General features: G+C 67.3%; 47 protein-coding genes (1 of these 47 running past the window's edge). 28 read left to right on the top strand and 19 right to left on the bottom strand.

What is annotated here, in order from left to right:
• Positions 1-127: 127 nt before the first annotated feature.
• The 3 genes from A6745_RS24505 to A6745_RS24495 all read right to left on the bottom strand — a co-directional run bounded on the left by A6745_RS24505 (position 128) and on the right by A6745_RS24495 (position 3,751).
• Complete coding sequence (locus tag A6745_RS24505) at positions 128-430, bottom strand: hypothetical protein (protein WP_156513528.1); 303 nt, start codon at positions 428-430, stop codon at positions 128-130.
• Between the two features lie 322 nt (positions 431-752).
• Positions 753-1,391, bottom strand: coding sequence for an outer membrane lipoprotein chaperone LolA (gene lolA, locus A6745_RS24500; protein ID WP_066133158.1), 639 nt, complete (start codon positions 1,389-1,391; stop codon positions 753-755).
• Positions 1,391-3,751 carry a DNA translocase FtsK gene (locus A6745_RS24495; protein ID WP_156513526.1) on the bottom strand — a complete coding sequence of 787 codons (2,361 nt, stop codon included), beginning with the start codon at positions 3,749-3,751 and terminating at the stop codon, positions 1,391-1,393. Before A6745_RS24495 ends, lolA begins: the two co-directional genes overlap by 1 nt.
• Positions 3,752-3,872: 121 nt before the next feature.
• Between A6745_RS24495 and trxB the strand changes: the two genes are divergently transcribed.
• Genes trxB through A6745_RS24480 form a run of 3 tightly spaced genes read left to right on the top strand, consistent with a single transcriptional unit; the run spans position 3,873 to position 5,828 of the window.
• Positions 3,873-4,832 (top strand): thioredoxin-disulfide reductase, encoded by a 960-nt coding sequence (gene trxB, locus A6745_RS24490; protein WP_066133152.1) that lies wholly within the window; start codon positions 3,873-3,875, stop codon positions 4,830-4,832.
• Positions 4,819-5,502, top strand: a complete 684-nt coding sequence (locus A6745_RS24485) for a Smr/MutS family protein (RefSeq protein ID WP_066133148.1) — start codon at positions 4,819-4,821, stop codon at positions 5,500-5,502. Before trxB ends, A6745_RS24485 begins: the two co-directional genes overlap by 14 nt.
• Entirely contained in the window at positions 5,499-5,828 is a 330-nt protein-coding gene (locus tag A6745_RS24480; RefSeq protein WP_066133145.1) for a DMT family transporter, read from the top strand. The genes A6745_RS24485 and A6745_RS24480 overlap by 4 nt, the downstream gene beginning before the upstream one ends.
• 20 nt (positions 5,829-5,848) lie before the next feature.
• On the opposite strand, the gene A6745_RS24475 is transcribed toward A6745_RS24480, so the two are convergent.
• Together A6745_RS24475 and A6745_RS24470 are read right to left on the bottom strand one after the other, a co-directional pair.
• Positions 5,849-7,915: a sodium:solute symporter family protein gene (locus A6745_RS24475; RefSeq protein ID WP_066133143.1), complete on the bottom strand. Its 2,067-nt coding sequence runs from the start codon at positions 7,913-7,915 to the stop codon at positions 5,849-5,851.
• The gene (locus tag A6745_RS24470; protein WP_066133140.1) at positions 7,915-8,223 is read right to left on the bottom strand and encodes a DUF4212 domain-containing protein; all 309 of its coding nucleotides are present in this window, start codon (positions 8,221-8,223) and stop codon (positions 7,915-7,917) included. The genes A6745_RS24475 and A6745_RS24470 overlap by 1 nt, the downstream gene beginning before the upstream one ends.
• A gap of 646 nt (positions 8,224-8,869) precedes the next feature.
• Here A6745_RS24470 and kdpF point away from each other — a divergent pair.
• The 9 genes from kdpF to A6745_RS28435 all read left to right on the top strand — a co-directional run bounded on the left by kdpF (position 8,870) and on the right by A6745_RS28435 (position 20,655).
• A complete protein-coding gene (gene kdpF, locus A6745_RS24465; protein WP_066133137.1) occupies positions 8,870-8,959 on the top strand; it encodes a K(+)-transporting ATPase subunit F in 90 nt (29 codons plus the stop codon).
• Positions 8,959-10,764: a potassium-transporting ATPase subunit KdpA gene (gene kdpA / locus A6745_RS24460; RefSeq protein ID WP_066133134.1), complete on the top strand. Its 1,806-nt coding sequence runs from the start codon at positions 8,959-8,961 to the stop codon at positions 10,762-10,764. Before kdpF ends, kdpA begins: the two co-directional genes overlap by 1 nt.
• Before the next feature lie 20 nt (positions 10,765-10,784).
• Positions 10,785-12,947 carry a potassium-transporting ATPase subunit KdpB gene (gene kdpB, locus A6745_RS24455; protein ID WP_066133131.1) on the top strand — a complete coding sequence of 721 codons (2,163 nt, stop codon included), beginning with the start codon at positions 10,785-10,787 and terminating at the stop codon, positions 12,945-12,947.
• A gap of 20 nt (positions 12,948-12,967) precedes the next feature.
• Positions 12,968-13,582, top strand: a complete 615-nt coding sequence (gene kdpC / locus A6745_RS24450; RefSeq protein WP_066133126.1) for a potassium-transporting ATPase subunit KdpC — start codon at positions 12,968-12,970, stop codon at positions 13,580-13,582.
• A gap of 54 nt (positions 13,583-13,636) precedes the next feature.
• Complete coding sequence (locus tag A6745_RS24445) at positions 13,637-16,453, top strand: sensor histidine kinase (RefSeq protein WP_066133123.1); 2,817 nt, start codon at positions 13,637-13,639, stop codon at positions 16,451-16,453.
• 8 nt (positions 16,454-16,461) lie between these two features.
• Entirely contained in the window at positions 16,462-17,154 is a 693-nt protein-coding gene (gene kdpE / locus A6745_RS24440; RefSeq protein ID WP_066133120.1) for a two-component system response regulator KdpE, read from the top strand.
• A gap of 77 nt (positions 17,155-17,231) precedes the next feature.
• Positions 17,232-18,569, top strand: a complete 1,338-nt coding sequence (locus A6745_RS24435; protein ID WP_066133117.1) for a replication-associated recombination protein A — start codon at positions 17,232-17,234, stop codon at positions 18,567-18,569.
• Between the two features lie 277 nt (positions 18,570-18,846).
• Positions 18,847-20,187: a serine--tRNA ligase gene (gene serS, locus A6745_RS24430; RefSeq protein ID WP_066133114.1), complete on the top strand. Its 1,341-nt coding sequence runs from the start codon at positions 18,847-18,849 to the stop codon at positions 20,185-20,187.
• Positions 20,188-20,406: 219 nt separating this feature from the next.
• A complete protein-coding gene (locus tag A6745_RS28435; RefSeq protein WP_066413000.1) occupies positions 20,407-20,655 on the top strand; it encodes a hypothetical protein in 249 nt (82 codons plus the stop codon).
• Between the two features lie 234 nt (positions 20,656-20,889).
• Here A6745_RS28435 and A6745_RS24420 read toward each other — a convergent pair whose 3' ends face one another.
• Positions 20,890-21,210 carry a virulence factor gene (locus A6745_RS24420; RefSeq protein WP_066133106.1) on the bottom strand — a complete coding sequence of 107 codons (321 nt, stop codon included), beginning with the start codon at positions 21,208-21,210 and terminating at the stop codon, positions 20,890-20,892.
• A 304-nt stretch (positions 21,211-21,514) separates the two neighbouring features.
• Here A6745_RS24420 and A6745_RS24415 point away from each other — a divergent pair, with 304 nt between their 5' ends.
• The 3 genes from A6745_RS24415 to A6745_RS24400 all read left to right on the top strand — a co-directional run bounded on the left by A6745_RS24415 (position 21,515) and on the right by A6745_RS24400 (position 24,862).
• Positions 21,515-21,712: a hypothetical protein gene (locus tag A6745_RS24415; RefSeq protein WP_066133105.1), complete on the top strand. Its 198-nt coding sequence runs from the start codon at positions 21,515-21,517 to the stop codon at positions 21,710-21,712.
• 799 nt (positions 21,713-22,511) lie between these two features.
• A complete protein-coding gene (locus A6745_RS24405; RefSeq protein ID WP_066133099.1) occupies positions 22,512-24,110 on the top strand; it encodes an EAL domain-containing protein in 1,599 nt (532 codons plus the stop codon).
• A 155-nt stretch (positions 24,111-24,265) separates the two neighbouring features.
• Positions 24,266-24,862 (top strand): BPSL1445 family SYLF domain-containing lipoprotein, encoded by a 597-nt coding sequence (locus A6745_RS24400; RefSeq protein WP_066133096.1) that lies wholly within the window; start codon positions 24,266-24,268, stop codon positions 24,860-24,862.
• A gap of 19 nt (positions 24,863-24,881) precedes the next feature.
• On the opposite strand, the gene A6745_RS28430 is transcribed toward A6745_RS24400, so the two are convergent.
• From A6745_RS28430 to A6745_RS24390, 3 genes are all read right to left on the bottom strand, one after another.
• Positions 24,882-25,094, bottom strand: coding sequence for a hypothetical protein (locus A6745_RS28430; protein WP_082853267.1), 213 nt, complete (start codon positions 25,092-25,094; stop codon positions 24,882-24,884).
• Positions 25,095-25,283: 189 nt separating this feature from the next.
• Positions 25,284-25,913, bottom strand: coding sequence for a glutathione S-transferase family protein (locus A6745_RS24395; protein WP_066133093.1), 630 nt, complete (start codon positions 25,911-25,913; stop codon positions 25,284-25,286).
• A gap of 31 nt (positions 25,914-25,944) precedes the next feature.
• A complete protein-coding gene (locus tag A6745_RS24390; RefSeq protein WP_066133088.1) occupies positions 25,945-26,577 on the bottom strand; it encodes a glutathione S-transferase family protein in 633 nt (210 codons plus the stop codon).
• Positions 26,578-26,755: 178 nt separating this feature from the next.
• On the opposite strand from A6745_RS24390, the gene A6745_RS29145 reads away from it, so the two are divergent.
• From A6745_RS29145 to A6745_RS24375, 3 genes are all read left to right on the top strand, one after another.
• Positions 26,756-27,430: a hypothetical protein gene (locus A6745_RS29145; RefSeq protein WP_197488229.1), complete on the top strand. Its 675-nt coding sequence runs from the start codon at positions 26,756-26,758 to the stop codon at positions 27,428-27,430.
• A gap of 199 nt (positions 27,431-27,629) precedes the next feature.
• Positions 27,630-28,571, top strand: a complete 942-nt coding sequence (locus A6745_RS24380) for a type VI immunity family protein (RefSeq protein ID WP_066133084.1) — start codon at positions 27,630-27,632, stop codon at positions 28,569-28,571.
• Between the two features lie 150 nt (positions 28,572-28,721).
• Positions 28,722-29,474, top strand: a complete 753-nt coding sequence (locus A6745_RS24375) for a tetratricopeptide repeat protein (protein WP_066133081.1) — start codon at positions 28,722-28,724, stop codon at positions 29,472-29,474.
• A 17-nt stretch (positions 29,475-29,491) separates the two neighbouring features.
• Here A6745_RS24375 and A6745_RS24370 read toward each other — a convergent pair whose 3' ends face one another.
• From A6745_RS24370 to A6745_RS24345, 6 genes are all read right to left on the bottom strand, one after another.
• Positions 29,492-29,875 carry a response regulator transcription factor gene (locus A6745_RS24370; RefSeq protein ID WP_066133248.1) on the bottom strand — a complete coding sequence of 128 codons (384 nt, stop codon included), beginning with the start codon at positions 29,873-29,875 and terminating at the stop codon, positions 29,492-29,494.
• Positions 29,876-30,018: 143 nt separating this feature from the next.
• Positions 30,019-30,294 (bottom strand): XapX domain-containing protein, encoded by a 276-nt coding sequence (locus A6745_RS24365; RefSeq protein WP_066133080.1) that lies wholly within the window; start codon positions 30,292-30,294, stop codon positions 30,019-30,021.
• A 30-nt stretch (positions 30,295-30,324) separates the two neighbouring features.
• A complete protein-coding gene (locus tag A6745_RS24360) occupies positions 30,325-31,935 on the bottom strand; it encodes an MFS transporter (RefSeq protein ID WP_066133079.1) in 1,611 nt (536 codons plus the stop codon).
• A 43-nt stretch (positions 31,936-31,978) separates the two neighbouring features.
• On the bottom strand, positions 31,979-33,847 hold the full coding sequence (locus A6745_RS24355) for an amidohydrolase (RefSeq protein ID WP_066133074.1): 1,869 nt from the start codon (positions 33,845-33,847) through the stop codon (positions 31,979-31,981).
• An 88-nt stretch (positions 33,848-33,935) separates the two neighbouring features.
• The gene (locus tag A6745_RS24350) at positions 33,936-34,919 is read right to left on the bottom strand and encodes an alpha/beta fold hydrolase (protein WP_066133073.1); all 984 of its coding nucleotides are present in this window, start codon (positions 34,917-34,919) and stop codon (positions 33,936-33,938) included.
• 50 nt (positions 34,920-34,969) lie between these two features.
• Entirely contained in the window at positions 34,970-35,668 is a 699-nt protein-coding gene (locus A6745_RS24345) for a hydrolase (RefSeq protein WP_066133070.1), read from the bottom strand.
• A gap of 405 nt (positions 35,669-36,073) precedes the next feature.
• Between A6745_RS24345 and A6745_RS24340 the strand changes: the two genes are divergently transcribed.
• Positions 36,074-36,730, top strand: coding sequence for a response regulator transcription factor (locus A6745_RS24340; protein WP_066133067.1), 657 nt, complete (start codon positions 36,074-36,076; stop codon positions 36,728-36,730).
• Positions 36,731-36,741: 11 nt separating this feature from the next.
• On the opposite strand, the gene A6745_RS24335 is transcribed toward A6745_RS24340, so the two are convergent.
• The 3 genes from A6745_RS24335 to A6745_RS24325 form a co-directional block, all read right to left on the bottom strand.
• Positions 36,742-40,959, bottom strand: coding sequence for a trifunctional serine/threonine-protein kinase/ATP-binding protein/sensor histidine kinase (locus A6745_RS24335; RefSeq protein WP_066133063.1), 4,218 nt, complete (start codon positions 40,957-40,959; stop codon positions 36,742-36,744).
• An 86-nt stretch (positions 40,960-41,045) separates the two neighbouring features.
• Entirely contained in the window at positions 41,046-41,972 is a 927-nt protein-coding gene (locus A6745_RS24330) for a LysR family transcriptional regulator (RefSeq protein ID WP_066133060.1), read from the bottom strand.
• 147 nt (positions 41,973-42,119) lie between these two features.
• On the bottom strand, positions 42,120-43,703 hold the full coding sequence (locus A6745_RS24325) for a winged helix-turn-helix domain-containing tetratricopeptide repeat protein (protein WP_066133059.1): 1,584 nt from the start codon (positions 43,701-43,703) through the stop codon (positions 42,120-42,122).
• Positions 43,704-43,931: 228 nt separating this feature from the next.
• Between A6745_RS24325 and A6745_RS24320 the strand changes: the two genes are divergently transcribed.
• The 9 genes from A6745_RS24320 (at position 43,932) to A6745_RS24280 (ending at position 53,746) form a co-directional block, all read left to right on the top strand.
• Positions 43,932-44,687, top strand: a complete 756-nt coding sequence (locus A6745_RS24320) for an SDR family oxidoreductase (protein WP_066133058.1) — start codon at positions 43,932-43,934, stop codon at positions 44,685-44,687.
• 36 nt (positions 44,688-44,723) lie between these two features.
• The gene (locus tag A6745_RS24315) at positions 44,724-45,203 is read left to right on the top strand and encodes a carboxymuconolactone decarboxylase family protein (protein ID WP_066133054.1); all 480 of its coding nucleotides are present in this window, start codon (positions 44,724-44,726) and stop codon (positions 45,201-45,203) included.
• Positions 45,204-45,337: 134 nt separating this feature from the next.
• Entirely contained in the window at positions 45,338-45,724 is a 387-nt protein-coding gene (locus A6745_RS24310) for a hypothetical protein (protein ID WP_066133051.1), read from the top strand.
• Between the two features lie 246 nt (positions 45,725-45,970).
• Positions 45,971-48,337 (top strand): type VI secretion system Vgr family protein, encoded by a 2,367-nt coding sequence (locus tag A6745_RS24305; RefSeq protein ID WP_066133049.1) that lies wholly within the window; start codon positions 45,971-45,973, stop codon positions 48,335-48,337.
• Positions 48,338-48,358: 21 nt separating this feature from the next.
• The gene (locus A6745_RS24300; protein ID WP_066133047.1) at positions 48,359-50,974 is read left to right on the top strand and encodes a DUF2169 family type VI secretion system accessory protein; all 2,616 of its coding nucleotides are present in this window, start codon (positions 48,359-48,361) and stop codon (positions 50,972-50,974) included.
• A gap of 3 nt (positions 50,975-50,977) precedes the next feature.
• Entirely contained in the window at positions 50,978-52,033 is a 1,056-nt protein-coding gene (locus A6745_RS24295) for a pentapeptide repeat-containing protein (RefSeq protein WP_066133044.1), read from the top strand.
• Complete coding sequence (locus A6745_RS24290) at positions 52,030-52,761, top strand: DUF3540 domain-containing protein (RefSeq protein ID WP_066133041.1); 732 nt, start codon at positions 52,030-52,032, stop codon at positions 52,759-52,761. Before A6745_RS24295 ends, A6745_RS24290 begins: the two co-directional genes overlap by 4 nt.
• Positions 52,762-52,805: 44 nt before the next feature.
• Complete coding sequence (locus A6745_RS24285; RefSeq protein ID WP_066133038.1) at positions 52,806-53,189, top strand: DUF4150 domain-containing protein; 384 nt, start codon at positions 52,806-52,808, stop codon at positions 53,187-53,189.
• A 47-nt stretch (positions 53,190-53,236) separates the two neighbouring features.
• Positions 53,237-53,746, top strand: a complete 510-nt coding sequence (locus tag A6745_RS24280; RefSeq protein WP_066133035.1) for a hypothetical protein — start codon at positions 53,237-53,239, stop codon at positions 53,744-53,746.
• Between the two features lie 142 nt (positions 53,747-53,888).
• Here A6745_RS24280 and A6745_RS24275 read toward each other — a convergent pair whose 3' ends face one another.
• Positions 53,889-54,302 carry the 3' portion of a DUF1993 domain-containing protein gene (locus A6745_RS24275; protein ID WP_066133032.1) on the bottom strand. It continues 96 nt past the right edge of the window, so 414 of the gene's 510 nt are visible here — the last part of the coding sequence; its start codon lies beyond the right edge, outside the window; the stop codon is at positions 53,889-53,891.

The following is a 54,302-nucleotide window of genomic DNA, read 5'->3' as shown; positions in this document are numbered from 1 at the left end:
ATGCCGGCCTGGCGGTAGTGGCGGGCGAGCGCCTGGGCGGCATGCAGGTCGACGCGGCCCTGGCGCAGTGGCGTGACCAGGGGCAGCCACAGGCCGTCGAAGCGGGCGGCAGGGTGCATGGCGGCGTTCATCGCAGCACCGCCGTCAGGGGATGGATGGCGCCGAATTCGGCCTGCGGCAGCGCGCACATGATGGCGTGCATGGCCGAGTCGATGCCGTGGCGCGTGCCGCGCAACAGCATGGTGGCGGGACCGCCCGCGGGGCCGGCGTCCAGGATGCGGACCTCGGCGGGCGCGTCACCGGCGCGGCGCAGCGCCAGGTGCAGATTCATGGCTTCGTGCGAGGGGATGCGCACGGTCATCGAAATGGCGTCGCCCAGCGGCATGGGGATAGGCATGGCGGGACGGGGCTGGCGTTGCGGTTGAGGCATGGCGGTTTGGGGGCGCGGGGCTGCGGTGGGGCAGACTGCCGTTGGCCGTGGTTGCTGACGGGTCCACTATAGGAATCCCGCCATAAACCCCGTGGAAAAAAGCCGCTGGCGGCCGTAAAAACGGCATCAACGCCGCCTGGGCATCAGAACGCCTCGGCCAGCGTCGGCAAACCGATGCCGCGTCCGATGCCGCCTCCGCGGTTGCGGGCGAAACCGGACGGCTGGGAGGCGGCATGCCGATACTTGAGGAACCGCGGGCCGTAGCCTACGCCCGCGCACCGCCGGGAGGCCCGGAGCGGGTGTGGCCGGACGGGGAAAGCGCCTACATCTTCACCACGTCGGTGCCCGCGGGCGGGGTGAACTGGAACTCGTTGGCCGGCAGCGAGGGGTTGGGCTGCAGGTTGGACAGCTCCACGCGCGTGGTCTGGCCGAAGGCGTCGAGCAGTTCGATGCGCACGGGCTGGTTGTCCTTCATGCCGATGTCGACCTGCGAGAAGCCGGCGTCGGCGCTGCGCGGCTTGGCGCGCAGCCACTGCAGGCCGTCGCGGGCGGGCAGCGGCGAGACCTGGAAGGCCTGCTCCAGGTTGCCCGAGCCGAACAGGATGGCGGCGGGCGAGGTGCCGATGGCCTGGTCGACCTTGCGCACGGTGACCTGCGCCAGGTCGGGGTCGTACTGATAGACCTGCTGGCCATCGGCGACGATGCGCTGTTCGTACGGCAGCTTGACCCGCCAGTTGAACTTGCCGGGACGCTGGAAGGCGAAGTCGCCGCTTTGCGTCTTGGGCTTGGCGCCCGGCGCGCCCGAGGTGGTCTGGGTGAACGAACCCGTGGCGGCCTGCACCGTGGAGACGAAGGCTTTCAGCTGTTCCTGCGCGCTGGCCGCTGCGCCGGCCGCCGCCGCCACCAGCGGGCACAGGCCCAGCACCGCCACGGCGGCCAATCGGCGAAGACTGCTTTTCATCATGCTTCCTCCCGCGCGGGCACCAGGATTTCCCGGTTGCCGTTGGACTGCATGGCCGACACCATGCCGGCCTGTTCCATCTGTTCCAGGAGCCGCGCCGCGCGGTTATAGCCGATGCGCAGGTGCCGCTGCACCAGCGAGATCGATGCGCGGCGATGCTTGAGCACGACCTCGCAGGCCTGGTCGTACATGGGGTCGGATTCGGCGTCGCCGCCGATGCCGGTGACGCTGCTGGCGCCCTCGGCGCCATCGCCTTCCGCGCCGCCCTCGAGCAGGCCTTCGATGTAGTTGGGTTCGCCCTGGGCCTTCAGGGCCTCTACCACGCGGTGCACTTCGTCGTCATGCACGAAGGCGCCGTGCACGCGCACGGGCAGCCCCGTGCCCGGCGGCATGTACAGCATGTCGCCCATGCCCAGCAGGGTCTCGGCGCCCATCTGGTCGAGAATGGTGCGCGAGTCGATCTTGGACGAGACCTGGAACGCGATGCGCGTGGGGATGTTGGCCTTGATCAGGCCGGTGATGACGTCGACGCTGGGGCGCTGCGTGGCCAGCACCAGGTGGATGCCGGCGGCGCGCGCCTTCTGGGCCAGGCGGGCGATGAGCTCTTCGATCTTCTTGCCCACCACCATCATCAGGTCGGCCAGCTCGTCGATGACGACCACGATCATGGGCATCTCGGCCAGCGGCTCGGGCTGGTCGGGCGTCAGCGAGAACGGGTTCGGGATGGGCTCTTCGCGCTTGATGGCGTCGCGGATCTTGGCGTTGTAGCCGGCCAGGTTGCGCACGCCCATCTTGCTCATCAGGCGGTAGCGCTTTTCCATTTCTCCCACGCACCAGTTCAGCGCGTTGGCGGCCTGGCGCATGTCGGTGACCACCGGCGACAACAGGTGGGGGATGCCCTCGTAGACGCTCATTTCGAGCATCTTGGGGTCGATGAGGATGAGGCGGGTGTGCGCCGCGTCGGCCTTGTACAGCAGCGACAGGATCATCGCGTTGATGCCGACCGACTTGCCCGAGCCGGTGGTGCCGGCCACCAGCAGGTGCGGCATCTTGGCCAGGTCGGCCACCACGGGGTTGCCGGCGATGTCCTTGCCCAGCGCCATGGTGAGCACCGACTGGCTGGCATGGTAGGTCTGCGAACCGAGGATCTCGGACAGTTTGACCATCTGGCGGCGCGGGTTGGGCAGTTCCAGGCCCATCAGGTTCTTGCCGGGGATGGTTTCGACCACCCGGATGCTGACCAGGCTGAGCGCGCGGGCCAGGTCCTTGGCCAGGTTGACGATCTGGCTGCCCTTGACGCCGGTGGCGGGTTCGATCTCGTAGCGGGTGATGACCGGGCCGGCCTGGGCGGCCACCACGACCACGGACACGCCGAAGTCGGCCAGCTTCTTCTCGATGAGGCGCGAGGTGAATTCGATGGTCTCGGCCGAGACGGTTTCCTGGTTGCCCTGGGGCGGATCGAGCAGGCCCAGCGCGGGCAGGTCGGTCTCGCCGGCCGGAGGGGCGAACAGGGATTGCTGCTTTTCCTTCTCGGCGCGGTCGGAGCGCGGCACCACCGTGATGGCGGGTTCGATGCGCACGGGTTGCTCGTGCACCAGTTTTTCCTGCTTGGCCACGACCTGTTCGCTGCGCGCGGCCTGGGCCACTTCGCCCACGCGGCGGTCTTCGCGGGCGGTGTAGGAGTTGCGCACGCTGCGCAGCGCGCTTTCGATGGCGCCGCCGATGCGCTCGGCCAGTTGCAGCCACGAGAAGGCGAAGAACAGGCTCAGGCCGATGGCCACCAGCACCAGCAGGACCAGGGTGCCCCCGGTGAAGCCGACGCCGCGCGACAGCCAGCCGGCCAGCATCTGGCCGATCACGCCGCCCGCGCCGCTGGCGCCGTCGGTGCCGCCGGGCAGGTGCATGCCCCAGCTATACATGCGCAGCGCTTCGATGCCCAGCGAGCCGACCAGCAGCAGCGCGAAGCCGACGCCGACCTCCCAGTGGACACGAGGCAGGGGATCGTCCTTGCCCGGGCCGCGCAGTTGAGTGGCCAGGCGGCGGTAGCCGGCGCGCACGCGGTTCAGCAGCAGGACGACCCACCACCAGGCCGAGTAGCCGAAAAGGTAAAGAAGTATGTCGCCCAGATAGGCGCCCAGGGTGCCTCCGCCATTGCGGATGGCGCCGGACGCGACGGAGTGCGACCAGCCCGGGTCGGATGGGTTCCAGGTGGCCAGCACCAGGGTGAGCCAGGCGGCCAGGGCGGCGAACAGGATCCAGCGGGCCTCGCGCAGCAGGGCGGATATGCGCGTCTGCAAAGCTGAGGGCCCGTTGCGGGTGTTGCGCGAAGCGCGCGGAGAGGCAGTGGAAATACGCGGCATGGGCCTCATTATAATGAGACGTCACTTTAAAAACCGCGATGAAACGACCCCCACGCCTGCCGGGTTCGCTGTCCCCCAAAAAGGGCGCCAGCCTCCGCCGGGCGGCCGGGCAGAGGCTGATATGTCCACACCCAAGCACGCGAAAGTCCTGATCCTCGGGTCCGGCCCGGCCGGTTACACCGCCGCCGTCTACGCCGCCCGGGCGAATCTCAAGCCGGTTCTGGTGACCGGCCTGGCCCAGGGTGGCCAACTGATGACCACCACTGAAGTCGACAACTGGCCGGCCGACGTCCACGGCGTCCAGGGCCCGGACCTGATGCAGCGCTTCCAGCAGCATGCCGAGCGCTTCGAGACCGAAGTGCTGTTCGACCACATCGCCAAGGTGGACGTGTCCAGCCGCCCGTTCACCCTGACCGGCGACACGGGCAAGCTGTACACCTGCGACGCGCTCATCATCGCCACCGGCGCCTCGGCCAAGTACCTGGGCCTGCCGACGGAAAGCGCCTTCATGGGCCGCGGCGTGTCGGGCTGCGCCACCTGCGATGGCTTTTTCTACCGCAACAAGGACGTGGTGGTGGTCGGCGGCGGCAACACCGCCGTCGAAGAGGCCCTCTACCTGTCCAATCTGTGCCGCAAGGTCACGCTGATCCACCGCCGCGACAAGTTCCGCGCCGAGCCCATCCTGGTCGACAAGCTGATGGACAAGGTCGCCAACGGCAACATGGAGCTGAAGCTGTTCAATACCCTGGAAGAAGTGCTGGGCGACGACAGCGGCGTCACGGGCGTGCGCATCCGCCACACCGAGACCGGCGCCACCGAAGACCTGGACGTGGCCGGCTGCTTCATCGCCATCGGCCACCAGCCCAACACCGAGATCTTCGCCGGCCACCTCGAGATGAAGGACGGCTACATCGTCACGCAGAGCGGCCTGAACGGCATGGCCACCATGACGTCCGTGCCCGGTGTGTTCGCCGCCGGCGACGTGCAGGATCACGTGTACCGCCAGGCCATCACCAGCGCGGCCACCGGCTGCATGGCGGCCCTGGACGCACAGCGCTGGCTGGAAAATGCGGGGCACTAAGGCCAGCCTGGCCGACCTGAAGCGGGTGCACGACACGCTCGCCCGCGACCGCGAGCAGGCCGAGCGCCAGGCGCGCGAGGACGCGGCGCGCCGCGCCCGGGCCGCGCCGGTCCACGACGTCGACGCCTTCAAGAAGGCGATGCAGGCGGCCACGCCCATGAAGGCGGCCAACAAGGTCGAGCATCGGCGCGCGCCCGCACCCGCCATCGACCATGCCGTGGCCTCGCGCCGCGCGTCGGCGCTCGGCGAGAAGCCCGCGGTGCGGGCCGACGCCGGCGTGTCCGATGGCGGCGACGTGGCGCACATGCTGTCCGAGAACGGCACGGCCTATGTGCGGCTGGATGCGGCGCCCGATACGGCGCGGCGCCTGAAGCGCGGCGATTGGCGGGTCGGGGCCGAACTCGACCTGCACGGCCTGCGGGTCGAGCAGGCGCGCCACGCGGTGCTGTCCTTCCTGGACGAATGCCTGGAGCATGGCATCCGGTGCGTGCGCATCGTGCACGGCAAGGGCTACGGCTCGCAGGGACTCGAGCCCGTGCTGAAGGACAAGGTCCGGACCTGGCTGGTGCAGAAGCCCGACGTCATCGCGTTCTCCGAAGCGATGGAGCGCGAGGGCGGGGCGGGGGCGCTGCTGGTGCTGATGCGCCAGCCGGAGGGCGCCCGCCGATGAACTGGCTGTACCTGGCGTTGGCCATCTGCGCCGAGATCATCGCCACCAGCGCGTTGAAGGGCGCCGAGGGCTTCACGCGGCTGTGGCCCTCGGTCATCACCGTCGTCGGCTATGGCGTGGCGTTCTATTTCCTGTCCATGACCTTGCGCACCATCCCCATGGGCGTGGCCTATGCGATCTGGTCGGGCGCGGGCATCGTGCTGATCTCGCTGGCCGGGCTGGTGCTGTACAAGCAGACGCTCGACCTGCCGGCCATCGTCGGCATCGCGCTGATCGTGGCGGGCGTGGTGGTGATGCAGGTGTTTTCCAAGACGACCGGGCATTGAACGGCGGGCGGCGAAGGCGTTTATTGGGTACCCGGCTTGCGCAGGTAGTCCACCAGCGCCAGCGTGGCGGCGTCCGGCCGCCGCGTCAGCAGCGACACCACGACGATGGTGGCGAACGCCGCCGGGGCGCCGAACACGCCCGCGGCGATGGGCTGGATGCCCCACCACAGATCCATCGGCACGGTGCGCGGCACGTTGAACACCCATTCGCGCAGCCACGGATGCGTGTGCGCCATGTAGGCGAACGTCGTCAGCAGTCCCACGGCCATGCCCGCCGTCACGCCCCACTTGTTGGCGCGCCGCCAGAACAGTCCCGTGACCAGCGCGGGAAAGAACGACGAGGCCGCGAACGAAAAGGCCGCCGACACCATGAACAGGATGTCGGCCGGCTTGCGCGCCGCCACCCAGGCGGCGCCGAAGGCCACCAGCAGCAACAGGATCTTCGACACGATGACGCGCCGCGCCGCAGGCATGCGCGGCGACACCATGCGATACCACATGTCGTGCGAGAGTGAATTGGACATCGTCAGCAGCAGGCCGTCCGCCGTGGACAGTGCCGCGGCCAGGGCGCCAGCCGCCACCAGGCCGGAGATGACGAAGGGCAGGCCGCCGATCTCCGGCATGGCCAGCACCACCACATCCGCGCCCATGCCGATCTCGCCCAGTTGCACGATGCCATCGCGGTTGATGTCCACCACTTCCAGCAGATTGCTGTCCACCGCGCTCCATGCATGCACCCAATTGGGCAGGTCGCTGAAGCGGATGCCCACCACCTGCGCGTATACCTCGTACTTCACCAGCAGCGCCAGCGCGGGCGCGGTGAAGTAAAGCAGCAGGATGAACAGCAACGCCCAGAACACGGAGCGGCGCGCGTCGCCCACCGAGGGCGTGGTGTACGAGCGCATCAGGATGTGCGGCATGCCGGCGGTGCCCAGCATCAGGCACAGCACCAGCGCCAGGAAGTTGATGCGCATGTCGCGGCTTTCGGTCGGGTCGCTCGCGGGAAAGGGCTGGGCGTGCGGCGGCGGCGGCGAGCCGCGCGCCTCATAGGCGGCGCGCGCCTGCGACCAGGCGATGCGCGCGGCTTCGGGGTCGGGGGGATAGGCGGCCAGTTCGCGTTCGAGCGAGCGCACCTCGACCATCGGCGCGTCGGCCGCGATCTGCGCGGCCAACTGGTGGCGCAACTTGTCTTTCTCGTCGGCCCATGATTGCGGCAGGGCGTCCAGGCGCGCGGTCATTTCCTGCGCGCGCTCGCGCCACAGGCGGCGTACCTCCCGTTCGGCGGGATCGTTCTGCAGATGGATCTCTTTCTCGGTGACCTGCTGCAGTACCGCGCCCGCCGACAGTTGCGGCGCCGGGCTGCCCGTGTGCTTGACCGACAGCCAGATCACCGGCACCAGATAGGCGATGACCAGGATGATGTACTGCGCCACCTGCGTCCACGTGACCGCGCGCATGCCGCCCAGGAACGAGCACACCAGCATGCCGCCCAGCGCCACGAAGATGCCCAGTTCGAACGAGATGCCGGTCAGCCGGGTGGTGATGATGCCCACGCCGTAGATCTGCGCGACCAGATAGGTGAACGAGCACAGCACCGCGCAGGCCACGCCCATCAGCCGCGGCAGATTGCCGCCGTAGCGCGCCCCGAGGTAATCCGGGATGGTGTACTGCCCGAACTTGCGCAGGTACGGCGCCAGCAGCAACGCCACCAGCACGTAGCCGCCCGTCCAGCCCATCACGTAGGCCAGGCCGCCGTAGCCCGACAGGTACAGGGTGCCCGCCACGCCGATGAACGAGGCCACCGACATCCAGTCGGCGGCCGTGGCCATGCCGTTGTAGAGGGCGGGCACGCGCCGGCCCGCCACGTAGTATTCGACCTGGTCGGAAGTGCGGCACACGATGCCGATACAGGCGTACAGGCTGACCGTGACAATGAGAAAAGCGTAGCCGATCCAGTTGCGCGACAGCCCGGCCATCTCGGCCAGGGCCAGCAGCAGCACCAGCATGCAGAAGCCGGCCGTGTACAACAGATAGATGCGGCGCAGCCGCAGGCCGAACTCGTGCTGGGTGTCGGCGGAGAACGGCATCAGCGCACGTCCCGCCGGCTGGCGGCCGCCTGGGCGTCCTCTGCGGCCAGGGCCTCGGCGTCGGCCCGGTCATCGGCACGGTTCATGACGGTGCCGTACACCGCCACGATCAGCAGGAAGGCCAGCGGCGCGCCATAGGCGGCCAGCCAGAACGGAAAGGGCCAGCCGATGAATTCGAAGGAAAGATAGCCGGTGAGCAGCGCGGGCGTGGCGGTCAGGGCGATCCAAAGCGCCAGCAGCAGCAGGATCAGCCGCACGTTGCGGCGCCAGTAGCGCGAAGCAGAGGAACGGACTTGGGATGCCGGCATGCTTGACCTGGGTGGGCGCTGACGCATCCGTGTCCGGTAAGGCAAGCCGCGGACCGCGAATGCGACAACGGCCGGCACAGTGTGTCGTGCCAGCCGTTGTGCGTTTGCTTTTCTTGTACTGCTTTTATTTATATACCGGTGCCGCCGGTTGTATGGAAGCCCTTAAGGGCTTTCTGTCTCCTCACCTGCATGGACAGGATTCTGCACCAGTTACGGGACTGTCACACTAGGGGAATGCCCTAATTCGGCGCATTCATTTAGTTATATTGGGCACCAATACGGTGCATTCGGCCCGAAAACACCAAAATTTCGGCCGGCCTAGGCCAGAAGCAAGACAAATTGGCCCTTTTCGGGTCAAAGCGGGGCATTGCGACATCAGACGCCGGCACGCTTTCTTTGCACCTATTTGGTGCGTATTTGGCGTTTATACCGTTTTTACACCGGCCCGCCAAAGCTATATCCCGTTTTTACCCCCCTCTCCGTAACCTGCGCAGGGTCCGGTGGAGGTTGCCTCCGCCTTGTTCGGAGGCCAGGCCTCCGGGGAGAAAAACATGGATTTCGTGTACCTCGCCGCGTTCGGCGCGATGGCGGGCCTGGCCTGGGCGCTGGTCGCCTTCTGCGCCCGACTGTCAGCAGGAGAACGCCAGTGAGCGCCATTTATTGGTTGAGCGGCATCGTCGCGGCCCTGCTCATGGTCTATCTGCTGGCCGCCCTGTTCCAACCGGAGAAGTTCTGATGGACACCCAATTCCTGGGCCTGCTGGCGGTCTACCTGGCCGTCGTGCTGGCGGTCGCCCCCTTCCTGGGGCACTACATCCGGCGGGCCATCGAGGACGGCAGCTACGGGCCGACCCGTTGGGGGCGCCCGGTCGAGCGCCTCATCTACCGCCTGGCTGGCGTGGATCCCACGGCGGACATGGGCTGGAAGCGCTACGCGCTGGCCTTGCTGCTGTTCAACGTCCTGGGCGTGTTCGCCGTCTACGGGCTGCAACGCCTGCAGGGCATGTTGCCGTTCAATCCGGCGGACCTGGGCGCGGTCACGCCGGACTCGTCGTTGAACACGGCGCTGTCGTTCGTCACCAACACCAATTGGCAGGGCTACGGCGGCGAGAGCACGATGAGCTATCTGACCCAGATGCTGGGCCTGACGGTGCAGAACTTCCTGTCCGCGGCCACCGGCATCGCCGTGCTCTTCGCGCTGGTGCGCGGCCTGACGCGCCACGGCTCGCAGGCCATCGGCAACTTCTGGACGGACATCGTGCGCGGCACGATGTATGTGCTGCTGCCGCTGTCGTTCGTGATGGCGCTGTTCCTGGTCGGCCAGGGCGTGATCCAGAACCTCGATCCCTACGTGCAGGCGCAGACCGTCGAGGCGCAGGCCTTCAGCGTGCCCGAGGTCGACGCGCAGGGCCAGCCGATGCCGGGCGCCGACGGCCAGCCCCGGATGCAGCCGCGGCAGACGCAGCAGCAGACGCTGGCCATGGGGCCGGTGGCCTCGCAGGAAGCCATCAAGATGCTCGGCACCAATGGCGGCGGCTTCTTCAATGCGAACTCCGCGCATCCCTACGAGAATCCCACGGCGCTGTCGAATTTCGTGGAAATGCTGGCGATCTTCCTGATCCCCGCCGCGCTGTGCTTCAGCTTCGGCGAGATGGCCGGCAACCGCCGCCAGGGGGCCATCATCCTGGCGGCGATGACCGCGATGTTCGCCGTGTTCGCGCTGACCACGTCCTACTTCGAGCATCAGTCCACACCCGCCTTGGCGCAGGCCGTCAACGGCCTGGCGCCGGGCGGCGGCAACATGGAAGGCAAGGAAGTGCGCTTCGGCATCGCGCCCACCGCGCTGTTCGCCACCATCACCACCGCGGCTTCGTGCGGCGCCGTCAACGGCATGCACGATTCGTTCTCGGCCATGGGCGGCCTGCCGCCGATGCTGCTGATGCAGCTGGGCGAGGTGGTGTTCGGCGGCGTGGGCGCCGGCCTGTACGGCATGCTGGCCTTCGCCATCCTGGCGGTGTTCATCGCCGGGCTGATGATCGGCCGCACGCCGGAATACCTGGGCAAGAAGATCGAGGCTTTCGACATGAAGATGGTCGCGATGGTGCTGCTGGCCACGCCGCTGCTGGTGCTGGTGGGCACGGCCGTGGCCGTGCTGGCCGATGCCGGCCGCGCCGGGGTGCTCAATCCGGGCATCCATGGCTTCTCGGAAATCCTGTACGCCCTGTCCTCGGCCGCCAACAACAATGGCAGCGCCTTCGCGGGCCTGTCCGCCAACACGCCGTTCTACAACCTGCTGCTGGGCGCCGCCGTGTGGCTGGGCCGCTTCGTGCCCATCGTCGCGCTGCTGGCCCTGGCCGGCGCGCTGGCCGCCAAGCCGCGCCTGCCGCAAGGCCCCGGCACGATGCCGACCACGGGCCCGCTGTTCGCCGTGCTGCTGACCGGCTCGGTGATGCTGGTCGGCGCACTCACCTACGTGCCCGCGCTGGCGCTGGGGCCCGTCGCGGAGCACCTGCAGAACGCCGTGCACGCCGCGCAACCTTGAACGAATCCGGTGGAACCCTCATGGATCAACATATCCCATCCCTGGCCTCGGCCGAAGGCGCGGCCGCCGCGCCCGCTGGCCAGGCTCAATCGGCCGGACGCCAGTTCGGCTTCTGGTCGCCTTCGCTGGTGGGGCCCGCGCTGCGCGACAGCCTGCGCAAGCTCTCGCCCGCCGCGCAGGTGCGCAACCCGGTGATGTTTGTCGTCTACATCGGCAGCATCCTGACCACGGTGCTGTGGGCGATGGCGCTGGCCGGCCTGGCCGAGGCGCCGGCCGGCTTCATCCTGGCCATCACGGTCTGGCTGTGGTTCACCGTGCTGTTCGCCAACTTCGCCGAGGCCCTGGCCGAAGGGCGCGGCAAGCAGCAGGCGGCCACGTTGCGCGGCCTGCGCACCACCATCCAGGCCCGCGTGCTGAAGACCTTCCGAGACAGCGATGAACTGAATGCCTCGCCGCAAGTCTGGCAGCCGCGAGGCGAATCGCGCCCGTCGGGCGAACTGCGCAAGGGCGACGTCGTGCTGGTCCTGGCAGGGGAAACCATCCCCGGCGACGGCCAGGTCGTGGCCGGCATCGCCTCGGTGGACGAAAGCGCCATCACGGGCGAGTCCGCGCCCGTCATCCGCGAGTCGGGCGGCGATTTCTCGTCGGTCACCGGCGGCACGCGCGTGCTGTCCGACTGGATCTTCGTGCGCATCGCGGCCGATCCGGGCGAGAGCTTCCTCGACCGCATGATCTCGATGGTGGAGGGCGCCAAGCGCCAGAAGACGCCCAACGAGCTGGCGCTGACCATCCTGCTGGTCGGCCTGACCATCGTCTTCCTGCTGGTGTGCGTGACGCTGCTGCCGTTCTCGATGTATGCCGTGGACGCGGCCGGCGCGGGCAGCATCGTTTCCGTGACGGTGCTGGTGGCGCTGCTGGTGTGCCTGATCCCGACCACCATCGGCGGCCTGCTGTCGGCCATCGGCGTGGCCGGCATGAGCCGCATGATGCAGGCCAACGTGATCGCCACCTCGGGCCGCGCGGTGGAGGCCGCCGGCGACGTCGACGTGCTGCTGCTGGACAAGACCGGCACCATCACCTTCGGCAACCGCCAGGCCTCGGCGTTCCTGCCGGCGCCGGGCGTGACCGCCCAGGAACTGGCCGAGGCCGCGCGCCTGGCCTCGCTGGCCGATGAAACGCCCGAAGGACGCAGCATCGTGGCCCTGGCGGACCGCACCCTGAATGCGCCCGCCGCCGCCATGGCCGGCGCCGAATTCGTGCCCTTCACCGCGCAGACCCGCATGAGCGGCGTCGACGCGGGCGGCCGCCGCATCCGCAAGGGCGCGGTGGACGCCGTCGGCGCCTGGCTGAAAGAGCAGGGCGCGTCCCTGCCCGCCGCCCTGTCGCGCGATGCCGAGACGGTGGCGCGCCGCGGCAGCACGCCGCTGGCCGTGGGCGACGGCGCCCGGGCGCTGGGCGTGATCGAGCTGAAGGACATCGTCAAGCCCGAGATCCAGCCGCGCTTCGCCGAGCTGCGCCGCATGGGCATCAAGACGGTGATGATCACCGGCGACAACAAGCTGACGGCCGCCTCCATCGCCGCCGAGGCCGGCGTGGACGACTTCCTGGCCGAGGCCACGCCCGAGGCCAAGCTGAAGCTGATCCGCGCCTATCAGCAGGAAGGCCGCCTGGTGGCGATGACGGGCGACGGCACCAACGACGCGCCCGCGCTGGCCCAGGCCGACGTGGCCGTGGCCATGAATTCGGGCACGCAGGCCGCCAAGGAGGCCGGCAACATGGTGGACCTGGATTCCAATCCCACCAAGCTGATCGAGATCGTCGAGATCGGCAAGCAGATGCTGATGACACGCGGCGCGCTGACCACCTTCAGCATCGCCAACGACGTGGCCAAGTACTTCGCCATCATTCCCGCGGCGTTCGCCGCCGTGTATCCGCAGCTCGGCGTGCTCAATGTCATGCGGCTGGCCACGCCCGCCTCGGCCATCCTGTCGGCGGTCATCTTCAATGCGCTGATCATCATCGCGCTGATTCCGCTGGCGCTGAAGGGCGTCCGATACCGCCCGCTGGGCGCGGCGGTCCTGCTGCGGCGCAATCTGCTGATCTACGGCCTGGGCGGCCTGCTGGTGCCGTTCGCCGGCATCAAGCTGGTCGACATGGTGCTGGCCGCCTTCGGCTGGGCCTGATTTCCTTCGAGGATACTTTCATGCAAACCTCCACATCCCCCATGAAACCGCAGGGCCTGTTGCGGCCCGCGCTGAGCGTCTTCATCGCGCTGTCCCTCATCACCGGGCTGGCGTATCCGCTGCTGACCACGGGCGTGGCCCGCGCGCTGTTTCCGCACCAGGCCGCGGGCTCGCTGATCGAGCGCGACGGCAAGGTCATCGGCTCGGCACTGATCGGCCAGGCCTTCAGTTCGCCGGGCTATTTCTGGAGCCGGCCGTCGGCTACCGCGCCGATGGCCTACAACGGCGGCGCGTCCGGCGGCTCGAACCTGGGGCCGACCAACCCGGCGCTGGCCCAGGCCGTGCAGGAGCGCATCGCGGCGCTGCATGCCGCCGATCCGGAGAATCCGGCACAGGTCCCGGTCGATCTGGTCACGGCCTCCGGCAGCGGCCTGGATCCGCACATCAGCACCGCCGCGGCCGAATACCAGGTGCGCCGCGTGGCCCGCTCGCGGGGACTGCCCGAAGCCGAGGTGCGCAAGCTGGTCCAGGCGCATACCGACACCCCGTGGCTGGGGCTGATCGGCGACCCGACCGTGAGCGTGCTGCCGCTGAACCTGGCGCTGGACGCCCTGAAACCCCTTGCGGGCAAGTAAGCCGCATGCCCGCCGCGGCGTATAGTATGTCTGCCCTCGAATCCCTCCCGCATCATGGCCGACAACGGTAGCGATCGTCCCGACCCCGACCGGCTGCTGCAGCACCTGGACGACGCGGCCGCGCAGGCGCGCCGCGGCAAGCTGCGCATCTATTTCGGCGCCTCGGCCGGGGTGGGCAAGACCTACGCCATGCTGGCCGCCGCCCGCGCGCAGCGCGAACAGGGCATCGACGTGGTGGCTGGCGTGGTCGAAACCCATGGCCGCAAGGAAACCGCCGCGCTGCTGCAGGGCCTGGACGTGCTGCCGCCTCAGGCGCTGGCGTACCGTGGCCATACCCTGAACGAGTTCGACCTGGGCGGCGCCCTGGCCCGCAAGCCGCGCCTGCTGCTGGTCGACGAACTGGCCCATTCCAACGCGCCCGGCGCGCGCCACGCCAAGCGCTGGCAGGACGTCGAGGAACTGCTGGCCGCCGGCATCGACGTCTGGACCACGCTGAACGTGCAGCACCTGGACAGCCTGAACGAGGCGGTCGGCAGCATCACCGGCGTGCGCGTCTGGGAAACCGTGCCCGACGAGTTCTTCGACGCCGCGCACGAGGTCATCCTGGTCGACCTGTCCGCCGACGAACTGCTGCGCCGCTTGAAGGAAGGGCGCGTCTACGTGCCCGACCAGGCGCGCCACGCCACCCGCCATTTCTTCCGCAAGGGCAACCTGATCGCGTTGCGCGAGCTGGCCCTGCGCCGCACCGCCGAGCACGTCGACGACGACGTGCAGGAATACCGCCACGAGCGCGAGATCCAGCCGGTCTGGCGCACCCGCGAGGCCGTGCTGGCCTGCATCGGACCCGACGACCAGGCCGAATACGTGGTGCGCAGCGCCCACCGCCTGGCGCAGCAGTTGGAGTGCGAGCTGCACGTCGTCACCGTGGCCGCGCTGCGCGTGGCGCCGCTGCCGTCGCAGCGGCAGCAGAACCTGGAGCGCGCGATGGCCCTGGCCGACCAACTGGCCGCGCGCACCGAAACCCTGGCCGGCGCCGATATGGTGGACGCCACCGCGCGCTACATGCGGCGGCACAACGTCACCAAGGCCGTGCTGGGGCGAGGCGCGCAGGGCCGCTGGCCGTCTCCCTCCTCGCTGCTGGACGCCATGCTGGCGCCTGGCTGGTGGCGCCGCCGCCGCACCTTCGCCGACGCGCTGTCGGCGGCCTGCCCCGACGTGGACGTGATCCGCGTGGCGGCGCCTTCGGTGGCCGCGCCGCCGCCGGGCCGCGATCCGCTGATGCTGGGCCGCCGCCCCGGAGAGGCGTCCGATGCGCACGGCCAACAGCAGGCAGGCGGCTACGCCTGGGCGCTGGGCTATTGCGCGGCCGCCACCGTCGTGTCGTCGCTGGCCTCGGCGGTGCTGCACCAGACCAACATCGTCATGTTCTACCTGCTGGCGGTGGTGGGCGTGGCCTTGCGGCATGGCCGGGGCCCCTCTGCCCTGGCCTCGGTGGTCAGCGTGGTGCTGTTCGACTATTTCTTCGTGCAGCCGGTGGGCTCGTTCGCCGTGTCCGACGTACAGTATCTGGTCACCTTCGCCGTGCTGCTGGCGGTGGGCTTGCTGATCGGCCAACTGACGGCGGGCCTGCGCGCGCAGGCCAGGGCGTCGGCCAAGCGCGAGGCGGATGCGCGCGGCCTGTACGAGTTCGCGCGCGAACTGTCGTCCGCCTTGTTGCCCGAGCAGATCGTCGCCGCCGCCAGCGCCTTCCTGAACGCGGCGTTCGGCGCGCGCAGCGCGCTGTACGTGCAGGCGCTGGACGACCGGCTGTCGCTGGCCTCGCCCACTGATCCCGACATGGGGGCGCTGGAGCCTTCTCTGGCGCAGTGGGTATACGACCATGGCCGCGCGGCGGGGGCGGGCACCGGCACGCTGTCCAACAGCCCGCTGCTGTACCTGCCGCTTGCGGCGCCCATGCGCGTGCGCGGCGTGCTGGCCTTGCAGGCGCCGGGCAAGCCGTTTTCGGCCATGCCCGAGGCGCAGCGCCAGCTCGACGCCTACGCCACGCTGATCGCCATCGCGCTGGAGCGTCTGCACTACGTCGAGGTGGCGCAGCAGGCGCTGGTCAACATCGAGTCCGAACGCCTGCGCAATTCGCTGCTGGCCGCCGTGTCGCACGACCTGCGCACGCCGCTGACCAGCCTGGTGGGCCTGGCCGACACCCTGATGCGCGATCCCGCCGCCTTGCCCGATGCCACCCGCGAGACGGCCGCGGCCATGCGCGACCAGGCGCAGCGCATGCATGCGCTGGTGGTCAATCTGCTGGACATGGCGCGCCTGCAAAGCCGCGACACGCCGCTGCGGCCCGAATGGCAATCGGTGGAGGAACTGGTGGGCGCCTCGCTGGCCGCCATGCGCGAAACCCTGGCCCGCCACCACGTCACGGTTGCCCGCCTGTCCGACCTGCCGCTGGTCGAATGCGACGGCATCCTGATCGAGCGGGTGCTGTGCAATCTGCTGGAGAACGCTTCCAAGTACACGCCCGCCGGCAGCGCCATCCACATCGAGGCGAGTACGGGCGACGGCCAACTGCGCGTGGCCGTGTGCGATGACGGCCCCGGCGTGCCCGAGGAGATGCGGCTGCGCATCTTTGAAAAGTTCACGCGCGGCGGGCGTGAGTCGTCCACGCCCGGCGTGGGCTTGGGCCTGGCGGTCTGCAAGGCGATACTGGAGGCGCATCGCGGCCGCATCTGGGTCGAGCCCGCGCCGCGGGACGGCGCCCGTGTGCACGGCGCCCGTCTGCACGGCGCCCGTGTGCACGGCGCCTGCTTCGTCTTCGCGCTGCCGCTGGGCACGCCGCCCGCCGCGCCCCCGGAAGCCGTGCTTTCCTGATTCCCGCCATGTTCGACTACCAACCCACCGTGCTGCTGATCGAGGACGACGCCCACATCCGGCGCTTTGTCCGCACCGCCCTGGAATCCGAGGGCTGCGAGGTCCACGAGGCCGACACGGTCAAGCGCGGACTGATCGAGGCCGGCACGCGCCAGCCCGACGCCGTGGTGCTGGACCTGGGCCTGCCCGACGCCGACGGCATGACGCTGATCCGCGAACTGCGCGGCTGGACCGAGGTGCCGGTGCTGGTGCTGTCGGCCCGCACCAGCGAGACGGACAAGATCGAGGCGCTGGATGCCGGCGCGGACGATTACCTGACCAAGCCCTTCGGCGTGGGCGAACTGCTGGCCCGCCTGCGCGTGCTGCTGCGCCGCCACGCACGCGGCGCGGCCGACGGCGCGGCCCAGCTCAGCTTCGGCGACGTCCATGTGGACATGGCGCGCCGCGTGGTGACGCGGGCCGGCCAGCACGTGCACCTGACCCAGATCGAATACCGCCTGCTGGCCGTGATGCTGGCGCACCGGGGCAAGGTGATGACGCACCGCGAGCTGCTGCGCGAGGTCTGGGGGCCGTCGCACGTCGAGAGCAACCATTACCTGCGCATCTACATGGGCCACCTGCGCCAGAAACTCGAGGCCGACCCGGCGCAGCCGGTGCACCTGGTCACCGAGATCGGCGTGGGTTACCGCTTCGCCTCCTGACGGCGCCGTCGGGCACGGCGCCATGCGCACGCGTGGTGTAATGGGGTTCGCCATCGCTGTATCCCGTTTTTTTTGCCATGACTACCGACCTGTTCGCCGCCGATCCCGCCCACCGGCCCTACGTGCCGCTGGCCGAGCGCCTGCGGCCGCGTACGCTGGCAGACGTCGTGGGGCAATCGCACCTGCTGGGCCCCGACAAGCCGCTGCGCGTGGCCTTCGAATCGGGCCGTCCGCACTCCATGATCTTCTGGGGCCCGCCCGGCGTGGGCAAGACCACGCTGGCGCGCCTGATGGCCGATGGCTTCGATGCCCACTTCATCGCCATTTCTGCCGTGCTGGGCGGCGTCAAGGACATCCGCGACGCCGTCGTGGCGGCCCAGGTGGCGCAAGGGCAGGGCCGCCGCACCATCCTGTTCGTCGACGAGGTCCACCGCTTCAACAAGGCGCAGCAGGATGCCTTCCTGCCTTACGTCGAAAGCGGCCTGTTCACCTTCATCGGCGCCACCACCGAGAACCCCTCGTTCGAGGTCAACTCCGCATTGCTGTCGCGCGCCCGCGTGTACGTGCTGCAATCGCTGACCGCCGAGGAACTGGCCGAACTGGTCGACCGCGCCGTCGCCGCCCTGAACGACGGCGCGGAACCCGGTGCCGGGCTGTCCATCACGCCCGAGGCGCGCGATCAGTTGGCCGCCTGGGCGGACGGCGATGCGCGCCGGCTGATCAGCGCGGTCGAGGTCGTGGCCGAATCCGCCCAGTCCGCCGGCCGCGAGACGGTCGACACGGAATGGCTGGAGATCGCGCTGTCGCAGAATCTGCGCCGCTTCGACAAGGGCGGGGACGCGTTCTATGACCAGATCAGCGCCCTGCACAAATCGGTGCGCGGCTCGCATCCCGATGCGGCGCTGTATTGGTTCACCCGCATGCTGGACGGCGGCGCCGATGCACGCTACCTGTCGCGCCGCATCGTGCGCATGGCCTGGGAAGACATCGGCCTGGCCGACCCGCGCGCCATGCAGATCGCCAACGATGCCGCCGCCACCTACGAGCGCCTGGGCAGTCCCGAGGGCGAACTGGCGCTGGGCCAGGCCGTCATCTACCTGGCCATGGCGGCCAAGAGCAACGCCGGCTACAACGCCTACAACGCGGCGCGCGCCTTCGTGCGCGAGGACAAGAGCCGCGAGGTGCCCATCCATCTGCGCAATGCGCCGACCAAGCTGATGAAACAGCTGGGCCACGGCCACGATTACCGCTACGCCCACGACGAGCCCAACGCCTATGCCGCGGGCGAGACCTACCTGCCCGACGGCATGCGCGAGCCGCGCTGGTATCGACCGGTGCCGCGCGGGCTGGAGATCAAGATCGGCGAGAAGCTGGCCCAGCTTCGCCAACTGGACGAGGAAGCGCGCAAGAAGTGACGATGCGCGGGGCGCGATGCCGGGGACCGCGTCCATCCGGCTTCCCGCTGGCTTCGTCCGCGCCCGCCCGTCAGGGCAAGCACGTGCCGCGCCAGGCCCCACTGCCGCCCGGACGGTAGAATCCTGTCTGGACCTGACGTCCCGAGGCCGGAACCTGCCGGTTACATCCGCGAAATTCCGGTGGCGACGTCACATGCCGTTCCCGCCATGCAGGCACAATGGCCGGTTCGTGCCTTTCCCTCCGCTTCGGCGGTTCCTTCACCCACAGCCACACACCATGCTAGATCCGATATTGCTGCGCAAAGACCTGCAAACCGTCGTCGACCGCCTGAAAAGCCGCGGCGTCGACTTCGACACGGAACGGTTCAATGACCTGGAGTCCCGTCGCAAGACCGTCCAGACCGAAACCGAGTCCCTGCAGGCGCGCCGCAATGCGCTGGCCAAGCAGATCGGCCAGTTGAAGTCGCGTGGCGAGGACGCCTCGGCCGTGATGGCCGAGTCGCAGTCCATCCCCGAGCGCCTGCGCCAGCTGGAAGAAGACCTGGCCGGCATCCAGCAGCAGCTCAATGACGTACTGATGTCCACGCCCAACCTGCCGCACGAAAGCGTGCCGCAGGGCGCGTCCAGCGACGAGAACGTCGAAGTGCGCCGTTGGCTGCCGGGCGAGGCCGGTCCCGACGGCAACCCGCCGCCGCTGGGCTTCGAGCCGCGCGACCACGTTGCCGTGGGAGAGCCGCTGGGCCTGGACTTCGACATGGCCGCCAAGCTGTCGGGTGCGCGCTTCACCTTCATGCGCGGCCCCATCGCCCGCCTGCACCGCGCCCTGGCGCAGTTCATGCTCGACCTGCAGACGGGCGAGCACGGCTACACCGAGTGCTATACCCCCTACATCGTCAACAGCTCGACGCTGTACGGCACGGGCCAGTTGCCCAAGTTCAAGGACGACATGTTCGCGGTCTCCAAGGGCGGGGACGACGACCGCGTCGACGACCAGGGCAATGCCGTGGCGCGGGAAGACCAGTATCTGATCTCCACCTCGGAAATCACCCTGACGAGCGTGGCGCGCGACACCATCGTGGCTGGCGCCGACCTGCCGATCCGCCTGACCGCCCATACGCCGTGCTTCCGCTCCGAAGCCGGCAGCGGCGGCCGCGACACGCGCGGCATGATCCGCCAGCACCAGTTCGACAAGGTCGAGATGGTGCAGATCGTCGCGCCCGACCAGTCCTACCAGGCGCTGGAAGAGATGACCGGCCACGCGGAACAGGTGCTGCAGCGCCTGGGCCTGCCCTACCGCGTCATGCTGTTGTGCACGGGCGACATGGGCTTCGGCGCCGCCAAGACCTATGACCTGGAAGTCTGGCTGCCCGCCCAGAATACCTGGCGCGAGATTTCTTCGGTGTCCAACTGCGAAGCCTTTCAGGCACGGCGCATGCAGGGCCGTTTCCGTAATGCGCAGAACAAGCCCGAATACGTGCATACGCTCAACGGTTCCGGCCTGGCGGTGGGCCGCGCGCTGGTGGCCGTGCTGGAAAATTACCAGCAGGCCGACGGCAGCGTGGTCGTGCCCGAAGTGCTGCGCCCGTACATGGGCGGCCTGGCGGTGATCAATCCCTGATCGCGCGCTGGCCAGCCATTGCGAGAAGCCCGCATTCTTGCGGGTTTTTTTGCGCATATCGTAGCCATATGGCTGTCTTTTTTTTTCCGTATGCTGACGAAGGTAATGCAGTTGCTATTGATGTGAAGAATTGTGTGGCCGACATAAAAAGGGTCGGTTGTTGCGGCACAATTACGCCCGAGGCGAAACAGCCCTGTCATTTCAATAGAGGAAGCTAAGATGACTTCGCGAACGATTGGCGATTTCCGTGTGCGTTGTACCGTCGTCCAGGAAGAAGACAGGGGCTACGAGGTACGAATCTGTACCCGCCGCATTGGCGGCACCGCACCCGAAAAGCTCTGGCAGGTTCCTGGATTGGCTGCATATGCCAGCCGCGACGAAGCCGAACAGGGCAGCCAAGAGATATTCGAGAAGGTCAATGGTGTGCGTTTCAACGGAGAACCCGAGTTTGCCCATGCGTCCGCATAATGGTTGGTGGCGCGCTTCGAGCGCCCCGCGTCGCTGGATCGACCTGATCCGCGAGACTTCTTCCCAAGCCGGCGACAAGTCGCCGGCACCGCTAGGCGTACAGGCTCAGATGCCTGCGTCCATGCCGCAACCCATGAAGCCGGCATAAGAACGCCGCCCCGAGGGCGGCGTTTTTTTATAGCCCGCTTTGCCAGAAGCCCAGGCCGCATCGCCTGGCCACTGGTTTTTGGCCGGTCAGCGGCGCCAGCCGCGATCATGGTGATGATGATGGCGGTAATAACCGCCGCCACGGCCATAGTAGCGCGGGCCGCCGTAGTACACCGGCGCCGGATAGTAAACGGGAGGCGGCGGAGCCACGTACACCCGCGGGGGCGGCGCGACGTATACCGGACGCGGCGCCACGTAGACGGGCGGGGGCGGTGCGACATATATCGGCGGCCGCGGGTAGACATAGCCCGGCACGCCGATACTGATGCCCACGTCCACTCGGGCCAGCGCTGCGCTGGATAGCAGTACGCCCGCTGCGCCCAAGCCTGCGATCAGCCACTTTTTCATGATGCTCCTGCCTTGCTGCGCGAGACAGCCAAGTTGAAAATATCCCGGTCCATTGTCGAACGGCGCGCCGTGGGGAGGGTGACCGGACCGCGATCAATGGCGACGATCCGCAACATCCGGGCCCCCTACGCTCGGAACCATATTGCGCCTCGCGCGGGGTGCGTGCAAGCTGGATGACAGGGTTTGAAATCGGCTGAAATGGGCCTGATATCGAGCCTCGCCGCTCCCCTCCGGAGGCGCGGTAGCATCTGTTTACGCCTGTGGCGCCGCCGCCGCACAATCACCTGCAGGGAGACTGGCCATCATGACGACCGACTCGCACGACCTGAAGCCTGGGTACTACTGGTACACCATGGAGAATGATCCGCCGGCCATCATTCATATCCACGATGATGGCGGCGCGACCCTCATGGGCACGGATCTGCGCATGGATGCCGATGCCGTCGCCGACATGGTCGCGCAGGGCGAAAAGTTTTTCTGGATCGAGCCGCCGCGTCAATGACGCGCAGTCAGTCGATGGGGATCGGCACTGCCGTCTTGAGTTTTACATTATTTACAACAAAGTAAATATGGTTTCCCGCAGTGCAAAAGCCGGCATTCGCCGGCTTTTGCACTGCGTGCCATTTTGCGCAACTGACGCAAATCCCCCTTCCATCCCTGAACTTCCGCCAACCAGGCACATCCTGTGCTGTCCATGCTAGCGCTTACACAATCGCGCAATCTTTCAACGCTTCCCGGAGAATGATGCAACCAGGTTTTCCCTGCTTATGCTCATCTCATAGGGAGGTTCTCGCAGGGTTATGAATATGTCATTATGGTTAAGATTTCTCGGCAGACCTTTGTGCATTTCACGAGGAGGCTAGCTTGGAGGTGACACGGGATGGACGCGCGGTGACGTATTCGGGTCGGCGCTACGAGTTTCTTACCGTTGATCAGGCGATGGGTTTCGCCAGATTTTTGTCCCAGGACAAGGCCCTGGACCATGCCTGCAAGGTCTGGAAGCCCAAGCGGATCGTCGCCCACGCCCAGTCGCTCAGTGCGCAGGGCCGAGGCGCCGTTGCCAGTCAATAGGCCGCCCCGCCATACCGTCGCCCGGAGACTGCAGCGGTCGCGCAGTCTGACGCCGTGACTTCAGCTGTAAGCAAAAATTCACAAAATGTTCGAATAATTTCATCTTTTGTGAATATCCTGATAAGGTTCGCAGGAATTTATCATTCCTGTGCAAAACTCTCCAGAGCGGCGCCCAGGTTTTGGGATACAGCATGGGCGGTTCGCGAACCTTACGGGCAGAAAGCGTGGGCATGCAGGTCTGGAAGGGCCGGCACGCGTGGTGGTTTGCCGTGCAGGCCATCCTGGTGCTGCTGGCGCCTGCCGTGCTGTGCGCCTTCGCGTCGCTCAGCGAGGCGCGGCGCCTGACTTCCAGCCAGGCCGACATCGCCGCCCGGGTGCTGATGCATCAGGCGCAGACCATGTCGGCCTATGCGTGGCGGGTGGTCGATGAACTGGGGCCGCTGGCGGGGCGCCCGTGTTCCATGGCCGAGCCCACGCTGCAGTACATGGGATCGATCTCCCCGTACCTGCGCTCCCTGCTGTTCGTACGCAACGACACCGTCGAATGCGCGGCCGGCGTCAACAATGGCATGCGGCGACTGTCGATGCTGCTGCCCACGCTGTCCGCATTGCCGCAAGGGCGCTCGATCGCATCGGTGGCCGGTACGGCCTCCAGTGAAAGCCGGCCTGCCGTGGTCTTCGCGCAGAACTGGAACGACGTCACCGTCGTGGCCGTGCTCGACGGCCAGTATCTGATCGATCTGCTCAATACCGTGGCCGATCTGCGTTCGTACCATGTCGAGATGCACTTCGGCACCGGGGTATCCATCCACAGCCAGGGCTATCCCGTGGGCGATCCCGGCCCCATGGCGCAGGTGCGCCGCCTGCAGTCCGACGACTACGCCGTGCAGGTGTCGGTGACCGTGCCGGCCAAGGACGTCTACGCGGCCTGGCGGCGCGTGGCGCTCGAATTCCTGCCCGCGACGCTGGTGCTGGCCGGCGCGCTGGGCTTCATCGCCTGGCGCTTGCGGCTGCGCCAGCTGTCCCCAGTGGAAAGCCTGCGGCGCGCCATGCGCGCGGGCGAGTTCTACCTGTGCTATCAGCCCATCTACGACGTGCGGCAGGGGCAGTGCATGGGCGTGGAAGCGTTGATGCGTTGGCGCACCGCGTCGGGCGAAGATGTCCGGCCCGACGTTTTCATCGCACAGGCCGAGACGCACGGCATGATCGTGCCGCTGACTTTGCACCTGTTCGAACTGATCGAGCGCGATGTGGCGCAGTGGCCGCTGCGCCCGGGTTTCCATGTGGGCGTGAACCTGGCGGCCGAGCACCTGGCCAGCGCGCGGCTGGTGTCGGACGTCTCGCAACTGCGCCGCGTGCTGCAGCAGCGCCATATCGTGCTGGTGCTGGAAATCACCGAGCGCAGCCTGGTGTCGGACGACGACACGGCGCGGCGCAATCTCGAAGCCCTGCGCGCCACCGGGGCGCTGGTGGCCATCGACGACTTCGGCGTGGGCAACTGTTCGCTGTCCTACCTGCATCGCTTTCCCGTGGACTACCTGAAGATCGACCGTGGCTTCGTCAGCGCCATCGAATCGGTCGACGGCGAGGCGCCCGTGCTGGACGCGATCATCGCGCTGGCGGCCCGCCTGGGATTGCAGGTGGTGGCGGAAGGGGTGGAGAACGACGTGCAGTTGCGCTACCTGCAGGCCCGTAACGTCTCGTATATCCAGGGCTACTTGTATGGCAAGCCCATGCCGTGCGGCAACCTGGTCGTCTGGCTGCTGCAACACGGCCATGAGCCGCTTCAGCCCGTGCTTTCCGCGGTGCAGGAGGAGGTTTCGGCCTGATCGCCGGGTCTGGGCGGTGCCGCGCCGCATGACAGGTTTGGTTGCGCTTTCTGGCCTTATGTCAGGCCTCGCTCACGCCAGTAACAAGGGGGCGGAGTAGAGTGGATCGCACCCTATTAACGGAAGTGGGTCGCCCACTCAAAAGGAGAAGCACCATGTTCGGATCTTCCTCTATTCTGCGCCGCAGCGGCCTGGCCGCCGCAACCGTGGCCCTGGCGGGCCTGACCTTCGCGGGCTGCACGACCAATACCCAGAACAATTCGGCCACGCCGGCCCAGCAGCGTTCCGAGATCAATTCGGGCGCGGATGCCACCCTGTCCAAGCTCTACCAGGCCTCGCCGCAGTCGCGTGAACTGGTGCAGCGCGCCAAGGGCGTGCTGGTCTTCCCGGCAGTGATCGGCGGTGGCTTCATCGTGGCCGGCGAATACGGCAAGGGTGTGCTGCGCGTGGGCGGTCAGCCGGTGTCGTACTACACCACCGCTGGCGGCTCGATCGGCTTCCAGGCGGGCGCACAATCGCGCGCCACCGTGCTGTTGTTCATGACCGACGCCGCGCTGAAGAAATTCCGCGAAAGCAACGGTTGGACGGTGGGCGCCGACGCCACGGTGGCCGTGGCCAAGATCGGCGCCAACGGCAGCATCGACAGCAACACTTATCAGCAGTCGGTCGTCGGTTTCGTGATGAACAACGCCGGCCTGATGGCGGGCGTGTCGATCGACGGCAGCAAGATCACCCGCGATACGGGTCTGTAAGGCGCATGGCGGCGGGCGGTCATTCCGCCCGTTTGCCGCACTGGCCCGCCGCGCGCGTCGTGCGGCGGGCCAGTTTTTGCGCGGCCGGCAGGCCATAGCGCAGGCCCTTGGCGGCCACCACGAAGGCGGCCTGGCCCAGGTTGAAGTCCACGCGGGCCATCAGGCCCGTGAAGTCGACCAGCGCGCTGACCAACGCGGGTTGATTAAGATTTTTTTCGATCAAGGCTCTCATGATAGGCTCCGTTCATGGAAAAGTATTCTATGGACGGGGGCCCCTCGTATAAAGGGGGCCTATCGAAAGACACTTGTTCGAAAATGCGAACAATCGGGTGCTGCGGGAATGACTGTTCCAGCCTCTCCGGATAATGAACCGGTGGCGGCCCAGGCGGCCGGGGGGCCTGCCTGACTCGTTGCAACGGTATCAGGTGTCCAGCTTCACGTCGAAACCCCGCTTGACCGCCGGGCGGTCCATCAGCGTGTCGTACCACCGCTGCACGTTCGGGAAGTCGGCCAGGTCGACCTGGTGGCGTTCGTGCCGCCATGCCCACCCCACGATGGCGAAGTCGGCCACCGACAGCGCGCCCGCCACGAACTCCACCTGCGCCAGCCGGCGATCCAGCACACCGTACAGGCGGCGGGTCTCGTCGACATAACGCTTGGCGCCGTAGCGCTTGTCGTCCTCGTTCTGCAAGCCCAGGAAGTGATGCGCCTGGCCCGGCATGGGGCCGAAGCCGCCCATCTGCCACATCAGCCATTCCAGCACGGGAATGCGCTGGGCCAGCGGCGCGGGCAGGAACTTGCCCGTCTTCTCGCCCAGGTACAGCAGGATGGCGCCCGACTCGAACACGCTGACCGGCTTGCCTTGCGGGCCGTCGGGGTCGACGATGGCCGGGATGCGGTTGTTCGGGCTGATGCGCAGGAAGCCGGGTTCGAATTGCTGGCCGTTGCGGATGTCGACCGGATGGACGGAATAGGGCAGGCCCATTTCTTCCAGCGCCACGCTGATCTTGCGGCCGTTGGGGGTGTTCCAGGTATGCAGTTCGATGGTCATGGCCGCGATGGGCTCCTGAAAGAGAAAGGGATCAAGTCAGCGCCGGCGCGATGTGCCGGCGGAAGGCGGGACGCTCCTGCAGCCGTTCGTACCAGGCTTGCAGATGCGGCAGGGCCGGGCGGCGCAGGCTGTCCAGTTCGGCGCCCAGGAAGCGCCGGCAATAGGCGCCCAGCACGATGTCGGCCAGCGTGAAGGCCTGGCCTTCGATGTAGGCGCGGTCTTTCAGGCGCTCGTCCAGCACTTGCCACAGCTTGCCGGTCTCGTCGGCCGCCTTCTGGAGGGCCGCCATGTCGCGCTGTTCGGGCGGGGTGCGCACCATGCCCCAGAACAGCGGCCGTTCGGCGGGCTGCAGCGAGGCCAGCGTCCAGTCCAGCCAGCGTTCCATGCTGGCGCGCGCCCGGGCGCCTTCGGGATACAGGCCGCTCGCTTCGCCATATTGCAGCGCCAGGTAGCGCAGGATGGCGTTCGACTCCCACAGCACGAAGTCGCCATCTTCCAGCGTGGGCACGCGGCCGTTGGGGTTCATGGCCAGGTAGGCGGCCTCGTTGTTGCGGCCGTAGTGCATGCCGGCGTCGATGCGTTCGTACGGCAACCGCAGTTCGTCGCAGCACCACAGCACTTTCTGCACATTGACGGAATTCGCGCGTCCCCAGATCTTCAGCATGGTGTCTCCTCGTTTGTCGGGGCTGTTCCGGGCGGGCCGCCGCAATGCCGCGGCTTTCGGAACGGTCGCGGAAATTCTATGCCTATTCGCGGCGCCGCGCCGGCCGGGCGTCCGCGGCGCGAACCTGCCCCGCGCTCGGCTATCATCGCGGCATATCCAGGCAGATCGCTTCGCATCCATGTCCGCATCACGCCGTACCGTTCTTGCATCCGCCCTCGTCGCCGGGGTTCTCGGCGCCTCGCCCGCCCTGTCCGCCGAGATCGGCGTGACGGGCAGCCTGACCTTCGCCGGCGGCAAGCCGGTGTTCGTGCCGCCCGCCGACTGGCGCCTCGTTTCCCAGTCGGACCAGGACGGCACGCAGTACGCCGAATACCGGTTTCCCTTGCAGTCGGTATCCGGCCAGTTCGCGGTGGCGCGCCTGTCGCTGCGCACGTTGGCGCCTTCGGTCAACTACGCCGACCTGCCGCCCGAAGAGGCCCGCGCGCTGGAGCACGCCAGCGATGAAGCCATCCAGAACACCATGCGCGAGGTCGAGAACATGCCCGGCATGGAGTTCGAAGCCGGCGGCGCGCAGTTGATCTACACGGCCCTGGACAACGGCAAGCGCTATCACTTCGTACAGTTCATCAGTATCAAGGGCGTGACCGAGGAAGGCCGCGAGCAGAAGCCGGCCGTGGCGGTGGGCCTGCGCTGCCGCAGCGCGGTCGATGAGGCGTCCCCCCAACGTGCCGCGGCCGCCGAGGAACTGGAGTCGCGTTGCTACGATCTGCTGGCCGATCTGGGCAGCGTCGAGGGCGGGATCGTCTCGGGGGCGGGCGGCGACGGGGATCCGCAGCCCGCGCCGCCGCAGTAGGGCAGAGAGTTATATCCAAACCTTTTCGAGAGCGCCCGGCGCGCAGGGGGACGCGGGAAGGCTTTGTATGGATTGCTGGCATGTCGAAGGATTCGGTAGGACATTGCCCGTCCGGGGCTTGCACAATCGCGGGGTTTTTCCCTGCGCGGCTGGCGACGGCCGTCTTTCTGCCCACTGCGAGAAGGAAGGATGCAAGGCCATGCCCGATATGCTGCTGTATGACGAATCCCCGTTGGCCGTGCCGGCGTTCCGCATCATCGCGCTATTGGATGGCGAGATCGCGGACGAGGCGAACCGGGATGCGTTGACGCAGGCTTATCGCTTGTTCGAAGACGCCTGGGGCGCCGCCGCCTATATGGCCTCTTTCCATTTCCTCGAACACCGGGGCAAGATCCGCAAGATCACTCCGGGTCTGGCGGCCGATGGCCGGGCATTTTTCGAGCAGTCCGGCACTGCCTATGGAGAGGGGCTGCGCCGCTATGGTTATGCCCTGTCCGAATTCGAGGAGCCTGCCTTGCCCTATTTCGGGGTGGAGCAGCGCAGCGAGATGGCGCTCTTCGAGATCGACCTGCCAGCCGAGCACGCGCATAACGTCGCGTTCGCCGATACCATCACCGACCTGTTGCTGGGCACCAGGCTGATCTGCGGTGTGATGGGCATGGGCTTTTTTCTGCCGCCTTACAACAGCAGCCTGTCGTTCGGCATGGCGCGGGAACTGGAGCGTTATCCGGCCGCCATCCACATATCGCCGTCGATGGTGATGGACGGCGTGCGGCGCGAGGGCTCGATGCACCGCTGGACGCCGGACGAACAGCCGGGCATCGCCGACATCGGCTGGCGCACCCTGATCGGCTGGTCGTTCTTCAGCCGGCTGTCCTCGGCCCTGGCGGCGCTGGAGCGGGAGCCAGGCGTGTCGACCCGTTGCGGCGAGAAGGCCATCGCCGTCACCGCGGGACCCGAGCCCGTGTGGGGCGATGCCAGCAAGCATGAAAGCCTGTCGGCCTACCGCGCCGTGGCGCGCCATCTGGCGCCGATCCGCTTTCCGCGCCATTGCGCGCGGTGCTTCATGTTCGGCGGCAATGCCGCGCATGACGAGCTCCTGGCCCGGCGGCTGGATGCGTATCTGGGGCGGTTCGGCTGACGTATTCCTGACGAGGGCGGTTCAGCCACTCGCGCCGGGCCGTCGCGATTCGGCGCTTGGGCCATGGCCCCGTGCCAGGCCGCATGAACGGTTTTCTGCTTGAGCATAAGCGGCTACCATCGCCGCGTCACGAACTGGAGCATTGTCGGCATGCCATTCATCGGCCTGGGTTTGCATATCGTTCTGGCGCTGCTGTGCGCCATCCATGTGGTGCGCAGCGGGCAGCCGCTGTACTGGCTTTTCATTCTGTTCGCATTTCCCATGCTGGGCAGCATCGTGTACCTGTTCGCCGTCTATCTGCCCAGCAGCCGGCTGGAGCGAGGCGCCTTCAAGGCCGTGTCGGCCGCCTCCCGCGCGCTCGATCCCGGCAAGGCGGTGCGCCTGGCCCGTTCCGATTTCGACGAGACGCCCACCGCGCAGAACCAGATGCGCCTGGCCGCCGCCTTGCTGGACGCGGGCCAGGCCGAAGAGGCCGCCACGCTTTACGAGGGCGCGCTGAAAGGACCGTTCTCCACCGATGCCGACCTGCTCTACGGCGCCGCGCGCTCGTTCGTGGCCTGCCGCCGCTACCAGGATGCCTTGCCGCATCTCGAGGCGCTGAGCACGCAGCATCCCAACTATCGCGCCGAAGGCGTGTTGCTGTTGATGGCGCGCTGCTATGCCGGCGTCAGCCGCGACGCGCAGGCGCGCGCCGCGTTCGAGCAGGCGGTGCAGCGCTTCGGTACCTACGAAACCTATGCGGAATACGCCATCTGGGGGCTGGCCAAGGGTGACGATGCGCTGGTGTCCCGGTTGCAGGCCGAGATCGACCGGATGACCCGCAAGTGGACCTCCGCGAACCGCGAACTGAACAGCGAAGTCATGCGGCGCCTGCGCGCGGCCCAGCAGGAAGCGCGGCGCTAGCGCCTTCGGCAGCGGCGCTACAGGTGGGCGGCGCCGTCGCCCAGCGCGTTCGCGATACAGGCGATCAGCTCGGCACCGGCGAACGGCTTCTGGATGAAGCAGGTGGCTCGCGCCTCGCTGGCGCGCTGCGCGAAGCCTTCCTGCACATAGGCCGTCATGAAGATGACGGGGACCTCCATCCCGCGGCGCCGCAAGGCCGCGCACAGGTCGAAGCCGCTCAGGCCCGGCATGCGGATGTCGGTGACCACGCAATCCGGCGCGGCCGTGTCGATGTCGTCCAGCAGCGCCTGCCCGCGGTCGTACAGCCGCACCTCCAGATCGATCGAACGCAGCAGGCGGCCCAGGGCGGTCCGGACGGAGGCGTCGTCGTCGACGATGGCGATTACAGGGGGGGCACTCACGCGACTGTCCTTGTCGTTGTCTGGCGCGGGGGATACGCCGGCGTGAAAGGCCGCCTCGGCATACCGCTCCAGCATAAGCGCGGGGGCCCGGCGGCGGAACCCATACCTAAGTATGGCGCCGCGCAGGCCGGGCGCAAAGCCGCTCAGGTCTTCTGCGAAGGCTGCGTGTCCTGCGCGTGCGGCTCGGGCGCATGGTTCACGCCCGTGATGTGCGGCACGCATTCCTGCTTGAACCACGACACCGACACGGGCTCACCGGACAGCAGGCGCCGCGCCGGCGGCACGACCTGCTCGCCGATCAGCATGCCCAAGAGGCCGATCAGCGCCACGACGGGGGGCGCGGGGGAACGGACCTGCAGCAGCGCGTAGATGATGCCGACCAGGATGCCGGCGGCCAGGGAAACGATATAGAGCTTCATGGATCGGATTCCGGAGTGTGAAGGAGAGGATCAGTGCAGCGGGGGTAACTTCATGCCCAGCAGGTGCTGGACTTGCGGCGGCGTATCGCCCTGGTGGAAACGCAGCAGTTCGCGTTGCAGGTCCGCGTCCGCGTTGTGGACGCGGCGGTGCTGGCGCATGTGCTCGGCCCAGGATTCCACCATGAACCACTCCACCAGCCGCTGGGGATCGGCGGAGTCTTCCATCACGCCCCAGTTGAAGGCGCCGTCGCGCAGGCGCTCCTCGGACAGGCGGCGCACCGCGCGCAGGAATTCCTGGCGGTCTTCCTGCTTCACGCGGTACTCGATCTGGATCAGCACCGGGCTGCGGTCGTGCTCGACCACCGCGGCCACCTGCGGATCGGGCCAGGGCTGGGCCGGCTGCAGGTCTTCCTCGCCGCGCGGCAGCGCCACGCGGTGCACCAGCAGCGAGGTGGCCACCAGCACGCCCGCCGACACCAGCAGGCCGTGGGCCACGCCCATCTCCTGCGCCACGGCGCCCCACAGCAGGCTGCCGCCGGCCAGGGCGCCGTTGAACACCATCTGGTAGACGGACAACGCCCGGCCACGCACCCAGTCGGGCAGGATGGCCTGCGCCGTGCTGCCCAGCGTGGTCAGCGCCGTGATCCAGGCCATGCCCAGCAGCACCAGGAAGGGGGCCGCCAGCCACAGGGGCGGGGAGCGGCTGAGCACGGCCATCGCCGCGGCCGTGGCGATGGCCGCGGCCAGGATCAGGCGGTCGGCGTTCAGCACGCCTTGCAGCTTCGGCAGCGCCAGCGCGCCCAGGATGGCGCCCGCGCCCACCATGCCCAGCAGCATGCCGTACAGGCCGGCGTCGCCGTGCAGCAGTTGCTTGGCCACCAGCGGCAGCAGGGCCCAGACGGCGCTGCCCGATACGAAGTACACGCCCGCGCGCACCAGCACCACGTGCAGCTTGCTGTGCGCCCGCGTATAGCGCAGGCCGGCCCGCAAGGCGCTGAAGAAGTGCTCGCGCAGGGGATCGCTGGCGCGCGGCACGCGCCGCCACCAGACCAGCGCGCCGATCACGATGAGGTAGCTGATGAAATCCATCGCATAAGTCGCCGCCGCGCCGAAGCTGGCCAGCAGCAGGCCACCGGCTGCCGGGCCGATGGCGCGCGAGATGTTCACGCCCAGCGAGTTCAGCGCCACGGCGCCGCGCAGCTCGCGCAGCGGCACCAGCTCGGGCACGATGGACTGCCAGGTCGGACCCATCAGCGCGGCGCCGATGCCGCCCAGTGCCGCCATGCCGATCAGGATCTCGATCGTCAGCGCGTCGTGCCAGGCCAGCAGCATCAGCGTGCCGCTGACCAGCCCCAGGCCGAACTGGATCACGATCAGCAGTTTGCGGCGGTCCAGGATGTCCGACAGTACGCCGGCGGGAATGGCCAGCAGGAAGACGGGCAGCGTGGCCGCGGCCTGGATCGCCGCCACGGCCGCGGGCGAACTCGACAGTTCGGTGGCGAGCCAGGCATTGGCCACGTCGCGCATGAAGCCGCCGATGTTGCCCAGGATGGTGGCCACCCACAGTACGGCGAAGGTGACGTGCCCCAGCGCGGCGAACGGCTTGGGCGCCGCCGCCGGCGGGGAGGAGGTCGTGCTCATTGTTCGGGGTCTCCGCAGGAAAGGAAGGTCCGCGTCGCGGCAGTCAGAAGGCCCAGCACGAGCAGCCCAGCGAGCCCCAGAAGCTGCCGGCCTCCGAGGTCGGCACCGGGGCGCCCCAGGCGCCGGCGTGCGCATGGCCGTGCACGCCGCACGAACTGGCGCAGGCGCACAGCGGGGCCATCTTGCGACGCTCGGTCAGCGTGGCGCGCGCCTGGTAGCCGCCGACGTGGCGCACGGGCGACCAGTCGGGCATCGCCGCCGGCAGTTCGGGCGCCAGGCCGCGGAAGTCGCCGTCGCCGTGCACCACCTTGCCGCCCAGCACGGTCAGCACCGACGTGATGTCCTGGATGTCGTCGCCGGGCACCGAAAAGTAGTCGGCCGACAGCACGGCCAGGTCGGCCAGCTGGCCGGCCTCGATGCGGCCCTTCTTGCCGGTTTCCGACGAGAACCAGGTATTGGCTTCCGTCCACAGGCGCAGCGCGCTCTCGCGGTCCAGCACGTTGGCCTGCGGGTACAACTGCATGCCGCCCACCGTCTTGCCGGTGGTCAGCCAGTACAGCGATACCCAGGGGTTGTACGACGCCACGCGCGTGGCGTCGGTGCCCGCGCCGACTTTCACGCCGCGCTCCAGCATGCGGCGGATGGGCGGGGTGGCTTGCGCGGCGCGCGAACCGTAGCGTTCCACGAAGTACTCGCCCTGGTAGGCCATGCGATGCTGCACGGCGATGCCGCCGCCCAGCGCGGCGATGCGGTCGATGTTGCGGTCCGAGATGGTCTCGGCGTGGTCGAAGAACCAGTTCAGGCCCTCGAACGGCACGTCGCGGGCCACCTTCTCGTACACGTCCAGCGCGCGCGAGATGGTTTCGTCATAAGTGGCGTGCAGGCGCCATGGCCAGCGTTTCTCGGCCAGCAGGCGGATCACGGGCTCCAGGTCGGCTTCCATCGAGGGCGCCATGTCGGGCCGCTCGACGCGGAAATCCTCGAAGTCGGCGGCCGTGTACACCAGCATTTCGCCGGCGCCGTTGTGGCGGTACATGTCATCGCCCTGGCCCGGCCGCACCTTGGTGCTCCAGTTCTGGAAGTCGGCCAGTTCTTCCTTGGGCTTCTGCGTGAACAGGTTGTAGGCCAGGCGCACCGTCAGGTGGCCTTCGCGGTGCAGTTCCTCGATGATCTGGTAGTCATCGGGATAGTTCTGGTAGCCGCCGCCCGCGTCGATCACGCCGGTCACGCCCAGGCGGTTCACTTCGCGCATGAAGTGGCGCGTGGAATTCTTCTGGTATTCGGCGGGCAGCTTGGGACCCTTGGACAGCGTGGCGTACAGGATGGTGGCGTTGGGCTTGGCCACCAGCATGCCGGTGGGATCGCCCTGCGCGTCGCGCACGATCTCGCCGCCGGGGGGATTGGGCGTGTCCTTGGTGTAGCCCACCACGCGCAGCGCGGCCGCGTTCAGCAGGGCGCGGTCGTACAGGTGCAGGATGAAAACGGGCGTATCGGGCGCCACCGCGTTGATCTCTTCCAGCGTGGGCAGGCGCTTCTCGGCGAACTGGTGCTCGGTGAAGCCGCCGACGATGCGCACCCATTGCGGGGCGGGCGTGCGGTCCACCTGCTCCTTGAGCATGCGCATGGCGTCTGCCAGCGAACGCACGCCGTCCCAGCGCAGCTCCATGTTGTAGTTCAGCCCGCCGCGGATGATGTGCATGTGGCTGTCGATCAGGCCCGGGATGGCGCGCCGGCCCCGCAGGTCGATGACGCGCGTGGCGGGGCCCGCCAGCTTCATGATGTCGTCGCGGTCGCCCACGGCGCTGAAGCGGCCTTCCAGGATGGCGACGGCGCTGGCTTCGGGGCGGCTGCGGTCCAGGGTGGTGAACTTGCCGTTGAAGAGGATGAGATCGGGGGTGGAGGGGGCGTTCATGGCGTGGCTCTCGATACGGGGCCACGCCGGAGCGCGCGGCCGAAATGAAAAAAGGCGCGCGCCATTGCGGCGCGCGCCTTCGGGCGCATCAGCGCTTCAGGAAGGCCAGCAGGTCGGCGTTGACCTGGTCGGCGTTCACCACGCACATGCCGTGCGAGGCGCCCTTGTAGACCTTCAGCGTGGCGTTCTTCACCAGCTTGGCGGACAGTTCGGCCGAATCGGCGATCGGCACGATCTGGTCGTCGTCGCCGTGCAGGATCAGCGTGGGCACGTCGATCTTCTTCAGGTCGGCCGTGTAGTCGACTTCAGAGAATTCGCGGATGCAGAGGTACTGGCCCAGGATGCCGCCGGTCATGCCCTGCGCCCAGAAGGCGTCGATGGTGGCCTGCTCTTTCTTGGCGTCCGGGCGGTTGAAGCCGAAGAAGGGCACGGCCAGTTCCTGGTAGAACTTCGAGCGGTTCTCGGCCACACCCTTGCGGATGCCGTCGAACACGTCCATCGGCAGGCCGCCGGGGTTGGCGGCGGTCTTCAGCATGAGCGGAGGCACCGCGCCGATCAGCACGGCGCCGGCGACACGTTTGGTGCCGTGGCGGCCGATGTAGTGCGCGACCTCGCCGCCGCCCGTGGAGTGGCCGACCAGCGTGGCGTCCTCCAGGTCCAGGGCTTCGATCACGGCGGCCAGGTCATCGGCGTACGTGTCCATGTCGTTGCCGTGCGCGGGCTGGTCCGAACGGCCGTGGCCGCGCCGGTCATGGGCGATGACGCGAAAGCCGTTCTGCACCAGGAACAGCAACTGCGAATCCCAGGCGTCCGAATTCAGCGGCCAGCCATGCGAGAACACCACCGGGCGACCGCGGCCCCAGTCCTTGTAGAAGATCCGGGTGCCGTCCTTGGCCGTGACGTAGGCGTTGCCGTGGCCGCCTTGGGCGGATCCGGCTTCGTGCTTCTGGGAGGCCTGGGCGGCCGTGCCGGCGATGGCCGTGGCGGCGACGGCGCCGACCGAGGTGGCGCTGGCGACGAACAGCTTGCGGCGCGAGGGGCTCGAAGTCTGGGTGACGGGTTCGATATGCATGGTGGGTGTCTTCGCTTCGTGAGGGTTGAGGTTGCCGTCCCGCGCGCCGCTTAACGCTCGATGACGGGGGCGTGCACCGGCGCCAGGACTTCGTGCTCCGTGGCGGTGCGCTGCTTGGCCTTGTGGACCATCGTGTAGGCGTAGTCCACGCCCATGCCATAGGCGCCCGAGTGTTCCTTGGCGATGGCCATGACGGCGTCGTACGAATCGCGGCGGGCCCAGTCGCGCTGCCATTCCAGCAGCACCTGCTGCCACGTCACCGGCACGACGCCGGCCTGCACCATGCGCTGCATGGCGTAGTCGTGGGCGTCCTTGGTGGTGCCGCCCGATGCGTCGGCAACCATGTAGATTTCGTACTCGCCTTCCAGCATGGCGCACAGGGCGAAGGTGGTGTTGCACACTTCGGTCCACAGGCCGGCCACGACCACCTTCTTGCGGCCGTTGGCGGCCAGGGCGTCGCGCACTTTCTGGTCGTCCCACGAATTCATCGAGGTGCGCTCCAGCACCTTGTGCTGCGGGAACACGTCCAGCAGTTCCGGGTAGGTGTAGCCCGAGAACGACTCCGTTTCGACCGAGGTGATGACGGTCGGCACGTTGAAGACGCGGGCGGCCTTGGCCAGGCCCACGACGTTGTTCTTCAGCGTCTGGCGGTCCAGCGATTGCACGCCGAAAGCCATTTGCGGCTGATGGTCGATGATGATCAGTTGGCTGTTATGCGGGGTCAGCACTTCGAGCTTGGGATTGGACATGACGCAGATTCCTGAAAGGATGTTGGCAAGCGCCGGGCAGGGATGGGCCGGCGCGTTGGAGTCGTCGACGCGCCTTGGCGACTCGACTGGCGCAAGACTAAAGAGGCGTCCCGCCCGCGGCCATTGTTCGTTGGTATTACCTGGGCGGTGCGCCGCGCCGGCCGATGCCGCGGGTTCGTGGCGGACCCGGCGGGCGGGTGGGGCGCCATGGAGGAAACGCGGGGACCCGGCGTAGGGGAAGGAAGCCCGCGGACTCATCCGAAAGTATGAGTAACCAAGGGTTCACGCAGGGTATTCCCCGCGGGCCGCTTATATAATCGCCCCCGAATACTCAGACGGAGCGGTCCGGCGCTTCGTCACGGGTGCCGATTCGACAGAACTCCTATACAAGGCGGAAAGACCATCGTGACGTCCGCGACACTGCAAACCCTGGAAACGCCCCCCCATGACGACGCCGTCGTGCTGGTCGTGGACGACGATCAGGCGCTGCGGCAGGCGCTGGGCAGCCTGTTCCGCTCGGTCGGCATGGCCGTGCGGCTATATGGCTCGGCGGCCGACCTGCTGGCCGATGGCCTGCCCGATTCGCCGTGCTGCCTGGTGCTGGACGTGCGGCTGCGCGGCCCCAGCGGCCTCGATCTGCAGGCCAGGCTGGCGCAGCAGGGCGTGCAGGTGCCCATCATCTTCATGACAGGGTTCGGCGACATCGCCATGACCGTCACGGCCATGAAAGCCGGCGCCGAAGACTTCATCACCAAGCCGTTCCGCGACCAGGACCTGCTGGACGCGGTGTCCGCCGCGCTGGACAAATCGCGCGCGCGGCGCGACGATTCGCGCCGGTTGGACGAACTGCGCGCCTGCTACCAGAGCCTGACGGCGCGCGAGGCCGAGGTCATGGGCCTGGCCGTGCGCGGCCTCTTGAACAAGCAGATCGCGGGCGAGATCGGCATCAGCGAAGTCACCGTCAAGATCCATCGCGGCCAGGCCATGCGCAAGATGAAGGCGCGCACCTTCGCCGACCTGGTGATGATGGCCCAGCAGTTGGGCGTGCGCGCGGCGGGTTGAGCCCGCCCCGCTCAATCCTCGGCAAGCACCGGCAGCCGGAACCAGAAGGCGCTGCCGCCGCCGGCGCGGGCGCGCACCTCCAGCGTGCCGCCGTGCGCCGCGATGATCGACCGGCAGATCGCCAGCCCCATCCCCATGCCGTGCGGCTTGGTCGTGTAGAACGCATCGAATATCTGCGGCAGGGCTTCGGCGGCGATGCCGGGGCCGCGGTCCTTCACGCTGATCTCGACGCGGTCGTCGCGCAGTACCGACGCCACCTCCAGCTCGCGGCGCACCGGCGCCGTGTCGTTCATCGCGTCCAGGGCATTGGTGATCAGGTTCAGCAGGACCTGCTGCAGCTGGATGCGGTCGGCTCCTATCGTGGCCACGCCGGCCCGCAGCGGCGCATGCAGCCGCACGCCGCGCGCATCGATGTCCCAGCGGATCATGTCCAGCACTTCGCGCAGCATGTCGTCCGGACGCAGCGGCGCCAGCACGGCCGGCGCCTGCTTGGCCAGGGCGCGCAGCGCGCGGATGATGTCCGCCGCGCGCAGGGCATTCTGCTTCACGTGCCGCATGTCCTGCAACGCTTCGGCCAGATCGGGCACGGGGCGGTTGAGCCAGCGCACGCTGGCATCGACCGAGGCCACGATGGCCGTCAGCGGCTGGTTGACCTCGTGCGCGATCGACGCGGCCAGGCTGCCCATGACCGTCAGGTTAGAGGTGCGCGCCAGGTCGGCGCGGGCGCGGCGCAGGTCCAGTTCGGCGCGCGAGCGGCGGTCGTTCTCGGCCAGCAGCTGTTCGTAGAGCTGCGCGGTCTGCAGCATGATGGCCAACTGCGGCGCCAGCACTTCCAGCGCGGCGCTGCGGGCCTCGTCGAACACGCCGGCCGCGGCATTGTTCTCGAGGTAGAAGACGCCGATCAGTTCTGCGCCGCGCAACAGCGGCAGGCATAGCACCGATCGCAGCAGGCGTGGCACGTCGGTGACGTCCTGCAGCGAGGGCGCCTGCACGGTGGCGTCATTCAAGACCAGCATCTGGCGGGTGCGCAGCACGCTGCGCAGTACCGACAGGGGCAGCGCGTGCTCGGTCGGCGCGCCGCCGCCCAGATGCACCGAGACCGCGTCGCCCAGCACGCGGGCCGATGCCTCGATCATGGGTCCCTGGGGCCGGATCAGCAGCAGCAGTCCATACTGCGCGCCGGCATGGGTGACGATGTTGCTCATCAGCGCCTGCACCAGGCGCTCCATGACGACCTCGCCCGACAGCGCCTGCGTGGCCTTCAGGCCGTTTTCCCAATCGGCGGCCCGGCCGCGCGTGGCGTCGGCCAGCAACTCAGGCTGGATCCGCGCCAGCAGGGCGACCTTGCGTGCCGCGCCCCAGTGGCGGTAGTGCAGCACCGCCGCATGCAGGTGCTGCCCGCCCGCCGTGCGCAGTCCGTGCTGGTTGCACAGCTGCGCGGCGAACTCGTGCGCCAGCGCCTGGTCTTGCGGAAAGCCCGCCACCTTGCCGGCCTGCGCCGCCTGTTCGTAAAGCGCCAGCGCGGCCAGCGGTTCGCCGCGCAGCCGCGCCAGTTCCGCGTCCAGCAGCAGCAGCTTGCTGCGGAAGGTCAGGGGATTGATGTCGGCCCAGCGCTCGAACGGCGCGCGGCAGGCCGCCACGGCCTGCAGGCGCCCGGCCGGTTCGCCAGCGGTGCGAGCCAGCGCCAGGCCCAGGAACAGCTTGCAGTCGGCTCCATTGATATGGGCCGGCGCCATGCCGGCCAGGCCGTGGGCAATCTGCAGGCTGTCCAGCGCCTCGTTCCATTCGCCCAGGTAGGCGCGGCTCATGCCGTCGTACAGGGCCATCCAGAAACGGGTCAGCTGCGAGCCGCTGTCGCGCAGGCGCCGGGCCAGCGGCGCGACGGGCTCACCGGCCGCCTCGCCGCGCAGGCGCCGCACGAACTCCTGCTGCCCGCGCAGGATGTCTTCCACGTCGCGGTATCGCACCCGGCGCGCCAACGCCAGGCCATGCTCGATTTCCTCGTCCACCAGCCGCAGTTGCTCGCCCATCGCCAGCAGGTCGCACACGATGTGAATGCCCGCGTAGCAGGCCATGCCGACGTCGCCCGAGGCCCGGCCCTGCCGAACGGCGCGCCGCGCATGTTCCAGCGCGAACCACAGCGGCTGGTTCCAGGGGCTGACCTGGTCCACCGCCACCAGCGCGCCGATGCGCTCGGTCTCGTAGCCGCGGCGCTCGATCATGTCCAGGGCCGCCCGGCCATAGGCCAGTCCGTCCTCGTACTCGCCGTACAGGCCGGCGGCGAATACGCCGAACCACGCCAGGCCATAGGGGGATTCGGGCGTGGCGCCTTCTTCCAGCGTCAGTTCGACCATTTTGGCCAGGTGCAGGAAGCTCAGGCCATCGCTGACGAACCGCGAGGCGAACAGCGTGGACAACAGGCCCATCGCCGCCTGGATCCGGCGGTCGCCGGTGGCGGGCACCTGCGCAAGCTCGGCGATGCTCCGTGAACCGCGCGCGCGCTTCACGGCCTCGTAGGCGTGGCGCAGATCGTCCGGGCCGGCGCCACGGGGCAAATGGATGTCGAGCGTGGCCAGGCCCGCCAGCGCGGTGGCGATGGCGCTTTCGTAGTCGGACTGCACCGTCTGCACCGCCGCCTTCAGGCGATAGGCCGCCGCCCGGTCGAGTACCGGCAGTGGACGCGCCAGCAGGCTGTCGATCTCGCGTTCGGCGCGGGCCATGTCGGGTTGCGCCATCAGGCATTCGCAGTTGAGCAGGCTGGCCTCGTAGGCCAGGCGCTCGTGCTCTTTCCACCAATGGGATTGCATCAGGGCCAGGGCGGCCTCCGCGTGGCGGGCCGCCTGCGGCAGCGCCGCCGCGTTCTTGGCGCGCCGTGCCGCCGCCACCAGCGCCTGGGCGAAGGCCACACGCTGGGCCCCTTTGGGATCGTGGCCGCTGGATTGCTCGATCTGGTTGCAGATGTCGAACGCGTGCTCCGCCAGTCGGTCGCCGTACAGCGAGATCAACACGCTGGCGATGTGGGCGTGGCGCGCGGGCCGCGATTCCGGCGGCACCATCGCGTAGGCGGCTTCCAGCACGCGGTCGTGCAGGAAGGCATAGCCGGCTTGCGCGTGCACCAGCAGCCCGGCGCGCACCAGGGGCGCCAGGCCGGCATCGACGTCCGCGTCGCTGCATCGGGCGATGCGGGCCAGCAGGCGCGTGCAGGCGTGCTGGCCCACGCAGGCCAGGTGGCCCATCAGGGTGGTTCCGGCCTGCGGCAGGCGCGCGAAGCGTTGCGCCATCAGGCGGGTCACACTGTCGGGGTAGTTTTCCGCCAGCGCCGGCTCATCCCAGGTCCAGCCGTCATCGCCCGGGCGCAGTACCCCGTCTTCCAGCAGCGTGGCCAGCAACTGGCGCGCGAAGAAGGGATTGCCGCCCGTCACGCCCTGCAGGGCCTGGGCCAGCGGAGCGATCTGTGCCGGCGTGGCCTGCAACTGGGCAGCCACCATGCTGCGCAGCGACGCCTCGTCCAACGGCCCCAGCGAGACCCGTGTGATCGGCAGCGCATGCGTGCGGTGGGCATGGTCCAGCCATCCCAGGCAGGATTGCGGATCGATGTCGTCGCGGTAGGCCGCCAGCAGCAGCACGTGGCGCGGGGCGCGCGCAATGAAGGCCCGCACGAAGGCCAGCGTGGAGCCGTCGGCCCATTGCAGGTCGTCCAGCAGCATCACCAGGGGCGCATCCGCGCTGGCGAAGACCCCCAGCGTGGCGAGCACGGCGTCCTGCGCGCGCTGCTGGGCCTGCTGCGCGGGCGTCTGAGGCAGCGGGGCGGCCGCTCCCAGCACCTGCAGCGCTTCCGGCACGATCTCGGCCAGGGCGCGGCCCCGGCCGTCCAGCGCGGCCAGCCAGGCCTGCCGCAGCGCCTCGCGCCGGGCCTTGGGCTGGATCAGCGCATGCCGCACCAGGTTGCGCAGCGCCTGCGCCAGGGAGGCATAGGGAATCTCGCGCTGTTGCAGGTCGCTCTTGCCCGCCACGTAGCGGGCATCGCCGTTGGCCCGCGCCAGCGCGTCGACCAGGGCCGACTTGCCCGAGCCGCCCGGTCCGCAGATCAGCACCAGCTCGGCGTCGCCCTGTGTCCGCACCCGCCGCAGCGCCTCGCCCAGCTGGCGCAACGCGCCTTCGCGGCCGTACAGCGCCGATGGCGCCACGGGCTCGGAAGACAGGTACTCCAACGGCAGGGGCAACATCATGGAAGGGCGGCGGAAGAAGCTTGCGGCGCGATGCCACGCATTGAAGCATGGCGGGCCGGGCTTGGCGAGATCGGGAAAGGGATGCCTCAGCGCGGTGCGCGGGGCATCACGGGCGCATGCCGCGCCATCAGCTCGATGATCCAGTCTATGAACACCCTCAGCTTGGCGCTGACGTGGCGGTTGGGCGGAAACGCCACGTACATCGGTATCGGGTCCATTTCCCAATCCTCGAACAGGGGCGCCAGTTCGCCGCGCGCCAAGGGCGCCTTCGCCATGTAATCGGGCAGCCACAGCACGCCCAGTCCCGCCAGGCCCGCCTCCAGGTAGGCATTGCCGTCGTCCACCGCCAGGACGTAGCGGCCATGCAGGCGCAGGTCCTCGCCGCCGCGCCGCATGGCATAGGGCAGGGCCGTGCCCAGGCGTGCCCACAGGAATCCCACCACGCGATGATGCGAGTCTTCCAGCTCCAGGGGATGGACGGGCGTGCCGGCACGTTCCAGGTAGCCGGGAGCGGCATAGACGCCCAGCCGCAGGTCGCCCACGTGCCGCGCCATCAGCGACTGGTCTGTCAGCTCGCCGCCGCGCACCACGCAGTCCACGCTCTCGCCCAGCAGGTCCACCATGCGGTCGCTGACGCCCATGTCGAACTGGATGTCGGGATAGCGCGCGTGAAAGGCCGGCAGCGCCGGCACGATGATCGTGCGCGCCAGCGGGCTGGGCACGTCCACGCGCAGCCGGCCGCGCGGCGCGGCCGACGCGCTGGACAGGCTGGTCTCGGCATCGTCCATGTCGGCCAGCAGCCGCACCACGCGCTCGTAGTACGCCGCGCCGTCGGCCGTCAGGTTGACGCGGCGCGTGGTGCGGTTCAGCAGCTTCACGCGCAGCCGGGCCTCCAGTTGCTGCACCAACTGCGTGACCGTGGTCTTGCTCATGTGCAGCGTGTCCGCCGCCTTGGTGAAGCTGCCGGCTTCCACCACGCGGGCAAACGCCTGCATCGCGTCGAATCGGTCCATGCCGGCCTCCTGTCATTCGTGATTATTTGGATTCTACAAACAGTGCGGCACGGGCTTGCTCGTTCATCCGGCAGGCGGGGGGCTGGGCGCGGCCGACAGCACGCTCGACGACGTGGCCGAGGCCATCGTCTTCATCGTCGACCCGGCCTATTGCGGCAGGCCGGCCTTGCGCAGGCCGTCGCTCAATAGCGCCATGTCCACCGGCTTGCGGATGGGCAGCAAGTCCCGCAGATTCGATAATCGAAGCGCGGGATCCAGTTCTCGCAGCCTCTTCAGCGCGCTTGCCGCGGCTTCCGGCCGGTCCGCCAATGCCTGGCTGGCCGCAAGGATCGCGGCCACCATCAGGAAGCTGGGCAATTCGCGCAGCGATTTCTCCGCCCAGGCCACCGACTCGCCATAACGGCCCTGGAACAGGTGCGCCATGGCCAGACCGGCCTGCATGCGATAGAGCTCCATATCGAGCGGGCTGAGCCGCATCGCATGCGTGAAATGCGCGATGGCGGTATCCGTCTGGCCATGCCAGAGCCGCAGGTAGGCGCCCAGGAACCAGGCCGGCGCCAGATTGGGGTTCAGCGCCAGCGCGCGGTCCACCAGCGCGATACCGCCCTCCAGGTCGCCGCCCAAGTGGGCCAGGACGGGTCCGCAGCGGGTCAATGCCACGGCATCGTTCCTGTCCAGTTCCACGGCGCGGCCCGCCAGTTGCAGGCCCTTCACCATTTCGTGCGGACGATCCGTCATCCAGCCGTTGAGCTTGCGCCAGCAGTGGCACCACGCCGCCATGGCATATGCCGACGAGAATGCCGGGTCCGAGGCAATGGCCTGCTCGAACAGCGGCAGGGCGTGATCGATGGCTGGGCGCGTGCCTTGATGCAGCCAGGCCATGCCGCGCAGATAGCAGTCGTAGGCATTCAGGCTGCCGGTGGGCTTGTGCCGGGCGCGCTCGATCTCGGCGCGTTCCAGTTGCGGCGCGATGGCCCCCACGACATCGCGCGTGATCTGATCCTGCAGTTCGAAGATGTCTTCCAGCACTCCCTCGAAGCGGCCGGCCCAGTGCAGCGCGCCGGTGGTGGCATCGATGAGCTGGCCGGTGATGCGCACCCGGTTGCCAGCCTTGCGCCAACTGCCTTCCAGCACATACCGCACGCCCAGTTCGCGGCCGACCTGCTTCACGTCCACCGCGCGGGCCTTGTACGTGAAGCTGGAGTTGCGGGCCACCACGAACAGCCAGCGGTACTGCGACAACGCCGCGATCACGTCTTCCACCACGCCGTCCGCCAGGTACTCCTGCTCGGGATCGCCGCTGAGATTGACGAAGGGCAGCACGGCGATGGACGGTCTGGCGGGCAGGGGGGCCGGCGATTCCGCCGGCGTGGCGGCGTGCGCCTCGGCCGTCGCCAAGGCGGGCGTGGGTTCAGGGGCGGCCTGTTCGCGTACCTGCGCCACGAAGCGGAACCCTTTGCGCGCCACGGTGCGGATCACCGCCTGCTGTTGCCCGCTGTCGCCCACGGCGCGGCGCGCGGCATTGATATGGCTGGCCAGCGTGGATTCGGACACGATGCGGCCGGCCCAGACCGCGGCGATCAGGTCGTCGCGGCTGACCACGCGCTCGCGGTTCCGCGCCAGATAGACCAGCAGGTCGAAGACCTGAGGCGGGGTCGCGACCGCTTGCGAGGCGCGGGACAGTTCTCGCCGGTCCAGGTCGATCTCGCAGTCGGCAAACGCCAGCAGCATTCTGGATGTCCTTTGTTCTTCTGCTTGCCGGTGACCCGGCCAGGGCGGGGCCAGCACCCCGGATGACGCGCTCGATAGTAAGCCAGCCTGGCCCGCGCCTGAAGCGATTTCCAAGGGAAAACCAAGGAAAACCCAAGACGGCCGCAAAGCCCGCCGCCCGGCGGCCTCCCATACTGCCTCCATCGATCGACGCCAACCGGCGCTCGGCACACCACCCAGGAGAGCATCATGAAAATCGTCGTCATCGGCGGCACCGGCCTGATCGGTGCGAATGTCGTGGGCAGACTGCGCCAGGAGGGCCACGAGGTGGTCGCGGCCTCGCCTCGCACGGGCGTCGACACCCTGAGCGGCCAGGGGCTGGACCGGGCGCTCGCGGGCGCCCAGGCCGTGGTCGATGTGTCCAACTCGCCCTCTTTCGAGGCGGGCGCCGTCATGGACTTCTTCACCACGTCCACCCGCAACCTGCTGGCCGCCGAGGCCCGCGCCGGCATCGAGCATCACCTGATCCTGTCCATCGTCGGCGCGGACCGCCTTCCCGACAACGCCTACCTGAGCGCCAAGGCCGCCCAGGAGACCCTGGTCGAAGCGTCGGGCCGGCCCTACACCATCCTGCGCGCCACGCAGTTCTTCGAATTCATCGGCGGCATCGTCGATGCCGGCACGCAGGACGGCGTGGCCCGCCTGTCCCCCGCGCTGTTCCAGCCCATCGCCGCGGACGACGTCGCGGCGGTGCTGGCCGACCTGGCCGCGGGGGCACCCCTGAACGGCATCCTCGAAACGGGCGGTCCCGACCGCTTTCCGCTGGACGAGCTGGCCCGCAAGTACCTGGCCGCCCAGGGCGATGGCCGCAGCGTCGTGGCCGACGTGCACGCCCGTTACTTCGGCAGCGAACTGGACGACCGGTCGCTGGTAACTGGCGCCGGCGCCCGCATCGCGCCCACCCGCTTTCACAACTGGCTGAGCCGCGGCGCGGCGCAGGCCTGATACCCATCCTCTTCCTCATCGAACCAAGGAGCGACCATGACCTCGCGTATCGACTACCAGAAGCAATCCCCCGACCTGTTCAAGAAGTTCGTCGCCTTCAGCCTGGCGTTGAAGCAATCGCCCGTCGAAGAGACGATCCGCCATCTGGTGGACATCCGCGCCTCGCAGATGAACGGCTGCGCGTTCTGCCTGGACATGCACGTCAAGGAAGCCACCAAGCACGGCGAACGCCAGTTGCGCATGCACCACGTGGCGGCCTGGCGCGAGTCGAACCTGTTCAACGACCGCGAACGCGCCGCGCTGGAGTGGACCGAGATTCTCACGCACCTCCCCGCCCACGGCGTGCCGGACGAGGTCTATGCGCGGGTGCGCGAAGCGTTCTCGGAGAAAGAGCTGTCGGACCTGACATTTCAAGTGATGTCGATCAATGCCTGGAACCGCGTCAACGTCGGTTTCCAGACCGAGCCGGGCATCCACGACAAGGCGTTCGGGATCGAGGGTTCCGGCCTGGTCTGATGCCGAAAGACGGATGTCCCGCGTGGCTGCGGCAACGGGGGCCGCCATGGAGGGCGGAACGCTGGACCTGTCCTGGCGTTCCGCCCTCCGCCTTTATCATGGGCCGCATCGAACTACAGCAAGAGGCACGGACGATGTTCAGAACCTTCCTGGCCGCGGCAGGCCTGGCCCTGTTGGCGGGCTGCGCGGCCAATGGCGGCCCGAAGACGGCCGGCGATCTGCAATCGACCAAACCGGTCCTGTACCTGTCGATCCGCTCCGCCGAACAGGTGTATGCCTGCGTCGAACCCACCGTGGACGACTGGGGCAGTGTGGCGGACGTTGTCCGCTTCCCGGCCGAGCAGCGGGCCGACATCACGGTTTACGAAGACCGTTTTCCCCAGCCGCGCCAGGATTATTACCTGGTGCGTATCGAGCCTACTCCGGGCGGCTCGGCCACCCGCTTCTTCAATAACGGGATGAACCATCCGCGCGTGCCGGCGGAGAAAGTCGAGGACGTGCTGCGAGGCTGCACCACCTGACTGGCCATGGCCGTCCCCGCCCCGCGCGGCATATCTGGTTGCGCTCCGTTTCATTGCGTTTGATTTTGTCGGTGCTTGTTGCAAGCCCCGGGTGAAACGCCTGCGCATATTAAACAGATTCTCTTCAGATGTAATTCTTGCTGACTGTCACATCACTGGCACGTAGAAAACCTAGCATTGTCGCGAAAGTGTCATAGTCTGACCCAATTAATCTGAATTCAATTAAAACTTGAATAGAGTGGGGCCATGAATAGAGTCGTCGTCGCGGAAACCGCCCTGGGCGCGGTGCTGGAGTTCAAGAGCATGCACGGGCGCGAGGCCCTGTCGGAGGTGTACGAGTTCGAGGTGGAACTCGTGGCCGAGACGGCCTCCATCACCGCCGATTCGGTGCTCGGCAAGCCATTGACGCTGGAAATCGAAACCCAGAACGGCGGCAAGCGTTACCTGAGCGGCGACGTCGTCCGTTTTGCCTATGTGGGCCAGGACGCCGGCGGATTCCGCCTGGCGCGTTATCGTGCGACCGTCTGCCCGTGGCTATGGTATTTGAAGCGCAATCGCGACTGCAAGATTTACCAGAACAAGAGTGTCGTGGAAATCCTGGACGAAGTGCTGGGATCGTATCCCGGCTATAACTTCGAGAAGAAGCTGCAAGGCAGTTATCGCACCCGGGATTATTGCGTCCAATATGAGGAAAGCGATTTCGACTTCATCAGCCGCCTGATGGAGCACGAAGGAATTTATTATTACTTCGAGCACGGCAAGAACCAGCACACCCTGGTGCTGGCCGATGACATCGGCGAGCACAAGCCGTTGCCCGATTATCCTTCGCTCGACTATTACCCCCAGGCCGGCAACATCGAAGGGCAGGCGATCCATACCTGGACCAGCGAGGAAGAGCTGCGTGGCATCGAGTACGTCGTCAACGACTACGACTTCAAGAAGTCCAGCCTGAATCTGCAAAGCCGCCTGAAGGAAAACTATTCCGTCCAGCAGGCCAATCACGAAATCTATGAATGGCAGGGCGGCTACGTCGACATCCAGGACGGCGAACACTACGTCAAGGTCCGGCTGGAAGAAACCCGCTCGGCCAGCGAGCGCAGCAGCGGCACGTCCAACGTGCGGGGCATGGCGCCGGGCTACACCTTCAAGCTGCGCCAGAGCCCGCGCAAGGCGGACCTGCGCGAGTATCTGGTCATCTCGACCGAATATTTCCTGACCGAAGCCGGCTATCAGTCGGGCGAGGGCGACGGCGAGTACCGCACCGACTTCGTGGTGCAGCCCACCAGCCTGCCGTTCCGCGCGCCCGTGAAGACGCATATTCCCAAGACCACCGGGCCGCAGACGGCCGTGGTGACCGGGCCTGCCGGCGCCGAGGTCTACACCGACGCCTTCCAGCGGGTGAAGCTGCACTTCCGCTGGGACCGCTATGGCCCGATGGACGAAAGCAGTTCTTGCTGGGTGCGCGTGTCCAACGATTCGGCGGGCAGCGGCTACGGCGCCATCAGCACGCCGCGCATCGGCCAGGAAGTGGTCGTGGACTTCATCGGCGGCAACCCCGACCGTCCGCTGGTCACGGGCCGGGTCTACAACGACCGCCAGATGCCGGCGGGCGGCTTCGTGCCGTCGCCCACCATGGTGGGCTTCAGCAGCCGCTCCCATTTCGGCAGCCCGGCCAATGAAAGCCACATGTACATCGAGAACAAGCTCGGCAGCGAGTACGTGAAGCTGCACTCCGAGAAAGACCTGCATGTCGTGGTCGAGGGCCTGGAGACGCGGGACGTCGGCCAGTCGCGCGTGACCCACATCGGCACCTTCGAAGAGAACACCATCGGCGACTACCAGAAGAACATCGTCGAGTCGTACCGCGACACCACCATCAATGGCTACGACACGCTGAAGGTCACGGGCGGCGACCGCACCGAGACGTTCGACCACCGCTACATCAACACCACCAAGTCGGATATCGAGGTCACGTCCAACGACGGCCACATCCACATCAAGGCCGACACCGGCTTCGGCAAGTTCGAAGCCAACGACATCATCCTGGTCAAGTCCACCGGCGACAACAACGTCAACGTGCAGAAGGGCGGCGACGACCATCAGTTGGGCCTGGAAGGCGAAAACGCCATCCTGAAGGCGCCCACGGACGTCACCATCACGGCCACCGGCGGCAACAGCGAATTCTGGGCGTCCGGCACCAAGAAGCTCTTCGCGGACGCGGGCCCGCTGGACATCCAGCGCGGCGGCGCGGATCACTCGATCAACATGACGGGCACGGTCATGACGATGAAGGCGCCGGACAAGATCGCGCTGGAGTCGACCGAGCTGGTCTGGAACGGCTCCGCGCTGAAGGACACCCACAAGACGCATTTCACCAATGGCATCTGGAAGGGCGAGGCGTTCGTCGAGGTGTTCCAGGCCCGCGCCTTTCACCAGTCCGCGTCGGCATTCCGGCACCAGCTCAACGTGTCCCAGGACACCTACTACGTCAAGAAGGCGGATTTTGGCGTGCTCAAGCTGGACGTGTCGGCATACAAGGGAACCAACTCTCCCACCGACATCGATTTCGGCGGGTTCCGGACCTGGTTCCAGGCATTCATGCTGATCGTCTGATCGAGACCCCGCCGCCGCTCGATGAAAGTCATCAAACCCAACCGGTTGTCCGCCCTGACGCGTCCGTACCGATTCCTGAAGCAGGATCATCTGGCCATCACCGCGTATGCGATGGTGGACTTCTCGGCCGGGTTCAGCCTGGTCGACGAGCAGCAGCTATGGGCGCTGTTCGGCGAGGAATCCGCGCAGGTGTTCGGGGCCGAGGCGCTGGATTTCGGCATCCCGAAGCCCAGGCCGGAAATCATTCTGAATGCCTATGGCTTCGGCAAATACGCCGTCCGCGGCAGGACCGCCGTCTCCGTCAGCGTCAACAACGTCAGGAAAGACCTGTGGGTAACGGGCGAGCGCTATTGGTCGGACGGCAAGCCCAGCGAGGCGTTGCCGTTCGACCGTATTCCCATCTGCTGGCGCAACGCATTCGGTGGCGAAGGCTATCAGGAGAACCCGCACGGCAAGGGTTTCCGGAAGACAGGCGTCGACGGCATGCAGGTCCGGTTCCTGCCCAACGTCGAGGATCCGGCCAACCCGGTCGTGCTGGAGGGGCAGCGTTACGCGCCGGCCGGCTACGCGGCCATTCCAATCGAATATCCCGGCAGAAACCGGATGATGGGCACCTACGACGAGCAATGGCGCGTCAATGAATTCCCGGGTTTCGCGCGCGACATCGACTGGGAATACTTCAACCAGAGTCCGCCCCGGCAGCGTCTGAATTACCTGGACGCGGGCGACGAGATCACCTTCACGCATCTGCATCCCGAGAAGCCGCGGCTGACCACGTCCATTCCCGCCCTGGCGGCCAAGGCGTTCATCCGGCGCGCCAGGACGGCCGGGCAGGCAAGCGGGTTTCTCGAAGAAGTCCCCCTGCGCCTGACGACGTACTGGGCATTTCCCCATCTGGAGAAGGCCATCCTGATCTACCAGGGCGCCGTACCCATCGATGAGGACGACGCCAGCGACGTCAGCCACATTCTGTATGCCGCCGAGCATGCCGATGCACCGCGCGAATCGGCCTATTACGAGGATATTTTCCACAAACGCATCGATCCGCAGACCAGCGGCATGCATGCGGTGCTCGACGCGCAACTGGTCGATGCCCGGTTCCTGCGCGCGCTGGCCGGTGACGAGATCGAGCTGTCGCCGCTGTTGCGCAACAAGCTCGTCAAGCTCGAGAAAGAGCTGGGTCCGGGTGTCGCGCGCGCCCAGTCCGGGGAGGCGTCCGCCGCCAGCGCCGCCGGCATTCGGACCGAGCTGGATTGGCTGGAGCGGACCCGCAGCGGCAAGGTTTCCCGCGAGGCGCTCATCGAGGACATGCTGAAAAAACAGCAGTCGCAGCGGCAGACCCTGGCCGATGCCAGGCGCAAGCTGCGGGAAAGCCGCGAAGCCCTGGCCGGCAAGTCCGACGACGTGCCGCAATCGATGAAGGACGAGCGCGCCGAATTCCTGAAGGAAAGCCGGCAGTCGCTGCTGGATTCGGTGCGTGAGGCGGCCGAACGCCGCGCCGTGCCCGTGGCGCCGGGCCTGGGCGACAGCAGCGCCGCGCAGGAGGCGCTGCGGCAACTGCGCCTGAAGCAGGCCGGGCAGTTTCAGGAGTTGCTGGCGCGGGCGCCTGGCGCGCAGGCCGCGCGACGCGACTACTCCGGCCGGCCGAGAGCGCTGCACCGTATCTTCGGTCTGCAGCAACGCGTGGCGGAACCGCTGCCCGAAGGATGCGAGGGCTATGACCTGCGCGATTTCGCCGCCGCCGGCGCGTCCTACGCCGGCTGGGACGTCAGCGGCCTGACCCTGCGCGACAGCCGCATCACGGGATGCGACTTCGGCCGTGCCCGCATGGCATGCGGCGATTTCGAAAGGGTGGTGTTCACGGGCTGCGATTTCTCGTCGGCGGACTGGAGCCAGGCGCATTTCACGCAGTGCCAGTTCATCGATTGCCGACTGCCCAACGTGGGCTCCGACAAGGCCCGCTTCGAGGACTGCCGGTTCGTGCGCTGCGATCTGGCGCAGTGGATGCATTTCCGCATCACGATGCAGGGCTGCGCGTTCGAGCAATGCCAGTTCGTGAATTTCGCCTACATGCGCGCCCGGCTGGGGCAACTCGCGTTCAAGGACTGCCGTTTCCTGCGGCACTCGTTCATCAAGGCCCGCCTCACGGGCATCAGCATGGAGTCCTGCCACATCGACTCGATGGCGTTCGTCGAGATGAAGCCGATGTCGGATTTCAGGTTGCTGCAATGCCAGGCGTCCAAGGTCAACATCGCTCCGGGAAGCACCATCGAGGATTTCGAGATCTCGCACTGCGCATTCTCGGCGTCCAGCTTCCGCAGGGTCGGCCTGGCCGCCGGCCGCATCGTGGCCAGCGATCTCAGCCATTGCGATTTTTCCGAAAGCCGCCTGCGCGAGGTCAGTCTCGAAGACAGTTTCTTCAAGCGTTCGCTCTTCATCCGGGCCGACCTGTCGCGGGTCCGAATCGCCAATTCGGATTTCAGCGAGGCCCAGATGAAATCGGCCGACCTGTCCGGCACGCAGATGCGGCACGTATCTTTCTTCAGCGCCGACCTGGCCATGGTCAAGGTCGACGAGAACACCGTCCAGCAGGACATGTTGATGACCCGTTCCAACATCTATCCGTTGCGTCACTGATCCATGGCTCCCGACGAGATAAAACAGAAGTTCCTGGCCCAGGTAGCCGATGGCGATTCGATTGCCGGCCTGTTGTACAAGGGCTTGCATTGGCGGGATGCCTGGCGGGGCGGCGAGATCCGCCAATGCATCTTCGAAGAGAACACGTTCGCCGACACCGAATGGCAGGCGTGCCATGCCGACATGGTCATATTCGTGCGCGGAGCATGGTCGCGCGTGGTGTTCAAGGACTGCGCTTTCTCGAACAGCCGGTTCGTCGACTGCGTGTTCGATGCCTGCACTTTCCATGCGCAGCAGTTCATCGGCTGCGTGTTCGAGCGGTGCGTGCTGCGTGGCTGCGACGCCTCGGAAGGCGCGGTCGCCAATACCCAGATGCTCGACCTGCGGGTCGAGGATTGCCGCATCGACAAATGGGTGCTGACGGGCAACCAGGACGTGACGTTGCGCTTCAAGGATTCGGCGTTCCAGCATCTGGCGCTGGCGGATTTCGATTTCGCCAATCTGGCCATCGAGAACACGCGCTTCACCAACCTGATCGCGCTGGAGTGCACCGCCAAGGCTTATGACTTCTCCGGCTTGCATCTGGTGCAGAGCCAGTTCACGGACAGCAGGATGGCGGGCGCAGACTTTTCGCAGGCGGAACTGTCCCAGTCGTGCTTCAAGGGATGCGACCTGCAGGCATGCCGGTTCGACCACGCGACGCTGCGGCAGGCCCTGTTGCTGGAGGCGAATGCGGCGCACGCGGTGTTCGCCGGGGCGCAGATGGAATGCGCCAATCTGTCGGGCGCCAATTGCGAGCGTGCCGTGTTCCGGGGCGCCGACATGAACATGGCGATCCTGAATCAGTGCGACCTGCAACATGCCGATTTCGGCGAAGGCAGCATGCCGTTCACGGATTTCTCCTACTCCAATCTCAGCCAGGCCGATTTTCGAGGCGGGCATTTCATGCGTAGCAAGCTTCACGCGGTGATCGACAACGATACCCGCTATGGCAGCCGTGACGGCGTCCTGCCGCCGGACCGCGATCTGCTGCACGCCGAGCAATGGGTGAAACTATGATCCAACGCAGACAGCATGACGGCGAGCGCGCGAATGCCGATCCCCGGCCGGCGCAACCGGACACGCTGCAACCCCTGCTGCAACGCAACGCCAACGCCTACAACGGCGACACACCCATTCACAGCGCCTTCCTGGTCGATGCGTCGGGGGAAGAGGGCTGGTTCACCGTCAGCGACGAGGCGCGAGGGCGCCGGTATCAGGTCAAGCGGGCCGCCAGTTGCCTGCTGATGCCGAACGCCGGGGACAAGGTGCTGGTGTCGGGTGACGCGGCCGGTGGCCTGTACATCATTGCCGTGCTGGAGCAGCGCGCTCAAGGCCGTTCGACCTTGCATGTCGATGGCGAACTGGCCCTGTCCGCCGACGTGCTGTCCCTGACGGGCGCCAGCCGCGTGTCGGTGGCCGCGGAAACCTTCGCGCTGCAGGCCCGGTCGGGCGCGGTGAGCACGGCGGACTGGACGCTGAAGACCCATTCCTGCACGTTGGTCAGCGCGGATCTGAGCGTGTCGGCCATCACCGCCAAGTACACGGGCGACCATCGCGAATCCTATTACCAGTCGGTACGTGAAACCACGGGCCAGTCCACGCGCTACGTCACCGGCACCGACACCGTCAAGGCCGTCAACCTGGACTACGCCGCTGATTTCATTGCCCGCCTGAGCGGCAATACGACCTTCATCAACGGCGAGACGCTGGTCAAGGCCGACGGCAAACAGATTCTCGTGGGATAGCGGGACGCTCGGCCGCCTGCATTCCCTTATCGGAGGAAAGACATATGTTCGCAAACGCGCAATTCGGTGGCATGGATCTGGGATTCCCGGATATCTGCAAGACGCCGTTGCCTCCCATCCCCTATCCGAACATGGCCTTCGGACCCATGACGATTCCGGTGGCCTTCAACATCCTGTTGTGCGGCGGGCCGTGGCACAACATCATGAGCGTGCGTCCGATATCCTTGGGCGACACGCCGGGTATCGGCGGCGGGTTGATCTCGCAGACCGTGATGTCGCGGCAGCAGCACCTGACGGGCGCGTTCACGGTCATCGTGCGGGGAACGCCCAGCACCCGGGTAACCAGCCTGGGGCCGACGAATCTGATCAATTGCCCGTCGGTGCGCGTGGTGCCCAGCCAGATCAAGGCGCTGGTGCTGGCGCCTTGATGGCGAACCGGAACGTGTTATCAACCTAGCGGACGCAAAGAATCTCCATGGAAACTCTGGTGGCGTTGCTGGCCTGGACCATCGACAAGGTATGGCCGTTTCCCGTGTTCATCATCTGCCTGGTGCTGATCGTGCTGGGCATTGCGCGTTTGATGGGTGTGCAGCAGGGCAGCGTGCCGCTGATGGTGCTGTTGGTGTTGCTGATGATCTGCATCCCCTTCGGCACGCCGGCCCTGTTCATGTTCGGGCCGCGCTGGGTGGCGCCGCTGGTGTACGAGTACGGCACGCCGGGCCAGGCGGTGATTGCCTCCAGCAAGGACACCGGCAACGTCTACAACAATCGCCCGGTGCTGCGTTATGACGTCACGTTGCAGAAGGCGGATGGCCAGAAGATCCAGACCTACTTCGACAGTTCGGATTTCAACGTCTATCCCCAGCGGGATGCCGTCACCTATCCCGCCCCGGGACAGCCGTTTCCGGTGCGGTATCTCAGCAGCCGGCCGCGGCATTTCGTCATCGTGATGGGGGACGATGCCTCGGCTTCGGCCAAGCCATGAGCCTTCCCGCGGGTGAACAAGAGCGGTTCGATGAGCACGCGGGCCATCCTGGCGCGGACGTTGATGCCGGGGGAACCGGGGAGAGCCCGGGCCCCGGCATCGCTGGTCTTGAGGAACCTGCCGCGCAGCCGCACAGGTATCGTCAATACTGGCCCATGTAATCCCGCTTGCCGATCTCCACGCCGTTGTGGCGCAGGATCGCGTAGGCCGTCGTGACGTGGAAGAAGAACTGCGGCAAGCCGTAATGCAGCAGATAGGTGCTGCCCGACAGCTTCTTTTCCTTTGGCGTGCCGGGCCGCAGCACGATTTCGCGCGTTTCGCTTTGTGCGAACTGCTCAGGCGAAAAGGCGTCGACATGCGCCAGGGTCTTGGCGATGAGCGCTTGCAGATCGGCAAAGCTTGTTTCGGTGTTCTCCCACTTGGGCACGTCCGCGCCGGCCAGGCGCGAAGTGATGCCTTTGGCGAAATCGGCAGCGATCTGGACCTGCCGGATCAGGGGAAACATGTCGGGATAAAGACGCGCTTCCAGATAGGCGGCGGGTTCGATATTTTTGGC

Source organism: Bordetella ansorpii (assembly GCF_900078705.1).
Taxonomy (GTDB): Bacteria; Pseudomonadota; Gammaproteobacteria; order Burkholderiales; family Burkholderiaceae_B; genus Bordetella; species Bordetella ansorpii_A.
Note: the sequence above shows the minus strand (reverse complement) of the source record. Positions and strands in the feature narration are given on the sequence as shown.

Bases quoted from the DNA above. Each gene is read 5' to 3' on its own strand.
- A6745_RS24320 (WP_066133058.1), top strand. From the start codon at position 43,932: ATGAAAATCGTCGTCATCGGCGGCACCGGCCTGATCGGTGCGAATGTC.
- A6745_RS24475 (WP_066133143.1), bottom strand. From the start codon at position 7,915: ATGCCGTTCTCCGCCGACACCCAGCACGAGTTCGGCCTGCGGCTGCGC.
- A6745_RS24315 (WP_066133054.1), top strand. From the start codon at position 44,724: ATGACCTCGCGTATCGACTACCAGAAGCAATCCCCCGACCTGTTCAAG.
- A6745_RS24335 (WP_066133063.1), bottom strand. From the start codon at position 40,959: ATGATGTTGCCCCTGCCGTTGGAGTACCTGTCTTCCGAGCCCGTGGCG.
- serS (WP_066133114.1), top strand. From the start codon at position 18,847: ATGCTAGATCCGATATTGCTGCGCAAAGACCTGCAAACCGTCGTCGAC.
- A6745_RS24355 (WP_066133074.1), bottom strand. From the start codon at position 33,847: ATGAACGCCCCCTCCACCCCCGATCTCATCCTCTTCAACGGCAAGTTC.
- A6745_RS24300 (WP_066133047.1), top strand. From the start codon at position 48,359: ATGAAAGTCATCAAACCCAACCGGTTGTCCGCCCTGACGCGTCCGTAC.
- trxB (WP_066133152.1), top strand. From the start codon at position 3,873: ATGTCCACACCCAAGCACGCGAAAGTCCTGATCCTCGGGTCCGGCCCG.
- A6745_RS24470 (WP_066133140.1), bottom strand. From the start codon at position 8,223: ATGCCGGCATCCCAAGTCCGTTCCTCTGCTTCGCGCTACTGGCGCCGC.
- A6745_RS29145 (WP_197488229.1), top strand. From the start codon at position 26,756: ATGTCCGCATCACGCCGTACCGTTCTTGCATCCGCCCTCGTCGCCGGG.
- A6745_RS24330 (WP_066133060.1), bottom strand. From the start codon at position 41,972: ATGGACCGATTCGACGCGATGCAGGCGTTTGCCCGCGTGGTGGAAGCC.
- A6745_RS28435 (WP_066413000.1), top strand. From the start codon at position 20,407: ATGACTTCGCGAACGATTGGCGATTTCCGTGTGCGTTGTACCGTCGTC.
- A6745_RS24295 (WP_066133044.1), top strand. From the start codon at position 50,978: ATGGCTCCCGACGAGATAAAACAGAAGTTCCTGGCCCAGGTAGCCGAT.
- A6745_RS24375 (WP_066133081.1), top strand. From the start codon at position 28,722: ATGCCATTCATCGGCCTGGGTTTGCATATCGTTCTGGCGCTGCTGTGC.
- A6745_RS24380 (WP_066133084.1), top strand. From the start codon at position 27,630: ATGCCCGATATGCTGCTGTATGACGAATCCCCGTTGGCCGTGCCGGCG.
- A6745_RS24305 (WP_066133049.1), top strand. From the start codon at position 45,971: ATGAATAGAGTCGTCGTCGCGGAAACCGCCCTGGGCGCGGTGCTGGAG.
- kdpC (WP_066133126.1), top strand. From the start codon at position 12,968: ATGCAAACCTCCACATCCCCCATGAAACCGCAGGGCCTGTTGCGGCCC.
- A6745_RS24435 (WP_066133117.1), top strand. From the start codon at position 17,232: ATGACTACCGACCTGTTCGCCGCCGATCCCGCCCACCGGCCCTACGTG.
- kdpE (WP_066133120.1), top strand. From the start codon at position 16,462: ATGTTCGACTACCAACCCACCGTGCTGCTGATCGAGGACGACGCCCAC.
- A6745_RS24445 (WP_066133123.1), top strand. From the start codon at position 13,637: ATGGCCGACAACGGTAGCGATCGTCCCGACCCCGACCGGCTGCTGCAG.
- A6745_RS24415 (WP_066133105.1), top strand. From the start codon at position 21,515: ATGACGACCGACTCGCACGACCTGAAGCCTGGGTACTACTGGTACACC.
- A6745_RS24310 (WP_066133051.1), top strand. From the start codon at position 45,338: ATGTTCAGAACCTTCCTGGCCGCGGCAGGCCTGGCCCTGTTGGCGGGC.
- A6745_RS24350 (WP_066133073.1), bottom strand. From the start codon at position 34,919: ATGCATATCGAACCCGTCACCCAGACTTCGAGCCCCTCGCGCCGCAAG.
- A6745_RS24365 (WP_066133080.1), bottom strand. From the start codon at position 30,294: ATGAAGCTCTATATCGTTTCCCTGGCCGCCGGCATCCTGGTCGGCATC.
- kdpB (WP_066133131.1), top strand. From the start codon at position 10,785: ATGGATCAACATATCCCATCCCTGGCCTCGGCCGAAGGCGCGGCCGCC.
- lolA (WP_066133158.1), bottom strand. From the start codon at position 1,391: ATGAAAAGCAGTCTTCGCCGATTGGCCGCCGTGGCGGTGCTGGGCCTG.
- A6745_RS24400 (WP_066133096.1), top strand. From the start codon at position 24,266: ATGTTCGGATCTTCCTCTATTCTGCGCCGCAGCGGCCTGGCCGCCGCA.
- A6745_RS28430 (WP_082853267.1), bottom strand. From the start codon at position 25,094: ATGAGAGCCTTGATCGAAAAAAATCTTAATCAACCCGCGTTGGTCAGC.
- A6745_RS24495 (WP_156513526.1), bottom strand. From the start codon at position 3,751: ATGCCGCGTATTTCCACTGCCTCTCCGCGCGCTTCGCGCAACACCCGC.
- kdpA (WP_066133134.1), top strand. From the start codon at position 8,959: ATGGACACCCAATTCCTGGGCCTGCTGGCGGTCTACCTGGCCGTCGTG.
- A6745_RS24405 (WP_066133099.1), top strand. From the start codon at position 22,512: ATGCAGGTCTGGAAGGGCCGGCACGCGTGGTGGTTTGCCGTGCAGGCC.
- A6745_RS24325 (WP_066133059.1), bottom strand. From the start codon at position 43,703: ATGCTGCTGGCGTTTGCCGACTGCGAGATCGACCTGGACCGGCGAGAA.
- A6745_RS24395 (WP_066133093.1), bottom strand. From the start codon at position 25,913: ATGACCATCGAACTGCATACCTGGAACACCCCCAACGGCCGCAAGATC.
- A6745_RS24480 (WP_066133145.1), top strand. From the start codon at position 5,499: ATGAACTGGCTGTACCTGGCGTTGGCCATCTGCGCCGAGATCATCGCC.
- A6745_RS24390 (WP_066133088.1), bottom strand. From the start codon at position 26,577: ATGCTGAAGATCTGGGGACGCGCGAATTCCGTCAATGTGCAGAAAGTG.
- A6745_RS24485 (WP_066133148.1), top strand. From the start codon at position 4,819: ATGCGGGGCACTAAGGCCAGCCTGGCCGACCTGAAGCGGGTGCACGAC.
- A6745_RS24505 (WP_156513528.1), bottom strand. From the start codon at position 430: ATGCCTCAACCGCAACGCCAGCCCCGTCCCGCCATGCCTATCCCCATG.
- A6745_RS24420 (WP_066133106.1), bottom strand. From the start codon at position 21,210: ATGAAAAAGTGGCTGATCGCAGGCTTGGGCGCAGCGGGCGTACTGCTA.
- A6745_RS24280 (WP_066133035.1), top strand. From the start codon at position 53,237: ATGGAAACTCTGGTGGCGTTGCTGGCCTGGACCATCGACAAGGTATGG.
- A6745_RS24285 (WP_066133038.1), top strand. From the start codon at position 52,806: ATGTTCGCAAACGCGCAATTCGGTGGCATGGATCTGGGATTCCCGGAT.
- A6745_RS24345 (WP_066133070.1), bottom strand. From the start codon at position 35,668: ATGTCCAATCCCAAGCTCGAAGTGCTGACCCCGCATAACAGCCAACTG.
- A6745_RS24290 (WP_066133041.1), top strand. From the start codon at position 52,030: ATGATCCAACGCAGACAGCATGACGGCGAGCGCGCGAATGCCGATCCC.
- A6745_RS24360 (WP_066133079.1), bottom strand. From the start codon at position 31,935: ATGAGCACGACCTCCTCCCCGCCGGCGGCGGCGCCCAAGCCGTTCGCC.